The 57,671-nt window shown below is 44.0% G+C and carries 51 protein-coding genes (2 of these 51 only partly in view); 18 read left to right on the forward strand and 33 right to left on the reverse strand.

Going from position 1 to position 57,671, the window contains the following annotated elements; translation table 11 throughout:
- The 3 genes in view from L1N97_RS11470 to hsdR are tightly spaced (each overlapping or abutting the next) and all read right to left on the reverse strand, a layout consistent with a single transcriptional unit that may run on beyond the window.
- Positions 1 to 1,136, reverse strand: partial view of a glycosyltransferase family A protein gene (locus tag L1N97_RS11470; protein WP_236129872.1) — the start only. It extends 1,933 nt beyond the left edge of the window; 1,136 of the gene's 3,069 nt are visible here — the first part of the coding sequence; it begins with the start codon at positions 1,134 to 1,136; its stop codon lies off the left edge, out of view.
- Positions 1,137 to 1,961, reverse strand: coding sequence for a glycosyltransferase family 2 protein (locus L1N97_RS11475; RefSeq protein WP_236129873.1), 825 nt, complete (start codon positions 1,959 to 1,961; stop codon positions 1,137 to 1,139). It abuts the gene before it with no gap.
- Positions 1,946 to 5,470: a type I restriction-modification system endonuclease gene (gene hsdR / locus L1N97_RS11480; protein ID WP_236129874.1), complete on the reverse strand. Its 3,525-nt coding sequence runs from the start codon at positions 5,468 to 5,470 to the stop codon at positions 1,946 to 1,948. Before hsdR ends, L1N97_RS11475 begins: the two co-directional genes overlap by 16 nt.
- 256 nt (positions 5,471 to 5,726) lie before the next feature.
- Here hsdR and L1N97_RS11485 point away from each other — a divergent pair, with 256 nt between their 5' ends.
- On the forward strand, positions 5,727 to 6,362 hold the full coding sequence (locus L1N97_RS11485; RefSeq protein WP_236129875.1) for a hypothetical protein: 636 nt from the start codon (positions 5,727 to 5,729) through the stop codon (positions 6,360 to 6,362).
- Positions 6,363 to 6,487: 125 nt separating this feature from the next.
- On the opposite strand, the gene L1N97_RS11490 is transcribed toward L1N97_RS11485, so the two are convergent.
- Positions 6,488 to 7,759 (reverse strand): tyrosine-type recombinase/integrase, encoded by a 1,272-nt coding sequence (locus L1N97_RS11490; protein ID WP_236129876.1) that lies wholly within the window; start codon positions 7,757 to 7,759, stop codon positions 6,488 to 6,490.
- Positions 7,760 to 8,245: 486 nt separating this feature from the next.
- Entirely contained in the window at positions 8,246 to 8,761 is a 516-nt protein-coding gene (locus L1N97_RS11495) for a MarR family winged helix-turn-helix transcriptional regulator (protein ID WP_236129877.1), read from the reverse strand.
- A 175-nt stretch (positions 8,762 to 8,936) separates the two neighbouring features.
- Here L1N97_RS11495 and L1N97_RS11500 point away from each other — a divergent pair, with 175 nt between their 5' ends.
- Positions 8,937 to 9,902, forward strand: coding sequence for a PDR/VanB family oxidoreductase (locus tag L1N97_RS11500; RefSeq protein ID WP_236129878.1), 966 nt, complete (start codon positions 8,937 to 8,939; stop codon positions 9,900 to 9,902).
- 25 nt (positions 9,903 to 9,927) lie between these two features.
- A complete protein-coding gene (locus L1N97_RS11505; RefSeq protein ID WP_236129879.1) occupies positions 9,928 to 11,010 on the forward strand; it encodes an aromatic ring-hydroxylating dioxygenase subunit alpha in 1,083 nt (360 codons plus the stop codon).
- A gap of 100 nt (positions 11,011 to 11,110) precedes the next feature.
- On the opposite strand, the gene L1N97_RS11510 is transcribed toward L1N97_RS11505, so the two are convergent.
- Complete coding sequence (locus L1N97_RS11510; RefSeq protein ID WP_236129880.1) at positions 11,111 to 12,004, reverse strand: helix-turn-helix domain-containing protein; 894 nt, start codon at positions 12,002 to 12,004, stop codon at positions 11,111 to 11,113.
- A 121-nt stretch (positions 12,005 to 12,125) separates the two neighbouring features.
- Here L1N97_RS11510 and pobA point away from each other — a divergent pair, with 121 nt between their 5' ends.
- Positions 12,126 to 13,337 (forward strand): 4-hydroxybenzoate 3-monooxygenase, encoded by a 1,212-nt coding sequence (gene pobA, locus L1N97_RS11515; protein WP_236129881.1) that lies wholly within the window; start codon positions 12,126 to 12,128, stop codon positions 13,335 to 13,337.
- Positions 13,338 to 13,839: 502 nt separating this feature from the next.
- Here the strand turns inward: pobA and L1N97_RS11520 are convergent.
- A complete protein-coding gene (locus L1N97_RS11520) occupies positions 13,840 to 14,826 on the reverse strand; it encodes an MBL fold metallo-hydrolase (RefSeq protein WP_236129882.1) in 987 nt (328 codons plus the stop codon).
- A 180-nt stretch (positions 14,827 to 15,006) separates the two neighbouring features.
- Positions 15,007 to 17,553 (reverse strand): TonB-dependent receptor, encoded by a 2,547-nt coding sequence (locus tag L1N97_RS11525; RefSeq protein WP_236129883.1) that lies wholly within the window; start codon positions 17,551 to 17,553, stop codon positions 15,007 to 15,009.
- Positions 17,554 to 18,017: 464 nt separating this feature from the next.
- On the opposite strand from L1N97_RS11525, the gene L1N97_RS11530 reads away from it, so the two are divergent.
- The gene (locus L1N97_RS11530) at positions 18,018 to 19,229 is read left to right on the forward strand and encodes an MFS transporter (RefSeq protein WP_236129884.1); all 1,212 of its coding nucleotides are present in this window, start codon (positions 18,018 to 18,020) and stop codon (positions 19,227 to 19,229) included.
- Positions 19,230 to 19,382: 153 nt separating this feature from the next.
- On the opposite strand, the gene L1N97_RS11535 is transcribed toward L1N97_RS11530, so the two are convergent.
- Positions 19,383 to 20,096 (reverse strand): GntR family transcriptional regulator, encoded by a 714-nt coding sequence (locus tag L1N97_RS11535; protein WP_236129885.1) that lies wholly within the window; start codon positions 20,094 to 20,096, stop codon positions 19,383 to 19,385.
- 203 nt (positions 20,097 to 20,299) lie between these two features.
- Between L1N97_RS11535 and L1N97_RS11540 the strand changes: the two genes are divergently transcribed.
- Together L1N97_RS11540 and L1N97_RS11545 are read left to right on the forward strand one after the other, a co-directional pair.
- Complete coding sequence (locus L1N97_RS11540; protein WP_236129886.1) at positions 20,300 to 21,397, forward strand: aromatic ring-hydroxylating dioxygenase subunit alpha; 1,098 nt, start codon at positions 20,300 to 20,302, stop codon at positions 21,395 to 21,397.
- A gap of 11 nt (positions 21,398 to 21,408) precedes the next feature.
- Positions 21,409 to 22,365, forward strand: a complete 957-nt coding sequence (locus L1N97_RS11545) for a PDR/VanB family oxidoreductase (RefSeq protein WP_236129887.1) — start codon at positions 21,409 to 21,411, stop codon at positions 22,363 to 22,365.
- Positions 22,366 to 22,390: 25 nt separating this feature from the next.
- On the opposite strand, the gene L1N97_RS11550 is transcribed toward L1N97_RS11545, so the two are convergent.
- The gene (locus tag L1N97_RS11550) at positions 22,391 to 23,758 is read right to left on the reverse strand and encodes an MFS transporter (protein ID WP_236129888.1); all 1,368 of its coding nucleotides are present in this window, start codon (positions 23,756 to 23,758) and stop codon (positions 22,391 to 22,393) included.
- Between the two features lie 378 nt (positions 23,759 to 24,136).
- On the opposite strand from L1N97_RS11550, the gene L1N97_RS11555 reads away from it, so the two are divergent.
- Entirely contained in the window at positions 24,137 to 24,814 is a 678-nt protein-coding gene (locus L1N97_RS11555; protein WP_236129889.1) for a glutathione S-transferase family protein, read from the forward strand.
- Between the two features lie 77 nt (positions 24,815 to 24,891).
- Positions 24,892 to 25,602 carry a siderophore-interacting protein gene (locus L1N97_RS11560; RefSeq protein WP_236129890.1) on the forward strand — a complete coding sequence of 237 codons (711 nt, stop codon included), beginning with the start codon at positions 24,892 to 24,894 and terminating at the stop codon, positions 25,600 to 25,602.
- Between the two features lie 316 nt (positions 25,603 to 25,918).
- On the opposite strand, the gene L1N97_RS11565 is transcribed toward L1N97_RS11560, so the two are convergent.
- The 6 genes from L1N97_RS11565 to L1N97_RS11590 are packed head-to-tail and all read right to left on the reverse strand — an operon-like array spanning position 25,919 to position 31,341.
- Positions 25,919 to 27,049, reverse strand: coding sequence for an FAD-dependent oxidoreductase (locus L1N97_RS11565; protein WP_236129891.1), 1,131 nt, complete (start codon positions 27,047 to 27,049; stop codon positions 25,919 to 25,921).
- A complete protein-coding gene (locus L1N97_RS11570) occupies positions 27,046 to 27,408 on the reverse strand; it encodes a Rieske (2Fe-2S) protein (RefSeq protein ID WP_236129892.1) in 363 nt (120 codons plus the stop codon). Before L1N97_RS11570 ends, L1N97_RS11565 begins: the two co-directional genes overlap by 4 nt.
- A 7-nt stretch (positions 27,409 to 27,415) precedes the next feature.
- A complete protein-coding gene (locus L1N97_RS11575) occupies positions 27,416 to 28,336 on the reverse strand; it encodes a VOC family protein (protein WP_236129893.1) in 921 nt (306 codons plus the stop codon).
- Positions 28,337 to 28,345: 9 nt separating this feature from the next.
- Positions 28,346 to 29,506 carry an alpha/beta hydrolase family protein gene (locus tag L1N97_RS11580; RefSeq protein WP_236129894.1) on the reverse strand — a complete coding sequence of 387 codons (1,161 nt, stop codon included), beginning with the start codon at positions 29,504 to 29,506 and terminating at the stop codon, positions 28,346 to 28,348.
- A gap of 51 nt (positions 29,507 to 29,557) precedes the next feature.
- Positions 29,558 to 30,346, reverse strand: a complete 789-nt coding sequence (locus L1N97_RS11585) for a cyclase family protein (RefSeq protein WP_236129895.1) — start codon at positions 30,344 to 30,346, stop codon at positions 29,558 to 29,560.
- A complete protein-coding gene (locus L1N97_RS11590; RefSeq protein WP_236129896.1) occupies positions 30,346 to 31,341 on the reverse strand; it encodes a fumarylacetoacetate hydrolase family protein in 996 nt (331 codons plus the stop codon). Before L1N97_RS11590 ends, L1N97_RS11585 begins: the two co-directional genes overlap by 1 nt.
- A 175-nt stretch (positions 31,342 to 31,516) precedes the next feature.
- On the opposite strand from L1N97_RS11590, the gene L1N97_RS11595 reads away from it, so the two are divergent.
- Positions 31,517 to 32,434, forward strand: coding sequence for a LysR family transcriptional regulator (locus tag L1N97_RS11595; RefSeq protein ID WP_236129897.1), 918 nt, complete (start codon positions 31,517 to 31,519; stop codon positions 32,432 to 32,434).
- Between the two features lie 39 nt (positions 32,435 to 32,473).
- Here the strand turns inward: L1N97_RS11595 and L1N97_RS11600 are convergent, their stop codons facing one another.
- From L1N97_RS11600 to L1N97_RS11635, 8 genes are read right to left on the reverse strand one after another with little or no spacing between them, the layout of a single operon-like run.
- Positions 32,474 to 33,460 (reverse strand): aldo/keto reductase, encoded by a 987-nt coding sequence (locus L1N97_RS11600; protein ID WP_236129898.1) that lies wholly within the window; start codon positions 33,458 to 33,460, stop codon positions 32,474 to 32,476.
- Positions 33,461 to 33,479: 19 nt separating this feature from the next.
- A complete protein-coding gene (locus tag L1N97_RS11605) occupies positions 33,480 to 34,424 on the reverse strand; it encodes a Gfo/Idh/MocA family oxidoreductase (protein ID WP_236129899.1) in 945 nt (314 codons plus the stop codon).
- Positions 34,425 to 34,438: 14 nt separating this feature from the next.
- Entirely contained in the window at positions 34,439 to 35,278 is an 840-nt protein-coding gene (locus tag L1N97_RS11610) for a class III extradiol dioxygenase subunit beta (RefSeq protein WP_236129900.1), read from the reverse strand.
- Between the two features lie 2 nt (positions 35,279 to 35,280).
- On the reverse strand, positions 35,281 to 35,670 hold the full coding sequence (gene ligA, locus L1N97_RS11615; protein WP_236129901.1) for a protocatechuate 4,5-dioxygenase subunit alpha: 390 nt from the start codon (positions 35,668 to 35,670) through the stop codon (positions 35,281 to 35,283).
- 9 nt (positions 35,671 to 35,679) lie between these two features.
- Positions 35,680 to 36,573 (reverse strand): amidohydrolase family protein, encoded by an 894-nt coding sequence (locus L1N97_RS11620; RefSeq protein ID WP_236129902.1) that lies wholly within the window; start codon positions 36,571 to 36,573, stop codon positions 35,680 to 35,682.
- On the reverse strand, positions 36,570 to 37,589 hold the full coding sequence (locus L1N97_RS11625; protein WP_236129903.1) for an amidohydrolase family protein: 1,020 nt from the start codon (positions 37,587 to 37,589) through the stop codon (positions 36,570 to 36,572). The genes L1N97_RS11620 and L1N97_RS11625 overlap by 4 nt, the downstream gene beginning before the upstream one ends.
- Positions 37,590 to 37,649: 60 nt before the next feature.
- Positions 37,650 to 38,780 carry a 4-oxalomesaconate tautomerase gene (locus L1N97_RS11630; RefSeq protein ID WP_236129904.1) on the reverse strand — a complete coding sequence of 377 codons (1,131 nt, stop codon included), beginning with the start codon at positions 38,778 to 38,780 and terminating at the stop codon, positions 37,650 to 37,652.
- Positions 38,758 to 39,444 carry a 4-carboxy-4-hydroxy-2-oxoadipate aldolase/oxaloacetate decarboxylase gene (locus L1N97_RS11635; RefSeq protein ID WP_236129905.1) on the reverse strand — a complete coding sequence of 229 codons (687 nt, stop codon included), beginning with the start codon at positions 39,442 to 39,444 and terminating at the stop codon, positions 38,758 to 38,760. The genes L1N97_RS11630 and L1N97_RS11635 overlap by 23 nt, the downstream gene beginning before the upstream one ends.
- A gap of 129 nt (positions 39,445 to 39,573) precedes the next feature.
- Between L1N97_RS11635 and L1N97_RS11640 the strand changes: the two genes are divergently transcribed.
- Positions 39,574 to 40,788, forward strand: a complete 1,215-nt coding sequence (locus L1N97_RS11640; protein ID WP_236129906.1) for a LysR family transcriptional regulator — start codon at positions 39,574 to 39,576, stop codon at positions 40,786 to 40,788.
- Positions 40,789 to 40,996: 208 nt separating this feature from the next.
- Here the strand turns inward: L1N97_RS11640 and L1N97_RS11645 are convergent, their stop codons facing one another.
- Complete coding sequence (locus L1N97_RS11645) at positions 40,997 to 41,206, reverse strand: cold-shock protein (RefSeq protein WP_226750905.1); 210 nt, start codon at positions 41,204 to 41,206, stop codon at positions 40,997 to 40,999.
- Between the two features lie 690 nt (positions 41,207 to 41,896).
- On the opposite strand from L1N97_RS11645, the gene L1N97_RS11650 reads away from it, so the two are divergent.
- Both L1N97_RS11650 and L1N97_RS11655 read left to right on the forward strand, forming a co-directional pair.
- Positions 41,897 to 42,604, forward strand: a complete 708-nt coding sequence (locus L1N97_RS11650; RefSeq protein ID WP_236129907.1) for a phosphatase PAP2 family protein — start codon at positions 41,897 to 41,899, stop codon at positions 42,602 to 42,604.
- 209 nt (positions 42,605 to 42,813) lie between these two features.
- On the forward strand, positions 42,814 to 44,211 hold the full coding sequence (locus L1N97_RS11655) for an ATP-binding protein (RefSeq protein ID WP_236129908.1): 1,398 nt from the start codon (positions 42,814 to 42,816) through the stop codon (positions 44,209 to 44,211).
- Between the two features lie 109 nt (positions 44,212 to 44,320).
- On the opposite strand, the gene L1N97_RS11660 is transcribed toward L1N97_RS11655, so the two are convergent.
- Together L1N97_RS11660 and rmuC are read right to left on the reverse strand one after the other, a co-directional pair.
- Positions 44,321 to 44,638, reverse strand: a complete 318-nt coding sequence (locus L1N97_RS11660) for a hypothetical protein (protein WP_236129909.1) — start codon at positions 44,636 to 44,638, stop codon at positions 44,321 to 44,323.
- A gap of 240 nt (positions 44,639 to 44,878) precedes the next feature.
- A complete protein-coding gene (gene rmuC, locus L1N97_RS11665) occupies positions 44,879 to 46,711 on the reverse strand; it encodes a DNA recombination protein RmuC (protein WP_236129910.1) in 1,833 nt (610 codons plus the stop codon).
- 218 nt (positions 46,712 to 46,929) lie between these two features.
- On the opposite strand from rmuC, the gene L1N97_RS11670 reads away from it, so the two are divergent.
- The 4 genes from L1N97_RS11670 (at position 46,930) to L1N97_RS11685 (ending at position 51,561) form a co-directional block, all read left to right on the forward strand.
- The gene (locus L1N97_RS11670) at positions 46,930 to 47,466 is read left to right on the forward strand and encodes a phosphatase PAP2 family protein (protein ID WP_229585191.1); all 537 of its coding nucleotides are present in this window, start codon (positions 46,930 to 46,932) and stop codon (positions 47,464 to 47,466) included.
- A 14-nt stretch (positions 47,467 to 47,480) separates the two neighbouring features.
- Positions 47,481 to 48,518 (forward strand): glycosyltransferase family protein, encoded by a 1,038-nt coding sequence (locus L1N97_RS11675; RefSeq protein WP_236129911.1) that lies wholly within the window; start codon positions 47,481 to 47,483, stop codon positions 48,516 to 48,518.
- Positions 48,519 to 48,632: 114 nt separating this feature from the next.
- Complete coding sequence (locus L1N97_RS11680; protein ID WP_236129912.1) at positions 48,633 to 49,070, forward strand: OsmC family protein; 438 nt, start codon at positions 48,633 to 48,635, stop codon at positions 49,068 to 49,070.
- Between the two features lie 310 nt (positions 49,071 to 49,380).
- Positions 49,381 to 51,561, forward strand: coding sequence for an EAL domain-containing protein (locus tag L1N97_RS11685; protein WP_236129913.1), 2,181 nt, complete (start codon positions 49,381 to 49,383; stop codon positions 51,559 to 51,561).
- A gap of 119 nt (positions 51,562 to 51,680) precedes the next feature.
- Here L1N97_RS11685 and L1N97_RS11690 read toward each other — a convergent pair whose 3' ends face one another.
- The 4 genes from L1N97_RS11690 to L1N97_RS11705 all read right to left on the reverse strand — a co-directional run bounded on the left by L1N97_RS11690 (position 51,681) and on the right by L1N97_RS11705 (position 56,175).
- Positions 51,681 to 54,278, reverse strand: coding sequence for an ATP-binding protein (locus tag L1N97_RS11690; protein WP_236129914.1), 2,598 nt, complete (start codon positions 54,276 to 54,278; stop codon positions 51,681 to 51,683).
- 54 nt (positions 54,279 to 54,332) lie between these two features.
- Positions 54,333 to 54,785 carry a response regulator gene (locus L1N97_RS11695; protein WP_236129915.1) on the reverse strand — a complete coding sequence of 151 codons (453 nt, stop codon included), beginning with the start codon at positions 54,783 to 54,785 and terminating at the stop codon, positions 54,333 to 54,335.
- Positions 54,786 to 54,923: 138 nt separating this feature from the next.
- Positions 54,924 to 55,538 (reverse strand): hypothetical protein, encoded by a 615-nt coding sequence (locus L1N97_RS11700; RefSeq protein WP_236129916.1) that lies wholly within the window; start codon positions 55,536 to 55,538, stop codon positions 54,924 to 54,926.
- A gap of 43 nt (positions 55,539 to 55,581) precedes the next feature.
- Positions 55,582 to 56,175: a TetR/AcrR family transcriptional regulator gene (locus tag L1N97_RS11705; RefSeq protein ID WP_229585184.1), complete on the reverse strand. Its 594-nt coding sequence runs from the start codon at positions 56,173 to 56,175 to the stop codon at positions 55,582 to 55,584.
- Positions 56,176 to 56,309: 134 nt separating this feature from the next.
- Between L1N97_RS11705 and L1N97_RS11710 the strand changes: the two genes are divergently transcribed.
- Positions 56,310 to 56,726, forward strand: a complete 417-nt coding sequence (locus L1N97_RS11710) for a hypothetical protein (protein ID WP_226750892.1) — start codon at positions 56,310 to 56,312, stop codon at positions 56,724 to 56,726.
- A gap of 1 nt (position 56,727) precedes the next feature.
- Here the strand turns inward: L1N97_RS11710 and L1N97_RS11715 are convergent, their stop codons facing one another.
- Together L1N97_RS11715 and L1N97_RS11720 are read right to left on the reverse strand one after the other, a co-directional pair.
- Complete coding sequence (locus tag L1N97_RS11715) at positions 56,728 to 57,555, reverse strand: sterol desaturase family protein (RefSeq protein WP_236129917.1); 828 nt, start codon at positions 57,553 to 57,555, stop codon at positions 56,728 to 56,730.
- 5 nt (positions 57,556 to 57,560) lie between these two features.
- On the reverse strand, positions 57,561 to 57,671 hold the final stretch of the coding sequence (locus tag L1N97_RS11720) for a CDP-alcohol phosphatidyltransferase family protein (protein WP_236129918.1). 516 nt of this gene lie beyond the right edge of the window; 111 of the gene's 627 nt are visible here — the last part of the coding sequence; its start codon lies off the right edge, out of view; it ends in the stop codon at positions 57,561 to 57,563.

A 57,671-nucleotide genomic window follows, 5' to 3' on the forward strand; every position in this document is an offset into this window, starting at 1 on the left:
ACCCCAGCTAAGTATAACCCGCGTAAAAACTGCGTTATCTGGGCAACGGTAATTAACTGGCCCACAGCACGCGTATTGCGAAGCGGCGTGGTGTAGCACCATCCGCTTTGCTGCTTATGCCAGGTTACCGCTGGTAAACCTGAAATGGGCTTAGTCATAAGCTGCTGTAGTTGTATTACATCTTTATCCTCTATCGCCCAGGGATAAAACTGCTTGGTAATGGTGCTTTTGTCACACCAAACAATACCTTCCATACCCGAGCCCAGGATGTTGTAACCTAGCCTGCTGGCGTGCAACCAGGACTGCGCTGCCACGGCAAGACGAACGCGTTGCTCTTGCCAGAACTGGTTTTGTTTATTGTGCTGTGTGTCGGCGCCATCAAGCGAATAGATACAGTAAACCGGGTTAGCCACGCATACCACCTGCTTTGGATATAACAGCAATAGCCGCAGCACTAACCAGTGATCTTCAGCACTTCTGATATTGGGGTAACGTAAACCAACCTGCGTTTTAAGCAGCAAATTACAAGAAGGTAACTCATGCTGTTGCTGACCATGGCAAAACCGCTGCACCATAGCCAGCAACTGCTCGGCATTTAACAGCTCGTTTGCATCAGCGTAGTTGGTACCAGCAATGATGCTATTAGCCAAACGCAAACGGTTGCTACCAATGGCGGCGATGGCTTTTTGCTGCACTGCTGCTTGCCATAAGGCATGTACGCTATTGTCGCTGGCTAACTCATCGTCGGCATCAAGCCGCGCAACCCACTGCACTGTAGGCTGTTTGTCAGCCCAATCCAGTAACATATTACGCGCTCTGGCGGGTGAACCACATTCTGCCGCAAGCAGTGTAATAGCAGGGTGCTTGGCTAAGGCGCAAGCCTTGTTGAATTCATCATTGCTTGAGCCATCGTCCAGCACAACTATACGTGCCCTTTTTTGCCGCACCATGTTTTGTATTACTGCGCTTGCAAGGGCTCGGGCTAAAAACGTAGGCTGATTCTTATGTGTAATGGCAATAACCAATTCAGCTTGTTGATAACTGGCATCACCTTGCTTAATGACCTGGCTTTGCCGGGTACACAATACCTCTGACACCACAGCAGGCGCAGTAAGAAAATAACTTTTTTCGGGCATTTAAGATAACCGCTGTAACTCGGTAAGAATGTCCTGCTGATTAATATTGAACAGCTTTTCCATGCGTTGAAAGTATTGCTGCATCTGCAGGGATGACATCCTATGTCCATGTGATTGAAGAAACTGTGCACATCCTTTGCGTTTTTGCACAGAGCCAGGTGCAGACAACGCCGTATCGCATAAACCGCAAGCCCAGTTTACTGTGGCTTGCCTGGTATAAGTTACGCGAAAACGGTTTTCAGTCAGCAGTCTAATGGCGAGATCTTTGTCATTACTGCTAATCATGCCATTAGTAAAGCCGCCAACCGCTTGCAAGGCCTTAACACGCACAAACGTATTTGAGCCCTGCCAGCCAGGATTACCAACCAGAAAATCGTTAACCGTAATATTGGTAGGTATGTTGACGGCAATATTATTATTGTTTTTGGTGACATTAATGCCAGATAACACTATATCAGCCTGACCATCATCACTACTTTTATAACATAGTAATAAATGATCGGGCTGCCAGCTGTCATCATCATCTAAAATGGCGATGTAGCTGTGTTTAAATCGCTGAGCAATTGCATTTATGCCGGTGTTCCAACTTCCCGCCGCGCCGGGCAAGAAACTATTTTTTAAAGTGACTAACGGTAGATCACCAAGTAGTTCTTGAAGCAAAATGTGTTCAGCAGCGTTAAGAGCACGCTGATCTGACACGATAACTACTGCAACAGGACGCAATTTTTGGGCAACAATGCTTGGAATAGCTACAGACTGTAAATTGTTAAAACGCGGCGTTGTAGCAATAAGCACGACAATTGGCGTCACTAACTGGCCTGCCATAATGAGTTACTTAATTCTGCCAGTACGCTATTTAACTGATCATCCAACATCAGGTTTAAGCGCTTGGCACCACCGTCGTTAGCAAAGCAGTTATTCACAAATTCTCGGTCAACCACCACCTCATGCACCAGTTGTTTGGCTAAACGGTCTAACCATTTACGCTGGTTGGGGTTAAAGTTGTGTTGCTGATACATACGCTGCATAGCCTGTGCTACACGCTGCTCAAACGGTTGCAATGCTTCACCTAAGGCCGCACGACGGATATGGCCAATAATGCTGGCAGCAATGTCTTGATTGGTTTGATTGCGCACCGCGCTTTGCAGTTTAACCTCAGAATAACCGGCGTTATCCAGCAGTAGCTTCACTTCTTTTAACTGCTCGCGGGTTAAGTCTCGCGGTTTATTCACTACCACCGCTAAAGCCGCAGATTGATTAAGTTGGCTTTTAATAAACTGATTAAAGCTTTCTAGGTAATCCTCTGGTTTTTTATAGTTGCCGTAGTTTTGCTCGCGCACTACTAGCTCATCGGCATGCTCAGAAATAACCGGTTTGTGTGATGAGCCAAGTAGTGCGTCAACCTCATTGAGCTGATTTAACAAACCGCTGTGTTGCTGCATAAAGTGTGCAGCTTGGCTGGGGCCCATTTCGCGCAAATGGGTATGTAAACTTTTAGGCTCTACGCCCCATAAGCTGTGTAACTCACCCAACTTTTGTTTTAAGGCGGGTTTAGTGTCGGCTAGGCTCTCTGCTTTGCGCAGCACGCGCATCACCTTTTGGCTGAGCTGACTTAACACCACATCGGCATGGCTTTCACCTTGCTGCTCACCAGGGCTTTGCAGTGCTTGCTCAAGCTTGTTAGGTGTAGTGAGCTCATCCACCAATTGCGCTAAAGTAATGTTCGGGTTTTTCACCAACGGCTTCATGGTACTGACATCTTGCAGTGCCGCGTAAATATCTACCGGATCATAAATACGGAATACCGTTTTACCAATATCATCGCAACGCCGCGTAGCACGGCCAATCATCTGCTCATACAAAATGCGCGATTTAATTCGGCGCATAAACACCAGGTGGCAAATTTTCGGCACATCAATGCCGGTAGTCAGTAAATCGACGGTAATGGCAATATTGGGGTAACGCTCATTTTTGTACTGGCGAATAAGCTGCTCAACTTTGTCGCTTTGCCCCGTAATTTTGGCTACCGCGGCTTGGTTATATTCGCCGTTGTACCTGGCTTTAAAGGCATCATCCAGTAATCGCTTTACCATATCGGCATGCAGATCGGTGGCGCAAAAGATCATGGTTTTCTCTTCGCCAAAGGGGTCTAGCTCTTCTGCTAATTGTTCGCAAATAACGCGGTTAAAGTTCTCGTTAATCACCCGGCGATTAAAAGACTCGACCTCAAAGTTAAGCTCGTCGTCTAAATCAGCGGTTTCAATTTCACCCGTTTGCGTATTGATGGCACTGACTTGGCTGCCCTTTTCAAACTTAATCCCATTTTGACTGAGCAGTGTTTCATAGCGGATCGGCGGTTCATGATCGATAAGCCAATCATCAGCCACGGCTTCGCGGTAGGAATAGGTGTAAACCGGCTTACCAAATATCTCGCTGGTATGCTTGGCAGGGGTAGCAGTAAGCGCCACTTTAAAGGCATCAAAGTAGTCCAGCACACGCCGGTAACTGGATAAATACTGGCTGGCATCACGAGTGGCTAGCTCGCCTTCGGTCATGTCTTGATCCAGCGTATAACCGCGGTGTGCTTCATCAATAATAATGCAGTCGAACTGATCTAACGGTGGCGGGTTATCACTCATAAAGATGCGTTTTACCATTGCCTGCACAGTGGCTACCTGAATACGGGTTTCAGCCTCTGCCGCCATATCGCCTAGCTCAGCAATATTATAGATTTTCGCCAGCGTGTGGTTTTGCTCCAGTGGCGCTTCATTAAACGCATCTAACGCTTGCTGGCCCAGTGCAGTGCGGTCGACCAAGAATAAAATCCGTTTAAAGCGCTCCGCTTTTAAAAAGCGATACATTAAACCGATGATGGTGCGTGTTTTACCGGTACCAGTTGCCATAGCGAGTAAGGCGGTACGACGGTTTTCAGCCAACGCCTGCTCTACTGCAATTATGGCTTTTTGTTGATAAGGCCGTACTTTTAAATAGCCAAAGGGTTCGTGCTGGAGTTTTTGCTCGGCAGCTTCTTTACTGCGTTTCAATAAGTCCAATAACCCCTCTGGGGTATGAAAGCTTTGTAACGCCCGTTTTAAATTACTTGGCTCTCGCACATCACGAAACCAGGTGCCGGATTGCTCTGCTAGCTGCGGAACATAGGGCCGACCATTACAAGAATAAACAAAAGGCACTTTGTAATGGCCTTCAGCATGATCTGGCCAAGCTACAGTTTGCCCGGTCAACTGCCAAGCGCCCGTTAAAGGCGCAGCAACATTAAAACCCCGGCTGTAGCGCTCGGCTTGGTCAATTTTACCGGCCACATTTACGTTTTCTTTTTTTGCTTCCACTACGGCTATTGGGGTTAAACCGCAAAACAGCGCATAATCGGCTCGGCCGCCCTCGCTGTTTAACTTGGTGGGCCACTCGCTAATCGCTTTATTTTGGCCTTTTTCTGGCCGGCAGCCTTTTTGATAGGTTAGCTCTTGCGTGTCGACTTCCCAACCAGCGTCTTTTAACTGTTGGTCAATCAGAATACGGGTGAGCTCTTCGCTTAATGTAATGTACTGGCTAGCGGCTTGAGTTTTTTGTTGTGCGGTACTTTGTTGTTCGGTCACCACATCGGCGGTTTGCGCGGTGAGCTGTTGTTGCAACAGCTTTATCTTTGCTTCGTAATCCTGTTGCTGCTGTTTAAGTGCCGCTTCATGCAGGGCCGCTTGTTGGGCGTGCTGTTTGGCCTCTTCGTCCATAGCCATTGCTAGCGCTTCATATTCGGCCTTTTCTTGCGTAATCAGTTCATGCAACTGCTGGCTAGAGTCAAGTTGCACATTGGCCGCACTTAAGTCTGATTTAAGCTTTTCAATATCAAGTTGTAGTTGCCGTAACTGACTGCTGGGATCCGCCGGCGGCACAAAGGCACCAGCGGTAAATTGCGTGCCGGCTTTACCAAAGGCACGATGAAACCAAATGGCTAATTCACGTGCCAGCCTTAACCCGGCTAACGCTTCACGATGTTGGGTTTTGAACTGATGGGTGGCTTTATTGCCTTCAATACGCAAGATATGAAATAACTCACGTACACGGGGATCAAAGCCTAATTCGCGATTCAGCTTGTAGAGTAGATCCGCCTGGCTGGTTTGTTCGTCAAATACCACACCCGAGCGCGCAGCCACCTCTTGTGCAATGGCTTCAGCAAACTGGCGTAACTTGATTAAGGTGGTATTGGGATCGGCATTAAAAGCACGTTCAGCACTTTGCGCCAGCTGCAAAAACAGCGGGTCGTATTCGACGAGAAAAGCAAAATTACTTTGTGGTATCCGGTCAGCAGGCTGCGTCATAATCCCTCGTCGCAAGCTAATGATTTATCTTCAGATATAAAGATAAGTTTGTACCATTAGCGTGGACGGTTGGCAATACAACATTCTGAACTAGTTCAGATCACGCCCCTTACTCTTAGCTATAAATTACTTCTCTAAATTACATTGTTACTTCTTGAACTTTTGCATTTTTCCATTGGCGATCTAAGCTGCTATAGAAATGTAAAGAGGTCATATTCACTGTAGTAGAAAATTAACTTAACCAAGGAAAGATATAATGAATAAAAATATACTACTTAGTTTATGTGTTCTGTTATCAATGTCTGGCTGTTCAACAATAAAATCTTGGTTTGATTCGTCACCCCAAACTACTGTAATAATCCAGAAAATTTCTGCGGAAACTCCGAAGATTGAAACTAAAATTGTTTACTTTGATGGTGTACATCAATACTCCGGGTGGGACGAAAGAAATTCAGGTGTTGCGGTTTATACAGCTGAATCAGGTTGGGTAATTACCGATGTTAAAGTCAATGAGTTGAGATCATGGCAACGTTCAGGTTACAGCCTTAAAAAGATTGCTGCTGATTCAGCCTCCGTATCTAAATCGGTTATCGAGGATAAATTTTCCTCCGCACAATCAGCTGTTGCCGAACTTTGGAAAAATGAAGTTGAAAAAAAGAAAATCAGTGCAGCAATTAATGATGCAGCTGATAATTTCAGGAAAACGAGCGATATAGCAGCTTCCAGTCATTCCAAAGTTGAAATACATTGGAAAGCTGAAGGATCTAGAAATAGGTTCGATCAAAAACGAGGACAGATATGGGTCAAACTAGATATAACCTTGGTCAAAGTTCCGAACGAAACTGATGTTGATAAATATATCGAAGTAGTAAAAGAGGCACTTAAAAAATAAATTGATAGGTCCTATCTGCAGAAATGCGGATAGGACCACAAGTAAAATACTCAATATTAATAACAAAACTCTTGCAAATTGTTCATTCTCTAACCGCTTTCATTCTGAGCTAAGCTTATGTCTTATTACAAGCAATCCAAATACTCTTTGGCTTTGTTCTGCACCAAATGGCCATAATGACGGATTGTGGTTTGGATATTGGTATGCGCCATCAGTTTAGACACGGTAAGTAAGTCAGCCCCTTTTGATATCAGTTGGCTAGCGAAGTTATGCCGCAGGGTATACAAGTTAAGGCTATCTGGTAAGCCAGCTAAAGTACGTATTTTTCCCCATGGCTTTTGCATTGCCTTTTTATCCATACGTTTACCGGTAACCGCTGATGGAAACACTAGGCCTCTTGCAGGTTGTTTGTGTTGTTTATGCCACGCTACCAACACATCTGTTGCTTTAGCACTTAGCGGAAAGTTTCTTGTGTCACTCTGGTGATGTGCAGTTTTTTCTATAACTTTGCTAATGCTGCCAGACTGCAAATCAATATGCTCCCAACGCAAACCAAAAAGATCACCAGGGCGAAAACCGGTGTAATACATTAGCAAAAGCCATGGTTTTACATGGTCGACATATACCAAATTGCTCAGATCAGCCAAATGCGCTTTACCGTGTGCGCGGCTATTTACCCGGGCTTTACGCCTCTGCTCCTGATAAAGATCCAGTGCGCTAAAAAAGGCCATAGTTTCAGCATCGGATAAATACCGTCTTGAATCTGTGTCGTTTTCATCCGTATCAAAGCTGACAGGTGGTTTTTCTAAACTGACATGCTTTAACGGGTTGTCAGTTAGCACGCCTTTTTTAACGGCATAGTTGAGCATGGTTTTAAGTGCGCCATAAACGCGCTGTATAGTATCGTGCGCTAAACCTTCTGCCTCTTTACTCAGCTGCCAGCTCTCAACCTGGTTACGATTTAACGACTGCATAGGTACGTTAGACCAGCGTTCAAAATGCCTTTCTATCATTTGCACAGTTTGACTGCCCGACTTCTTTCGGGCTTGATAAGCGCGGTAATGGTGTTCAAGAAAATAATCCAGAGTTTGTTGCTGCAGCAGAACCGCTTGTTCTTTGTTAGCCTTCTTCTCTTGCTGCGGATACTGCCCTAACGCGACAGCACCCAGCATCGCAGTTGCCTGATCCCGTGCTTGCTCAGGTGTCAGAGCACCTAAATGACCAATCGTTATGACTTGTTGTTTACCTGCTGTATTACGGTACGATAGCCGAAACGATACTCGCCTCTTACCAATGCGCATATGAAAACCAGCTAGCTTAGTGTCATACACATCACCTAGTTCTGAGAGCTCTAATTCAGCTTTTATTTTAGTAGCGTTAAGATGGATCTTTTTCAAACCACTACCTTCCCGGCAGTTTCTAGGTAACAATAAGGTAGCAGATTAGCGAAATAACTAGCAATATACAGCCCCATAGAGCAACAAAATAATTAATCAAGATTATGTTTTAATTGAACTTATATATGTATAGCTGTTTGTGGAGATTTGTCAAGAACACCTTGACATGGTAGGGGTCGTTGGTTCTAGTCCACTAGGACGCACCAAAAAATTCAAACAAAAAAAGCCGCTCATTGAGTGGCTTTTTTGCTTTTAAAGAATTAAAAATTATAGCTTTTTTAACTGACCATAAAACGTTTCAAACAAACCCAATTTTACACATCCTTACCACTTGACCCCATTTAAGTTCAAAAAATAGTATCGTTGAACCAATGGTAACCACGTACATCCTAAAATTTGGATGCCGTTTACCTTTTTTGACCCCTAACCTAAAAAAACGTACTGCATAGCCATTTTAATAGCTTTATCAATTTAGACTATAGAGTGCTAATCACTGTTGTCTTCGCTGCCATGTACATTGTCGCTAGGTTCATAAGCGTTTACTGCCGTGATCCGTTTTTTGATTTTTTGAAGCAAAGTAATCAATTGGTTGATTTCTTCAGGTTCGAGATCTTCAAGTAATAATGCCTCTCTTTGCAGAGCAACATCGAGAATTTGGTCATGTAACAAGACGCCTTCTGGCGTCAGGGTAACAAGTACGGATCGTCCATCATTAGAATCTTTCTGATACGTTACCGCCTTTCGCTCAAGCAACGACTGCAGCGCTCTGCTAACAGCAGCCTTGTCTAAGCCAATTACCTGACTCATTCTGTTCGCAGTAATGTTCTGTTCGACTTTTAGCAAGGCCAGTAAACGCCACTCTGCAACACCAACCCCAAAATGTTTTCTGTAACAAACCGATGCACCACTTGATAGCTTATTAGCTAGGTAAGTCACAATTGCGGGCAGGTAGCGCTCTAAATCTAACTGACTTTTTCCTGTTTTTGCATCTAGCCTAGGCATCTTTTTACTTCCCCAAAATATTCCAGCTAATCCTACTGATTATGACGACTCTTGAACAGCATGTTCTATAAAGAAGGATTCGATAAAAAGCATTAAGGATAAACATAGTTGACACGTCAACCAAATTTGAAATATAGTTGATGCGTCAACTAAAAATATAAAGTCAGGAAATATTATGCTGAACGTTAAAATTCTTAAGAGGACTCAAGAAGCTTTAGATATCGTTAGTTTCGAGCTTGGAAATATAGACGGCTCAGCGCTGCCTCACTTTGACGCTGGCGCGCACATTGATGTGCAAATTAACGAAAATACCCTCCGCCAATACTCCTTGTACAATTCATCAAATGAGCATCGTACCTACAAAATTGCAGTTTTAAGAGATGCAAATTCTCGTGGTGGATCGCAATGGATACATGACACCTTAAAACAGGGAGATATTATTAAAATCTCTCATCCTAGAAATCTATTTTCGTTAAACACGGGCCGTCATCCCGTACTATTATTTGCCGGTGGGATTGGTATAACCCCCCTTATCTCAATGGCTGAGACTCTTCACAGTTTGAACCAAGCGTTTGAGCTGCATTATTTTGCTCGCTCGAAAGAGCATGCTGCATTCTTTTCACAATTAGCAAATGGCCCATTTTCCAAAAATGTCTTTTTCCATTTCGAAGACCTGCGCGCTAGCCAAGGGAATGGCGTCAGAGACATTTTAACTGGAAGGCAAACTGATATTACACCCACCCAAATATACACCTGTGGTCCAAATGGTTTTATGGATTTCATATTTAGTACTGCCAAAGAACTAGGCTGGCCTATTAGCGCTTTACATAAAGAGGTTTTTAAGGCCGACATTGTCGAGCCAAGCACCAAGGACAAGTGCTTTACACTGAACTTAATTAAATCCGGTATCACTATTGACGTTTCAGCGGATCAAACCGCATTGGAGGCTTTAGAAGAAGCAGGCGTAGAAATTGATTCATCCTGCGAACAAGGTGTATGTGGGTCATGCCTTACGAAGGTTCTCAATGGCGTACCTGATCACAGAGATCACTTTCTCTCTGACAGTGAAAGGTCAGCAAATGACCAGTTCACGCCTTGTTGCTCACGTGCATTAAGTGAATCACTTAGTCTTGATTTGTAAAATTTAACGCTAGCAGGAGATAAAAATGACAGTGCAACATTATAACCAAACGGGTGAACATGATGTGGTTACGCCAGATCGTTCATCATTTCCTCTCAACATGTGGTATGTAGCCGCCTTAAGTAAAGAAGTACAAAATAAACCGCTAGCACGCACACTTCTAAATGAAGCAATAGTGCTATATCGCACAGCAGATGGTCAGGTGGGCGCGCTGGAAGATCGATGCTGCCACCGTGCACTCCCCTTGTCATTAGGTACGCTTGAAGATAACGGAATTAGATGTGGCTACCATGGGCTACTATTTGATAAAACTGGGACATGTATTGAAATCCCAGGCCAACAAAAAATCCCCTCAAAAGCTAAAGTCAATTCCTACATAGTGAAGGAGCAGAACGCTATTATCTGGATTTGGTTTGGTTCGAAAGAGCACCCCGAACCGACCTGTCTGCCACCTGTCTATTCTGTACATAACGATGAAAAATACCTATATGATGGTGACGTCTACCATTATCAGGCTCCATATCAACTTATTCACGACAATCTACTTGATTTGAGTCATTTAGGCTACGTTCACCTGCATACCATCGGCGGCAATGCCAAAATCCATATGAACGCAGAAATGAACGTAGAGCAAATGGGTAACTCTGTAAAAGTCACAAGATATATGCCGAATTCAACGCCCCCGCCAACTTATACCGCTGCTTATCCGTTTAAAGGAAATGTAGATAGATGGCAAGAAATCACATTTTTCCCCTCTCATCTTGAAATCTGGACCGGTGCTGTTGATGTTAATAGTGAGCCTTTTGATAGTCCAGATAGGGGGGGATTTCATTTAAAAGGCTTCCACGGAGTCACGCCAGAAACAGATGAAACTAGTTTTTATATTTGGACACAGGCGAGCAACCCCAGCAGCTCCCCAGAAGAAAATATGAAACTGGTGATCGAACAAACTGCGCTTACTTTTGACGAAGACAAAGTTGTTATCGAAGCCCAGTACCAAAACCTGAAGCGTTTTAAAGGCAAAAAACTAGTCGATATTCACGTAGATGTTGGAGCGAATCGAGCACGAAGAATCATTGAAAAACTGAAAATAGATCAGCAAAACTAAACGTTACGGAGCGCCCTTCATTTTAAAGGAGCTCCTTACCAACGCCTTCTGGTGCCCTTACTGAGAAATTAACTGACCACTACAAGCAACAGACCGTGGTTCAGCCTAACTCGTAGTGTTCACGGAATTGAAGTGCAGTAAGCTCAGTGTGTTGTTTGAAAAAACGACAAAAATAAGCCTGATCTTTAAAGCCAAGTGTCGCCGCCACTTGCTCCAGATTTTGACGGGTATAAATCAATCGCCGTTTAGCTTCTGTTAAAACACGTTGTTGAATTAAATACTTGGGCGACACTTTGAGTATGTGCTGACATGCCCGGTTTAGTGTCGATACCGACACGAACAGCCTTTTGGCATAGTCATTCACTGTTAAATGCTGTTGAAAATGTGCATCCAATAAACTTCGAAACTTCAGAAGCAACGTTGTCTCACGGCTTAGCGGATGTGTCTGCAAATGCTGCAAACTGAGTTCGCGTTTAATAGTAATTAGAAACAAACTGAGTAAATGCGTAAGTGCCGGGGCACTGTCGATGTTAGCTCCGTTAATTTCTGAGCCAATTAGCTTCAAAATAGTTAGTATTGCAGAGGTGTCGTCCAGATCGATCAAATGATAACGCCAAAGGCTACCGGTTGCCTTAAGTTGGGTTAACTCGGATGCTGAGATTAAGTTGGTCATCAACTGGTTATGCACGGACATCACAAAGCCTTTAGTATCTGGTGCAAACACAAATCCATGAACCACGCCCGGCGGAATAACAATCAAAGAATTGCCAGAAGCCGTAAATGTTTGTCCGTCCAACGTCAGCTGACAGCGATTATCTAAAATTAATAAGAACTGAGTTAACTGCTGATGCCGGTGTGGAGCAATTTCCCAATGTAAGCCACTACTTCTGCTCGCGATGTCTTCCAGATGAACAAAACCCGGCTCAGCAAGAGCCTGATGTTCACCATACAGGTGATAGAACGGTACGGGATCACTCATCTTGTGCAGTTGCATCGTCTTACCTAAGACACATACGTTGCTTCAAAAGTACAATAGATTGCCAGATAAGTGAATTAAAAACTTCGTTCGTAAACGGCACTATTAATTCTTCCTTGGTAAGAATCAGGTTTAGATTATGCGAACGATTAAAACTCAAGTCGCCATTATTGGTGCTGGCCCATCTGGATTGTTGCTTGGTCAATTACTTGCTAAGCAGGGGATTGAAAATATTATTATTGAGCGTGTTTCTGCAGATTATGTTCTGGGTCGTATTAGAGCTGGAATTTTAGAGCAAGGTTTTGTCGATCTGGTACGGGAAGCTGGTGTGAATGAACGCATGGATAAAGAAGGGCATGTACATGACGGATTTGACATTGCGTACTATGGTAAACGTTTTCGAATCGATCTTAAGGCATTAACCGCTGGTAAAACGGTAATGTGTTATGGGCAAACAGAAATCACCAGCGATTTAATGGACGCTCGGCGCGATAGCGGTTTGACGACCTATTATGAGGCAAGCGACGTCGTTCTGAATGACGTAACCGGCGACTCTCCGTATGTAACGTTTAAACACAATGGCGAAGATTGTCGTTTAGATTGTAACTATATCGCTGGTTGTGATGGTTTTCACGGCGTATCACGCAAAACTATTCCTGCAGATAAGCGAACCGAGCATGAGCGTGCTTATCCCTTCGGCTGGCTTGGCGTATTAAGTGATACTCCGCCCGTGAGTAACGAACTGATCTACTGTAAAACGGAAAGAGGTTTCGCCCTGGCGAGCATGCGTTCATCTTCTCGCTCTCGTTACTATCTCCAGGTGCCGCTGAGCGATAAGGTAGAAAACTGGCCAGATGACATCTTTTGGGAAGAGCTGAAACTCCGTCTGCCACCTGATGCGGCCGCTCGCTTAGTCACGGGCCCCAGTATTGAAAAGAGCATCGCGCCCCTTCGTAGTTTTGTGTGTGAACCGATGCAATGGGGCAAGCTATTTTTAGTCGGAGATGCTGCGCACATCGTGCCGCCTACCGGTGCGAAAGGTTTAAACTTAGCCGCCTCTGACGTATCTACTTTATATAAATTACTGGTCAAAACATACCAGCAACAAGATCTCGACGCATTACAGAGATATTCTGAAATCGCATTGCGCAGGGTGTGGCATGGCGAACGGTTTTCCTGGTGGATGAGTAATATGCTACATGATTTCGACGAGCAGCAAGTTGGCGGTATGGATAAAGCAACGTTCGAGCGATTTATGCGTTCAGAACTAGACTTTTTCTTGAACCATGAAGAGGGGCAAAAAGTCATTGCCCGCCAATATGTTGGCATGCCTTATGAGCAGATAGATTAAATCCGGCAAATGGCATTTTATGGGCCTGTTTGCTGAAAATGGCCTTTTATAAGTAGATAGTTAAAACAACGGTACAGCAACGATTTTGGAATAATCAGATTTTCGAATCGTTGCTAAGTGCCAATTGCAGACATTCCAATGTGTATGTATTAAAGTCCGCTTTTGGGTGCAAGCAGAACGCTACCATCACCAGCGACAAAGCCGCAGTGTTAAGTGCACGCTTTTGCAACCAGCGCATGACATGGTTAGATTTACCAAGGTATCAGAAGCCGTTTATCTGCATTATTTTTCTTTGCCTAAATTCGAGACTTGCGGATCGACAGCCCCTTGTATCAATTAAACGTTACGGAGCGCCCTCATTTTAAAGGAGCTCCTTACCAACGCCTTCTGGTGCCCTTACTGAGAACATGCCTAGAACTGTTGCTATGGCGTAAAGACAAAAAATAAAGCCACTTCAATTGAAAGTGGCTTTATGAACAACCCCATTTAAACCGTTTACATTTTAGCGTTTCAAAATAAACCGATCTAAGTCATTAGCGATTGTTATATCACCTTGGTAGTACTTAGCCACTTCACTGGTGTATTTTTGAAAATCTGCCGGTAAATCTAATCCTGGTGACATATGAGTGACCACCAGTTTTTTCACTTTGGCTTTGGCGGCTAACTGGCCAACATCTGCTGGCACTAAATGGTGTTTAGATAAGTGTTGCCGCATGTGTTCAAAAGCAGGTGTTGGCATATTAGGGTTCATCCGTTTAACCAAATTTACGGTGTAATCAACATCCATCATCTCACTGATCAGTAAATCGACGTTCTCAGACAATTGAGCAACGGCCTCGCTTGGCCCGGTGTCACCAGTAAAGACGACAGTGTAATCAGCTAATTCAAACTTAAATGAAAGTGATTGAAATTTATGCCACTCTTCACTGTCTTTAGGCCAACTGTAATGCGAATTGCGAATGGCGCTTAACTTGAAGCCATCTAAATTGACCACGTCACCATCACTGATTTCTACAACTTGAACATTGTTACTTGCAAGTTCCGTTTTTTGACCCGGCACACCATAGTTGCCCAACGCACCATAAGTCATGTAAGCAAAAATCCCTTCTACCGTTTGTTTGGTGCCAGGAGGCCCATACACAGTCAGCATGTTTTTTGTACTGGTTTGCCAGCGCAAACTTAACACAGCGGGTAAACCGCCAGTGTGATCAAAATGCAAATGACTAATAAAAACCGCATCGACGTTTTTGATGTTTAAGCCCGCCTTAGCCAATTGGCCCGCGGTACCATCACCCACATCAATCAGATATGTTTTCCCATTAACAACCATGGCATTAGCTGGTTGAGAGTGGGTCGCGTTTGGAATGGGCCCTGCCATTGTTCCTAAGGTTATCCATTCATTTGGCATTGGGGTAACACTATCGGCGATTGCACAGCTCGCGATTGTTGAAGCCATTAGCAAGCTTGTAAGCGTTTTAAGTAATTTCATTTGATTTTCCTTTATAACGTGTATGCAAACCTTACCCAAAACTAGCGTTCACTCATCATAAAAGCGGCTGAAGATTGCCACTATCTTTCGCTAGAGTAAGGTTAATGTTATTCATTACCAAAATAGTAAATTTAAAAAGTCTAGATACTTAACCTAGACTTTTACTGTTGATACTTGAACTTAAAATTCGTAGCTAACACTTAAACCATAAGTACGCGGTGGTTCATAAGCAGATCCAACCGTATTACCAGAGCCCAACTGATAGGTCGCTGGGATAGATTTATTGGTCATATTGCGAATAAAGGCATTTAAAGTCCAATCGCCTTTATTGGAAATTAAGGTTAACGCAGCATCCAAGGTAACATCACTGTCTACTCGACCACCTGGCAAATAGTTGAAGCCGAGTTCACGCTCAGCACGGTAACGACCATCAAGATTACTGATTAAGGCGAAGTTTTCGAATTCAATAGTATGTTGTAAACCTAATGACAGCGTTAAATCTGGTGCATTTAGCGCGTTTTTACCAGAGCAATCAACTGTAAACCCACGTTTAGCCCCCTCAACATCCAATGCAGGATCATAAGCTACTAAGTTATCACCGACAAAAATACCCTGCGTATTTTGACACGCGTTTACTGGTGTTAAGAAGTTTGGTGGATCAATGCCTGCGTCAGACAGGTCAACTTGTGTAAATTCGTAACTATCATACACAGCGTCGAGAAATTGCGCCGCACCACGAACTAAGAAGTTCGACTTAACCGCGTATTGAAAATCGACTTCCAACCCTTTAATAGAAGACGCACCAACGTTACGAGTATAAAATGCGTTATTACCATTAACATCTAGCCCTAAAGCGGCAAGCTGTTGATCTTCGTATTTCCAAAAGAACGCTTCAAAGTTTAGTTCTAACCGTCTGCCGAAGAAGCGATTTTTAGAACCTAGGGTATAAGCATCAATAAACTCAGGCGCATAAAACTCACGCCCTTCTGCTAAGTTAAACCCGCCCGCTCTAAAACCTGATTCAAAACTGGTATAAACCAAGTTTTTGTCGGTCACATCATATTCAACAGCAGCGCGGTAAGTCATTTGGCTGTCATTATCTTTCTCATTAGTCGCGCCTGGGGTGATAACAAACAGTGCACCCGGACCAAACTGAGCTGGAGCAAACGCATTGATAGGACCAAATGGACGAGCACCAGGTGTAATAGAACCATCTGCTCTAAGTGGTGACCCCGTTGGAAATAATGCAGGATTTAGCGCTGCTAGAGTATCAGCAAGCGTTAAACCAACCGGCATACTGGGTATTTGCGGGCAAAACGGTGCGCGGCCCTCTGGGTGTTCTAAACACACTATGGCTGATGCGGTTTGAACAGCGTTAATTTTGTAGGTGTCATCCGTAAACCGAACACCACCGACTAATCTTAGTGCATCGGTAACATGGTAGGTTAAACGTGCAAATAACGAGTTCGAACGAACATCACTTTGCCAATCATTATGCGTCACAGTTGAAAACTGGTTAAAAGCGTTTACTCCTGACACGCTTTCATCAAAATACAGGGCACCTAAGATCCATTCAATGCTATCTTCTCCACCTGCTAATCTTGCTTCAATACTGGTTTGTTTTGCTTCATCTTGGTTAATTGCCGCTTTAAATGGCGGGCCATTAAACTGGTTATCCAGCGTTGACACTCTGTGGGCGGGAATAACGGTCAATTTTGACCAGCCCAAATCATAATTAATTTCTGCATTCAGACCCCAGTAGGAGTCATCTCTATTAGGATAAACAAATCCTGAATAAGGCATAAAGCCTGGGGCACTAGCGACATTATTGCTAATATACGCAAGCACATCTGGGTTGTGTAAACCTGTAAAGTCAGCAGATATTGCCGCAGGCGCAGGGTTAAAATTCCAACTGGGCACCGGTAAGCTAGATTGAAATGCAGCAAATGAGTAATGTCCCATAAACTGAACCCCGGCCCCCACTCCTTTTTGAGTCGAATAGTCGGTCGATACACGAATGTCTAAATCATCTGTTGCTTGCAGGAAGTAGGAAGCACGCAAGGCGACATCATCTGCATCAGAAGAACCATCAGAAAAATAGCCATCTCGTTTTGATATCGTGGCCGCAAGCCGAATGGCTGAATCATCTGAAACTTCAAAATTACCGATAGCCGTTAAATTACGCTCAGAGAAGTTACCAAACCCTAATTTAATACGACCGCTATTTTCATTAAGCACTGGCGCTTTTGATATAACGTTAATTGCACCACCAGTTGAGTTACGACCATAAAGCGTGCCTTGTGGGCCTTTTAGAACCTCTACCCGATCTAAATCGAGAAAAGATGAAATCGTTGAAGATGGCCGACCAATATAAACACCATCAATATTGAAAGATACGGCAGGGTTGGTATAACCATTATTTGTGAAGTTTCCCACTCCGCGAATAAAGTAGGCTGTATTGGCGCCACCACCCGTTGAAACCGATAATGCAGGGGCTATTTTGTTTAAACCTATTGCATCAGTTATGCCCAACTTTTCCAATCGCGCACCAGAAGCTGCATTAATAGGTATTGCTGCATCTTGCAATGATTCAGATTTTCGCTGAGCGGTTATTTGAATGACCTCTATACCAATTTCTTCTTCTGTTGGCTCATCAGCTTGTGCCCAACTCGCCATCGGAAATGCAGAAGCACTTAATACCGGAATAATTAACGACAATTTTTTCATCTTCTACTCCCTTGCCTTTCATTTATATTTATAAGTAATTATTGTTTTAGCATTAGTGTTGAAGTGTCAGTAGTGTCTCGAGCAACTTAAACACAAAGCTTTTCGTCTTAAAATCACACAGCACAAAATTTACACAACACATTTAATATACTTAACAACCTTGTATCGGGGTAATTGAATTTAACGATGGGATTTATCAGTTTTCCAGATGAGTAAGAATTGTTCTTCCCTTTCTCACGACATTTTTAGACAAGAACTATCCTAAAATAACGAGAGGCACAGCTTTAGTATCAGATTAACAGATAGTACAAATCAGTTTTATCCACTGTCATTACACACAAATCTATTACATTATTTTTTCAGTTCTATGTTTTCATATTTTCGTTCAGACGATTTGTACGGCCAAGATCGTATCGTTTAGACAGCTTCTATACTTATAACAATTAGCAAATGGATAAAATCAAATGACAGAAAAAACCGCTGATATAGGAATTACAAACCACCCCACGCATCATGCATCAACCAAACATGGCATTATCCTGTTGCTGGCATCGGTAATGCCTGCGATGGCAATCATTTCTTTAGTGCCGGTACTACCTTTGCTTTTAATGGAGTTTTCCCATGTGTCAGGCTCGGTATTTTTAGTCCCTATTGCCATGACAATTCCCGCATTGTGTGTCGCTTTATTTTCACCGCTGGCAGGCTGGATTTCTGACAAAGTGGGCAGGAAGTCGATTCTGCTTAGTGCACTTGTGGTTTACGCATTAATAGGTTTATTACCTTTTTTCCTGACAGACTTATTCCACATTATCGCGACACGCGTGTTACTAGGCGTAGCGGAAGCAGCAATCATGACCGTTGCTACTGCGCTAATTGGCGATTACTTTAAAGGTAAAGCACGCGAGCGTTGGGTCACATTACAAATTGCTTCAGTCAGTTTAAGTGCAATCGTATTAATTGCTATTGGCGGTATTCTTGGTGAAATATTAGGGTCTAGAGGCCCCTTCTTACTTTATCTTCTTGCTTTACCAATAGCACTCTTTGTTGCAATAGTGCTATTTGAACCCACTAAAGTTGCTACTGAGACGACAACAAAAATCGTTTCCCTTCCTTGGCGGCGTATCATCCCTTTAATCCTCACCACGTTATTTATCGGTATTATTTTTTACACCGTTATCGTAAAACTCGGCCAAATACTGGCTATCGCAACAGAGGTTTCACCTGCCATCATCGGAGGTATCGGGGCGGCTGCAAATATTGGTGTTGCACTTGGCTCGATTGCTTTTAGACGTTTTAAAGGCGCGTCAGGTCCAGCTTTAGTTGCTATTGGTTTACTCTTGGCGACAATGGGTTATTGCGGTGCAGCGCTTTCAGAAAACTTAGTATTAACCAGCGCAGCTGTCATTGTCGCTTGCTTAGGATTTGGGATCCTCTTGCCTACGATGTTAACTTGGATCTTAAAAGAATTACCCGAACAGGTGCGTGGCCGCGGTACAGGGTTGTGGACTGGCGCATTCTTCTTAGGTCAGTTTGCCGCTCCTATTGTTGTTACCGCATTGCAAACTCAATTAGGTGGTTTAGATACCGTGCTATTATTGATAGCCGGGTTGTCTTTAATCGGCTCGATTATCGCAGCCACTAAAATGAAAAATGCTCAGGGATTAGTCACTCACTAAGTGTTTTACAGGCCCCTCAACTGGCATACACATAGATGCTAGGGGTTTAAACCTTACAAATACTTAAGCAAAACCTGACTGTTTTATTCACAGTCAGGTTTTTAAAACCAATCTACTCATGTCTCCTATCCGTCTTATCAGAACAAAGTAACCTTACAAAGGCTGTGAAAAAATGGTCAACGCACCACGCTGTTCCAATTTGTGATAATTTCGGTCAAAGCCCAAAGTAGCATGAGCATGCTCTCGCATAATCCCCTCAGCTCTGGCACCTTGCTGAGCGCTAATCGCATGAAAAACATGGTGATGTTGTTGATGTGCAAAAGCAAAACGTTTCGCTTCTTGTTGCATATTATTTTTGTCAATCGCCAACGCATTGACGGATGCAAAAGGCATATGGGCATTGCGGGTTAGCGCAGCTTGAATAGCAGGATTTTTGGCTGCCTCGATAATTAACTGATGAAAACGCTGATTCATATGGTGATAACTTTCAACGTCAGCTTCGGTAAATACGGCGTCAGCAAACAATAAATCTCCTGTTGTAAGCAACATCTTCATTTCGTCCACTTGTTGCTGGCTAAGCCCATTTTCTGCTGCCTGGCGGGCAGCTAGCCCCTCTAAAACCCCCCTAACTTCTATTGCCCCCTCAATATCGATAGCCGATACCGAACGAACTTCATAACCACGTCGAGGCAACTTAGTTAACAATCCCTCCTGCTCCAGCGCTCTGAAGGCAATTCTGATGGGAGTTCGCGAAACATGCAAACGTTCAGCAATAGGAATTTCAGCTAAACGCTCTCCAGCCTGCAACTCGCCAGTTAAGATCATCTGTCGCAATGTTGTAATAATGTTTAGGCCTGATGATGTCATAAGGCACTTCCTTAAATTGGATCCAATAATCAACTTATGCCTATATAGTTATCTAAACAAAAGGTTTTTGCTAGTAGCTAACGTTCACAGGCTGAAAAAAGTCAGAGATTGGATCCATTATTTGTTTTATTTGTTCTATTTGCTGATAGTTTGGTCTATATTGGATCCATTAATAGTGAATGCGTACTTCAGGAGATCACGCTATGGCAAAGCAAACATTCATCAAAAATGCATGGTATGTCGCGGCAATGGCTGAAGAAATTGACAGCAAAAAGCCGTTAGGTCGAAAGATCTGTGGTGAAAGCATAGCTTTTTATCGTCAAACCAATGGCGAAGTAGCCGCAGTATTAGACTTTTGCCCTCATCGTGGCGCCGCCTTGTCATTAGGTTACGTTGAAAACGGTTTATTGGTGTGTGGATATCATGGACTGAAAATGGGGCCTGACGGTAAAACCCAAGCAATGCCATTACAGCGCGTACAAGGTTTTCCTTGCATGAAATCATTCGCGGTGGTTGAACGTTATGGATTTATTTGGGTTTGGCCTGGTGATAGAGCAGCCGCTGAACCTGATTTAATTCCACATTTAGAATGGGCACAGAATGATGACTGGGCTTACGGTGGTGGTATATATCATATCAAATGCGATTACCGTTTAATGGTTGATAACTTGATGGATTTAACGCATGAAACCTATGTTCATGCCAGCAGCATTGGTCAAAAAGAAATTGATGAATCTCCGGTAATGACTGAAATAGAGGGTGACAAAGTTTTTACCCGTCGATATATGGAAAATATTATGGCGCCGCCATTTTGGCAAGCCGCACTTGAAGGTAATGGCCTCGCGTCAGACGTACCCGTTGACCGGTGGCAAATTTGCCGTTTTACCCCGCCTTCACATGTGATGATTGATGTTGGAGTGGCGCATGCTGGGTATGGTGGTTTCAAGGCACCGCATAACAAGAAAGCCAGTAGTACGGTAGTAGATTTTATCACTCCCGAAACTGAAGATACCATGTGGTATTTCTGGGGTATGGCACGCAACTTCAAGCCACATGACAAGGTGTTAACTGCGAAAATTCAACAAGGCCAAGGGGATATCTTCCGTGAAGATCTGGAAGTGCTTGAACGCCAACAAGAAAATCTTAAAAACTTCCCCCAGTTTGATTTACTAAAACTCGACATTGATGCAGGTGGTGTGCAAGCGCGTCGAATCATCGAACGTCTTATTGATGCAGAGATAGCTTTGCAGAACGGTGCATTGAATAACGATGATGCCCCCTTAGCAACCATAACATTCTAAAAGAGGGCGCGATGATCCCCGCCATTATCAGAAATTCTGTAGTAGAAGCCAAAGACATTGTTCGACTAGTAATAGGTCGAGCAGATAACACACCCTTGCCGCCTTTTGACGCAGGAGCCCATTTGGATATTAAATTGCCAAGTGGTTTGCTTCGCCAGTACTCATTATGTCGACTACAAAGTGATCAACGTTACTATGAAATCGCCGTGCTGAAAGATCCAAAATCGCGAGGAGGCTCGAAGGAAATGCATCGATTAGCAATCGGTGACAGGGTGGAGATAAGTGAGCCTAAAAATCATTTTTCATTGGTCAACCCAAGTAAGAAAACCCTGCTGATTGCCGGAGGTATTGGTGTCACCCCATTGCTGCCCATGGCTCAAGTTCTAAAACGTCACGGCACCCCTTTTGCATTTCACTACTGCGCAAAATCGCCAGAGACAGCCGTATTCGCTAAGGCACTACAGCAAGGATCTTTTGCTGAAAACATGGTGTTTCATTTTAGTCAAAGTCCAGAGTCGGGCCGAATGAATGCACAGCAGGTCTTGGCAAAATCTATCGATGACACTGATTTATATGTTTGTGGTCCTGCAGAATTTATTACAGACATTTTGGAACAAGCTCGCTTACTCGGTTGGCGTGAAGAGGCGTTACATCGGGAATTTTTTGCTGCCCCATTGGTCGACAATAACGCTTTAACGAATAATGCTTTCACGGTAAAGATTGCTAGTACCGGCCAGCAGTTTGCCGTAAGTGCTGAGCAATCTATTGCCGAGGTGTTAGATAAAAATGGCATATTTTTGCCGATATCTTGTGGTTCGGGCGTTTGTGGCACCTGTCAAACTAAGGTACTGGCTGGTGAGCCTGAGCATAGAGATGTCTTCTTAACCGCTCAAGAGCAGCAACGTGGTCAACTGATTATGCCTTGTTGTTCCAGATCGAAAACAGACACTCTTACCTTAGACTTGTAGCATCGCTGGCAAAGCTAAAAAAACCTTAGGCGCGGCCACGTAGGCTTGAAACCAGCATTGCTACGATTACAAAACTTAAAGACATATTAAATGCCAGCGAAATGGTACTCATTAGGGCGTCATTAGTATCAGGAGATAATGTGCTATCACCTAAAAAGTGATGGAACATCAAATTAACTAAACTCATACCAAACAAATTGCCAATAGTCCGAGACAGATTCATCGACGAGGATGCCACGCCTAGTTCATTTCGGCTGACAGCCCCCATAATGGCATTGTTGTTTGGTGTTGAAAACAACCCAAAACCTACTCCGAGTAACAATAATGCACTACTAATATAGGCAATACTGGAGGTGACTGATAATTGTGATAACGCTAAAAAGCCCATAGCAACAACCAGACAACCGCTGGTCGCTATCATCCGAGGCTGTATTTTATCAGCGAGTCGTCCTGCAAATGGCGCGACAATCGCCATAGTAACGGCTTGAAGTAATACCACTTGCCCCGCTTGCAACGGGCTGAGACCTTTGATGTACTGTAAGTATAAACTTAATAAAAAAGCTAACGAAAAATTGCTGGCGTACATAAGAAAAGATGTTGATAACGACAAACTAAATATGCGACTTTCAATGAACATTTGTACCCGAATTAAAGGCTGCCTACTTTGACTTTGATGCACTACAAACAGCAATAAACAAAGAACAGAGAGAATTAATAACAACAAACCTAACATGCTAGGTACGTAGCTTAAACCAACGACTAAGCACACTGAAAAAAGTGAGAAAATCACCGTTCCCCACCAATCAAAGCGGGTTTTAAGCTCGCTTTTCCACTCACCATGTAAAAATAATTTGATACTTAACAAAAGTAAGAGCACTAAAGGGACCTGGGAGAAGAACACCGCCCGCCATCCCCACAATTCGGTTAACCAGCCACCTATTGCCGGTGCGATACTCAAACCAATATAGACACAGGCAGCCGAAATACCTAAGGCCATGCCTCTTTTCTTATCAGGTGTTACAGAGGTAATAATTGCAATACCAACACCAAAAATCATAGCCCCTGCTGCACCTTGTACAAACCGCCAGAACAAGATCCATTCAATTGAAGAGCCTATTGCACACATCAGAGCCGAAAACGCATTTAATCCTAGACCAGAAGCATATACGCGTTTTCGACCATAATTGTCAGCCATTTTGCCGCAAGGCAGCATAAAAACGACACTACTGAGCAAATAGAGTGTAGGCAGCCATCCAACCATGCTAGCACTGGCTTGTAAATCTGCAGCAAGATTAGGAATAGCAATATTTACCGCTGACATGCCTAAAGGACCAATAATGGCCCCGCAGCAAACAATGATTAGTGCAATCGTCGTAACTGGAAGTTTAAACAAAACAGATCTCTTAAAAAAATAGTGAATACTAAGCGCTTAAAAGCGTGATGACCAAGTCATCGCCAAGTGCAGCCCCTCTATAAATAGCGCACAACAACGCAGATAAAAATAACATGCTACTGAAAGAAAACACCGCTATTTCTTAAGGCTATATGCAAACAGATTGGCTTTTTATCGCCGAAAAAAGAGTATGCAGAATGAGGTAAGGGTAAGCGATATAAGCATCTACGCAAATTTGAATTAAATGATGTCAAGTATTGGCAATTCTGATAGCTACTATAAAAATAGTCGAATAGTGTTAAAGGGTTGCATTGGTTATGATTCATAACTTAAGGAAGCAAACGTATATTAAGCCCCTAACGATGATGGAATCAGTCGATGAGCAATATTACACTTTACCTATCACCAGGCAGCTGTGCTCGAGTAAGCGCAATTGTACTGGAAGAATTAGAGCTCGAATTTGAGACACAGGTTGTCCGTTTTATGCAGGGCGAGCACAAAACGCCCACCTATAAAATGATAAACCCCAAAGGTAAAGTGCCGGTACTCATTTATCATGGTCAAGCATTAACCGAAAATGTTGCCATTATCACTTTTTTAAACCAGCTGTATGGCAAACTCTTACCGCCCACGAATAATCCCCTAGATTTTTCTAAACAACTGGCGGATCTGTGTTTTTGCTCTTCGACCTTACACCCTTTGGTTACGCGCATTAGAATGCCCAGCTTTTTTGCCGGTGAAGATAACGCCAAAACCGTTCAGGATCTGGCCTTCAAAGCCATGGACGAGTTTTTTCAATTGATTGATAAAACCCTGTCAGATCAGAAGTGGTGGTATTCAGATAACTGGTCAGCCATTGACGCTTATCTGCATTGGTGTTTTTGGCGAGTACAAGATGCTGGCTACCCAGTTGAAAAATATCAACACTTTTGCGACCACGCCGAGAGAATGGCGCAACGTCCAGCGGTTAAACGAGCTATTGCCCGCGATAATGCAGCAAGCTTGATACTGGAAAGTGAAGGTTTATTATTTAAGCCACAACCTATTGTTCGATAAACCGCAATATTCAACAGAACTACGATATTGCAAAGGAGATAATTATTACTACACGAGCCGCACCAAGACAGTTAACCGTGTTGCATACACAGTATGTAACACCCAATATGCTGCGTATTACCCTGGGGGGAGCAGCCTTAGCTGATTTTCCTACCGAGCAAGCAAGCGCCTATGTAAAGTTGGTTTTTCCTCAAACTAACAGCTCACGCCCGCTGTTACGAACCTACACAATTCGGCATCAAACTGCCCATTCAATCGATATTGATTTTGCTTTACATGATGCCAAAGGACCTGCGTCGTCTTGGGCGATGAATGCTCAAGTTGGTGATTGCATTCTGGTGGGTGGCCCTGGACCTAAACGTTTGGTCACTCAGCCGGCAGATAACTTTATTATCGCAGGCGATATGACAGCACTTCCGGCGATAAGTGTTAATTTAGCGATGTTGCCACTCAACGCAACAGGTTTTGCGATTATTGAGGTTACCACTAGGGCAGATATCCAAACACTTGAACATCCCGCCAATATGAAATTAATCTGGGTTATCGCCAACGAGGAAGCGGCACAAAACAGAGACAATCCACTGCTCGCGCACATTAAAGCATTACCACAGTTCAGTGGTTTAACGTCAATATGGGTAGCATGTGAATTTAACGGTATGAAGCTAATACGCAAATATTTAAAAGAGCGTTACGACTTACCCAAGGCATACTTTTATACCTCTAGTTATTGGCAAAAAGGCCATTCAGAAGACGAGCACAAAGTTGCCAAAAGTAATGATACTGAGTAGACAGCAGATAAAACGTATTAGCTGTTTTAATAGCGAAATGTGAAGTCGCTATGCTCAATTAGAAACGGCCGATTGTCAGTTAATAAGTTTTCACAGTTGTGATCTTAAAACTTCTAATGGGTTCCAACACTCAGTATTACTTACTGTAATACTGAGTGTTCGGCTAGCGCTTTTTGAACACGTTTCACTAGATTGAAATGACTAACTGTATGTAACAACGTATTTTACGCTGTAACATGAACAAGCCACCTTGCGTAACAGCACTCGTTACCAAGGTGAACATTAACTTTTACGGCGACAAGCCCTAATTCATTAATTAAATAGGCTGTGCCAGTGCCATCATACTTTCACGCATAATCGCGGTGTGCTCTGCTTTATCACCGCCTTCAATTTCAATTTGCGCTAGTCGACCTGAGTTTTCGACCACCATGCGACATCGGTCCCAACGTCGCTGTTGAAATGCCGCTAGCCCCTCTTCAACACTAACGTCTTTGCATAGCTCTTCTGCCAGAACGATGGCACTTTCAATGCCAATACAAGCACCTGATGCCAAGTGCGGCGTTGTAGCTGCAACCGTATCACCGATCATCACAATACGGTTTTTATACCAGGGTGCAGGCACTAATAAATTGCCTAAAGAGCGGAAATCAATCATCGAGTCTTCATTCAGCATCCCCGCTAACTCTTGAATCATTGGCGCTGGGAATGTGAGCATTAAAGCTCTTAGTTTTTCTACATAATCCGCGGGATCGACTTGTTGCCGCTCTTTTTTATCCTCGGTCAGAAATAAATACATTTGATCTTTAGACATGGGGTTTACACCCACTTTTAAATGCGGACCAACCCACATCATAGTATTTTCAACATTCGGTAAACGAGGTAACACCGCCCGCCAAACCCCTTGCCCTACATAACGAGGTTCACCTGCTTCAGGAAAATGCGATTTACGCACACTGGAAAACACACCGTCAGCAGCAACAACCAAATCATAGGTGTCCGTCGTACCATCAGTAAAGGTAACCTCAACCCCTGTTGCTGAATTAATCATCTGCGTGTAAGTGCAGCCAAGCTTGACCTTAGTACCCGAGGCCCGAGTTTTTTCAGCCAAAATCTTCGCTAACGCCGGACGCATAATAGCGCCAGAAGCAGGAATATCCTTATCGCCGATAAGAGGTGTTGGTAATTTTGCAATGTGAATGCCGTGAGGAGCAAACAAGTCAAGCCCACTATGAGCATGTCCAACTTTTAAAAATTCATCCAAGATACCAATGGTTTTAAAGGCTCTAAGCGTGGCACCGCCAATACTTATCCCTGCACCATCTGTTCGCCAATTAGGATCGATTTCCACTAAATGAACATCAATATTGCGTTTTCTAAACTCAATAGCTGCGGTCATTCCAGAAAAACCGCCGCCTATTATCAATACCTTATGCACGCTTGGGTTCATAAGTTGAACTCCTTTATTATTGTTTGGTCAATCCAAATTTCGTTTTGTTCAGAAATCTCAATTGGCACCTTAGTGAGCTTTTGTCCTAAACAAGGACCTTGAATACACTTACCGTTTTCAATTTGAAATAACGCGCCGTGAGCGGCACAAACAATATACTCAGCAACATTATTCAGATAATGATGACGCTTCCAAGGCAGCGTGGTGTCTCCGTAGTGAGGACAGCTATCCTTATAAGCAAAAAGTTTATTCTTGGAACGCACAATGAAAAACGTGTCGCTCCCTGAATGATTCAAGTCGAAACCCTTTGCCTGTTCTTCGGCGAAATCATCAATTACACCTAAAAAAATTTTATTCATCGTAAGCTTAAGGCTTTGGACCACCTGGACCTGGCGCCCACTTTTCCCGATATTGCAGTAAAAATGCTTGCGAGTTATCTGGGCCTATCATAGCTTCTCTGCCTTGCCAAGATTCATCATGCTGATCCATATCAGCGTCATATTCCATATTGCATCCAAATGGGCTTTTGAAGTACCAAAACCAATTCGATCCAAAAAGATGACGTCCAGGCCCCCAGAAACTTTGATAGCCTTTATTAACCATATTGGTTCCCGCTTGCACCACATCTGTCGGTCCTGCCATATGGAAAGTAAAATGCTCACAACCTTGCATAAAAGCAGGTGCTTGAATAAAGAAAATAGTGTGATGATCTTGAGTCGCTGCTGGGCGCATAAATGGCCCTACCCCAGTAAATCTATCTGTGGTTACAAACCCCAAGCGGTTTGCAAAAAAGGCTTCAGCTTTAACAGAATCTGGCACGAAATACACAACATGCGATAAGGACTGAACCCGTGGTACATCGGTTTTCGTCACGCCAGGTTGATTAATTTCTCGGTTAACATCACCGGGGGCATTAATCCGTTCAGCTTTTTCCGTGTTCGTGGTTCTGATGGTAATTTGAAAACCTAAAACAAAGCCCATGTCGTCAACAAGTTCAAGGCTACCGTCTGCCAGTACCTTCACTTCGCGGTCGGTAAACTCAGCTTTAATGGCGTCTAGGGTAGCTTGATCTTTCACACCATAGACGGTTTTGCGAAGCATTGACCCCGTTGTTAACGCAGCGGGTAACGATTTGTCATCTTTTGCACGTATTTCAATACCTGTTCCATCCAGGGCACTGTAATAGTGTTCATTTTGTGGTGTTAAGCCGTAATCAACTGCAAATTGTTTCGCGGCAGCTAAATCTTCAACACCCCAAATAAGTTTATCGGGTCCAATAATATTCATTGTAAGATCCTATTTTGCTTTTAATTCGTTAAAGGTTTCAGCTACCCAATCGGCGATATATGTCCCTGCATTGGCGCTATTATCAAAGCTCGAATGTTGCACCCCACCTTCACGTTCAGTAAATATCTTCAATTCGCGCTTCGGACTGTTAATTAATTGCTCATAGGTTCTCTCTGCCCACTTCAGCGGGATTTGAGAATCTTTAGCGCCATGAGTAACTAAAAAAGGCACTTTGATTTTTTCAATTTGACCATCTAAATGCACGTTTTCAGCAATGCGCATAAAGTCATCCATATCTTTAGCTCCCCATACCCATTGCACATGAGTCCAATAATGCGGCACAGGAAAGTCACCTTCTTTTTCTAAACGACGTTTTTGTACATCGCGCCAATCGTGGTTGGCCCCCCACACACAGCCTAAAGCGAGGCGCGGTTCATTGGCGACAGCGCGAGGACAGTAATACCCGCCTAGCGAAACCCCTTCCATGCCAATACGCTTACTGTCAACATCGGCCTGTTGTTCTAACCAATCAACCACTCGACTTGCCCAATGTTCGGTGTCAAAACGCGCATGAAACCCCTCTAGTTTTAAGGCCTCACCGGTACCTGGTTGATCTAAAATAAGTGATGAAACACCACGTTCAGCTAACCAGCCCGGTAAACCAACGCGGTATTTCATTTCTTTTGAGGAGTCTAATCCATTTACTTGAATCAGGATGGGGGCAGGACCCGTTACGCCTTGAGCTTTGACATACAATGCTGATAGATGCTTCCCTTCGTAAGGAATTTCTACACGAACACAGTTTTCATTACTCAGTGAGATTGATTTTTGAAAAAGCTCAAGGGATCGCTTATACAACTCCACTCGGCCAGGTGCACCATGTGCTTGTAATCTTTCACAGGTAATCAGATAGGTTGCCGCACGATTATATTTATAACCTGCCGATAACAGGCGCCCTTTTTCTTCATCCTCTTCTGCTAGACTACACAATTTATCGGCCATTTTTGCCCAGGTGTCTCGAAACGCCTGCACGCCTTCTTTATCTGGTGATTTAGCTGCATCTTGCAATGGACCACACATTTCCTCTATTTCACCAATGCGAGCACCCATCTCGATCGCTAAATTAACTGATAAATTCCAAACGTAGTTGGTTGGGAAATACTTAAACATACATTTTCCTTTTGTCGTCAGGGGTTGAGATGCCCTGTTATGGATTAATTTTTATTTTTCGATAAAGGCAACGGCACGGACAAAACCCGCTGAAGCGCGTTTAATTTTGTAGGGAAAACAATTAACCAAAAAACCGGTGTCTGGCAGGCTTTCTAAATTACTAAGCTTTTCCATTTGTCCATAACCAATATCTCGGCCCGCTTTGTGACCTTCCCATATAATCGAAGCATCACCCGTTGCAGCAAAACGTTCTCGGGTATACTTAAAGGGAGCATCCCAACTCCAGGCATCTGTGCCGACCACTTTGACACCACGCTCTAACAAATAAAGCGTTGCTTCGCGGCCCATGCCAATACCGGCTTCCAAATATCCGGGTTGACCAAAAAGAGCACCAGCCCGAGTATTCACTAATACAATATCTAAAGGTTTCAGCGTGTGATTGATCCTAGCCAACTCTTGTTCGACATCAGCTGCGGTAACGATATAACCATCCGGAAGGTGCCGAAAGTCCAGTTTAACGCCAGGCTGAAAACACCATTCCAGTGGCAGCTCGTCAATACCAAAAGCGGGTTTACCGCCATCCGTAGTCGACGCATAGTGCCAGGGCGCATCCATATGGGTGCCGCTGTGGGTGGTGATATCTAAACGTTCGGCAGCCCAAGCTTCATCACCCGGAAGTTGTGCTTTAGTTAAGCCTGGAAACATTGCGCCCATTTCAGGCCAACCTTGCTGATGATCCATATAATCAATTTTCGGTAGCAGCGGCGGAGGATCGGTATAAGGGTTATTATCTAAGGTGACCGATAAGTCGATTAAGGTATAATTTCTAGGATTAAACATTATGGTTTCTCACTTAGATTTTGGACGGTGACACGCTGAGAGATTTGGCCAAAAATACTCACACCTGCTGAATTAAACGCATTCATCGTGACAATTTCGTCTTGTTGCATAAATGGCGTTTGTGCGGCCCCAGCCGTGATCATCTCCTTTGCTCGAAGTTCTGAAATACAAGCCTGGCCTCTGGCAGGATCCGCGTTAGAAACCGTTCCAGAACCGAAAACCGTACCTGCCTTGATCGTTCGGGTTTGTGCAACGTGAGCAATTAATTCATGAAAACCAAAATGCATTTCTTGCCCTAATGGTTCGCCAAAAACCTCACCGTTGCGTTTCACCTGTAAAGGCAAGCAAACTCGACCATCTTGCCAATACTCACCCAATTCGTCTGGCGTTAATGCAAAAGGTGCAAAGGCGGTACTTCCTTTCGCTTGCACAAAACCAAAGCCTGTTTTCATTTCTCGGGGGCCTAAAGCGCGATAACTAATGTCATTAAGCATGACGACTAAACGAATTTTCGACTTCGCGAACTCAGCAGAGCTTCCCATGGGTATATGATCAACAATGACGCCAAACTCGCCCTCGAAGTCAATTCCATGCTTTAAATCAGCCACGACAATATCATCTGTCCCAGCTAGAAAGCTGTCACCAGCCCCCTGATAAACTAGAGGATAAATATTTGCATCAGCAATTGGATCAAGATGAAATGCTTGCTGCATTAAATGCCCGTGGTTTAAAAACAATGATCCATCCAACCACTGCCATGAGCGTGGTAAAGGGGCACCTAACTCTTCTACATTTAATGGCAAGCGATTTTTTACGTTGCCGGCATTTAATTCTGCGTACAGCCTTTCTAAGCCCTGAACACACAACGACCAATTATCCAAAGCAAATTGTAATGTCGGTGCAATACCACTGGCATCGACAAAATAACGCTGATCTTCTGAAATGATAATAAGTGTGCCATCCGGATGAGGTAGCCTTAAAGATGCGAGCTTCATGCACAAAACGCCTTATCGGTTAAAAATACAGCTAAAATTTATTAGGTTAATACTAATATTTTCTTTGCAATCCATAAAATTGAATGTTTAGATATTAACCATCCAAAAATCTGATAGATGTGCTGAGATTTTTAGTGTCTTTAAAACCATAAGAATTAAAGGAAGCATGATCACGATGAGATTTGAACAGCTAGATCTAAATTTGCTTGTCGCTTTAGATATATTATTAGAAGAGCAAAACATCACAAAAAGCGCGGAGCGATTACACTTGTCGCAATCAGCAACCAGTGGGGTGTTGGCGCGTTTACGCGCGTTTTTTGAAGACGATTTGTTAGTACAAATAGGAAAAAAAATGCAACCCACCCCCTTCGCCTTAGAGTTGCAGGGGCCTGTGGCAGGTGTGTTAGCTACCGTGCGTGGTTCGATCATTGGAAAAAAAGCCAATAATCCCGAAACAAGTGAACGCAATTTCAAAATCATTGCTTCAGATTATGTTATTCAAGTCATCCTAGCCGATTTTATCCCCTATATTGCTAAAGTTGCCCCTAAAGTCACTTTCGAGTTTTTAACACCTTTTGCAAACGATATCAGTGTGCTATCAAAAGGTGGAGCCGACTTGATGATCGCTCCGGAATCGGTTGCGCTGGATAGCTATTCGAGTGTGCCATTGATGGTTGACGATATGGCTTGCATAACAGATTCAAACAATAAACACATTGGTGATTTCCTCACGATTGAGCAATTTATTTCGTTAGGGCACGTCTCTGTTGGTTTTGCTCGCGTCAGCCACCTGAGCGTGGAACAATGGCTAGTGGATAACGTAAAAAGTCAGCGCAGAGTCGAAATTATAACTAATGATTTTTCAACGATGGTTTACAGCTTATTAAATACTGATCGTGTTGCCATTTTACCGAGCCAATTCGCACAATTACACGCTAATCGTAATTCAGTAAAAATCGTCAAATTACCCTTTCAATTACCGCAATTGAAAGAAAGCATGATCTGGCACCCTACACTCGAAAATGACCCCATGCATAAATGGCTAAGACAAAAAATCTTGGACTGCTCAAAAAAATTTCGAGAAACGCTCTAGCTCAGATTCACTGGGGGGTTAGGTTGTCTTAACCCCCGTTTAAAACTGTTCGGTATCAATTTCTGCTTGTGTTGCCAAGGGGTATCTATCCCCTTTGATATTAACCGGGCTAAAAGCTTGATTAAGCTGTTGTATTTGTTCAGTAGAAAGACACACTGTTGCTGCCTGATGATTCTCGTGTAAGTGTGACAATTTTGTAGTACCTGGTATCACATGAATATGTGGCCCTTGATGCAGTAACCAAGCTAAACTTAACTGTGCCATAGTACACCCCATCTCAAGACTCAATGCGTTAAGCTTGGTTAATAATGGCAGATTGTATTTAAGCGTGTCAGCTTGAAAGCGTGGCATGCCCTTGCGTATATCGCCGTCAACAAACGCTTCGCTGTTTGTGACTTGCCCAGTCAAAAACCCCCGACCAAGAGGCGAAAATGCAACAAAAGCGGTGCCAAGTGCAGCACAAGTAGTAAGGACAGATATTTCTGCATTTCGAGTCCACAAAGAATATTCGGTTTGCATCGCTGCAATTGGATGCACAGCATGTGCTTTTTGCAGCGTTGCCGCTGACACTTCGGATAAACCAATAGCTTTAATTTTTCCGGCATCAACCATCCTCGACAACTCACCGATGCTTTCTTCTATCGGCACTGTTTTATCCCAACGATGTAAATAGTAAAGATCTAAGACATCGGTTTGTAAGTTTCTTAGCGACTGCTCGATCGTCGCACGCAACGTAGCAGGCCGACCATCAATAACACGTTTGCCGTCAACACCAGTCATACCGCATTTACTGGCCAGAAAAACCCGCTGACGATGCGGCTTTAACAGTTTGCCCAGTAATTCCTCATTACGGCCAAAACCATACAAAGCAGCCGTATCAAAGTGCGTAATGCCAATATCCAAGGCTTCGTTAATGATTGCTGCAGCATCCGTTTCGTTCAATGGATGACCATAAGCATGGCTGAGGTTCATACAACCTAAACCGATTTCAGGAACCCATGTTCCGGCTAACATTCGTTGATTCATGTTGTTCTTAGCATGTTGATTAAAGACCTATAAGTTGCTGCTCTAATTCATGCAGAACGCGGTAACAATCGAGCACTTGAGCAATACTAGCGTTGGGATCACGGTTTTCTTGAATCGCCAAAAAAAACTCACGATCTTGCAGTTCAATGCCGTTCATTGATACTGCAACTTGTGACACATTAATGGGTGTTTCTTTTCCATCCACTAAATCATCGTATCGCGCAATAAAAGTACCATTGTCACAAATGTAACGGAAGAAAGTACCTAAGGGACCATCGTTATTAAACGATAAAGACAAGGTACAGATTGCACCATTCTCCGCTTGCAATTGAATAGACATATCCAGTGCAATACCCAAATCAGGATGAATGGGGCCTTGGATTGCATTCGCTTTAACAATCCGACTTCCTATTTGATAAGCAAACAAATCAACCGTATGTGCAGCATGATGCCACAATAAGTGATCAGTCCATGAACGAGCTTCACCTTTGGCATTAATGTTTTTACGGCGAAAGAAGTAGGTTTGCACATCCATTTGCTGAATTTGCAACTCGCCTGCGGTAATAAGCTTATGAATATATTGATGTGAAGGATTAAAACGACGCGTATGTCCCACCATGCAGATTTTACCCGTCGCTTTTTGAGTTTCCAGCACAGCCAGCGAATCTTGCCAACTGTCCGCAAGAGGGATTTCGACCTGAACATGTTTTCCTGCTTGCATACATTGAATAGATTGAGCGGCATGTTGCTGTGTTGGTGTGCATAAAATGACTGCATCAGCGTCAATCTTTAGCGCTTCGTCTAAACTTGTGAAAATTTGCGAGATACCATATTCATCGGCAACTTTTTGTGTTTTTTCAATTGATCGCCCTACCAGAGCAACAACCTCAACACCTTCGATTTGCTTAATGCCATCTAGGTGTTTGATCCCGAAGGCGCCAGGGCCTACAACAATAACTTTCATTTCACTCTCCGACGTTATTTATTTTCAAGCACTAAGTGGCCGACCGCAGTATTTGATGCAGGCACATGATAAAAGCGTTTTTTCACATCAACCTGATCATTAAGAGCCCCACGCATAATTAACCACATAATTAGCTCTATACCTTCAGAGCCAGCTAAATTAATGTATTCAAGATGGGGAGTTTTAGCTAAGGCTGCGGGTTCCGACACAATCTTATCTAAAAACGCGTTATCGAACTCTTTATTAATTAATCCCGCTCGCGGCCCCTGCAATTGATGACTCATGCCTCCGGTTCCCCAAATTTGAACATTCAGATCTTCATCAAAACTTTCTACCGCTTTGCGCAGTGCTTTTCCTAAGTTATAACAACGTTGCCCCGAGGGTGTGGGGTAAAGCACAACATTTACGGCAATCGGAATGACACGACATGGCCATTGCTCAGGCTGACCAAACATCAGTGATAATGGCACGGTCAAGCCATGATCCACATCAAGGGTATTCACAACGGTTAAATCAAAGTCATCTTGAATAACCGATTGTGCAATATGCGCCGCTAACTTTGGATACCCCATAACATTTGGTACCGGGCGCGGTCCCCAACCTTCGTCAGCCGGTTTAAATTCGGCCCCTGTAGCAATAGCGAAAGTCGGCACTAAGTTTAGATCAAAGGCCGTGGCATGATCGTTATAGACCAGCAATATCACATCGGGTTTTTGCGCTTTCATCCATGTCTTGGCAAACTCATAACCGTCAAAAAGCGGTTTCCAATACTCATTTTCGGTTAAGCCGTTGTCTATCGCCGCGCCTATAGCTGGAACGTGGGATGTTGCAATACCGGCATTAATTTTAGCCATAATTAATTGTCCTTCTTTAACGTATTGCTGCTATCGGGAGCACGCCCGCCTGATAGCATCATTTGCGCATATTCTGCTTGAGTCATGCCGGTCATGGTGGATGCTGCAGCTTGAAAACTAATACCGTCACTTGAAAAAATTTTAGCCAGAAAATAAATATTGCCACCAAGACTGATCATCTTGTTGTAATCACGCGCAAGAACGGCGGCTTTTTGCTCGTCACTCATTGGCCACTGGTCAAGATAAGCTTGCTCATTTTGTTTAAATTTTTCTCGATTAGGTGCTTTCATTAAAGACATACAAAATTGATTTAGATGAAAACCTAAGCTTGCCATGTCAGCATCAAATATCGTTGTACCCGGCACCTTTTTATAAGGTTTATCAATAGCCATACGTACTCCTTAATTAGACCAATACAAACGCATTGGGTTATCAATTAATAACTTTTGCTGTAACTCGGTCGTGGGCGCAAAAAGTGGGATCATATCTACTAACTTACCGTCATCTGGCATATGACTTTTCATATTTGGGTGAGGCCAATCGGTGCCCCACAGTACACGATCAGGAAACATTTCAACGACTTTACGGGCAAACGGCACAACGTCTTGGTAACCGTTAATCGGCCCAGCAATCGAGATACGCTCAGGACAACTGACTTTTGACCAAACATTGGTATTTTCAGTCATAAACTTGAGGAACAACGCAAATTCATCACCATCGACCGGTTTACTCACATCAGGTCGCCCCATGTGATCGACCACTAGCGTCGTGGGTAAACTAGTAAAGAAATCATACAGCTCTGGTAAGTCTTGGCTTTCAAAATAAATAACGATGTGCCAATCACGAGTAACAATACGATCAGCAATACGTTTTAAGGTGTCAAATGGCAAAGCGTCGACTAAACGTTTAACAAAATTAAAGCGCACACCTCTGACACCTGCGGCGTGAAGCCTATCAAGCTCGGCTTCCGAGATATCTTCTGTGATTGTTGCTACACCGCGGGCTAAACCCTTTGCCGCTTCTAAGGCATCAACTAAAGCTCGGTTGTCAGCGCCATGGCACGTCGCCTGCACAATGACATTTCGACTAAAACCCAAGTAGTCTCGCAAATGCCACAACTGTTGCTTTGACGCATCGCAGGGGGTGTATTTACGTTGAGGAGCGAAAGGAAATTCTTCTCCTGGACCGAATACATGACAATGGGCATCAACCGCACCCTTTGGCACAACAAAAGTTGGTTTTGAAGGCGATGGATGCCAATCTAACCAACTAGCATCTTTAGTAAAGGTGCTCATAATCCCATCCCTTTAAGTTTTTTGTCTAAACCTGGATAAACTCGGCGTGCATTACCTGAAAATACCTTACTGCGGTCTGCAGCTGATAAATTTAATGATTCGACATAACGTTTAGTATCATCAAAATAATGGCCCGTTTCAGGGTCAATGCCGCGCACTGCACCAATCATTTCAGAGCCAAACAAGATGTTTTCGATATCAATGACATTAAACAGCAAATCGATTCCTGGCTGATGATAGACGCAAGTATCAAAATAGACATTTTTCATCACATGTTCTCGCAACGGCGGCTGTTTAAGCATATCTGCCAGCCCGCGATAACGTCCCCAGTGATAAGGAACCGCTCCACCGCCATGCGGAATAATAAAACGCAAATCTGGAAAATCTTTAAACAGATTGCCCTCTAAAAACTGCATAAACGCCGTGGTATCGGCATTCATGTAATGTGCGCCGGTGGCATGGAAATTAGGATTACAAGAGCCCGATACGTGGATCATCGCTGGCACATCCAATTCAACCATTTTTTCATAAAATGGATACCAGCTGGGATCAGTCAGTGGTGCGGATGTCCAATGACCACCAGAAGGGTCAGGATTTAAATTGCACCCTACAAAGCCTTTTTCTAATACGCAGCGCTCAAGCTCTTCAATCGAGTTTTTAATGGGTACACCGGGAGATTGCGGTAATTGACATACACCAATAAAGCGTTGCGGATAAAGATCAACAACACGAGCAATGAGATCATTACAAGCACTTGTCCATTGCTTTGAAACAGTCTCATCCCCCACATGATGCGCCATTGCTGAAGCCCTAGGCGAGAAAATCGTCATATCCAATCCACGGGCATCTAACAATTTAATCTGGTTTTTTTCAATACTCTCACGTATCTGGTCGTCGCTGATAAAAGGAACATCAGGTAACGCTTTGCCGTCTTTATAAGCCTTAACTTGGGCCTCACGAAATAACTGTAAAGGCTCAGGTGCAGTCGTATAGTGACCGTGACAATCAATAATCATTTCGCTTTCCTCATTGCTATAACAACGTTAAAAACGTTATTCACTTATATTCAGGTTTGGCTAATATGCTTCACCGCGCATTAATAAGCGCGCTGTGCGCAATAATGCAGCACGGTGAACGGCAAAGTTTTCGATACCTTCGCAACTCCCCGAAACAGTCATTTCTATGGTAAACAAACCAGTGGGATGCTCAACGTCAATACTGATTGTGCCATCGCTAAATGAGTGCTGTACTAAGTCATTGGCAACTGTCCCCTGAAGCACACAGGCCGTCGCAACACTTACAGATCCCAACACTCCGATAGCATCGTGCACACGATGCGGTATAAAAGTGCGAGTGCTAACCACGCCACCGTTTAATGCCGGTGAAATCAAACTCATTTTTGGCACGGTTTGTTTGCTGACATCCCCTAAATGCATTAACTTACCCGCAGCTAAACGTATTGCTTCAATTTTGCTTTTTAAGGCATGATTTTGTTCAAGTTCAGCAGGTGACTCTGCGCCAGTTAGGCCAAATGATGCCGCATTCAACAGCACTACTGGCATACCATTATCCACGCAGGTAACTGGGATATCGAAGATCACATCTTGTGCCTTGCCCGTGGGAAACAGTGCGCCACAACTTGAGCCGGCAATGTCTAAAAAATCCAGTAACACTGGCGCAGCACTTCCAGGAACACCGTCAATAGTGGCCGAACCTTCATAGTTAACTTTACCATCAGGCGTTTCGATTAAAGCCACGGCATTTGCGCCGGTATTGAGCATATGGATACGCACCGCGGTGACGGCATTCGTGGCTTTTACTAATCCTTTTTCAATGGCGAAAGGTCCTACAGCTGCTAGTATATTGCCACAGTTTTGCGTTGTGCTGACTTCAGCTTTGTTTACGACAACTTGTAAAAAGAGATAATCCACATCTGTATCTGGACGTGTCGACTTACTGACAATCGCGACCTTACTTGTTAGAGGATGCGCACCGCCTAATCCATCAATTTGACGTTCATCTGGCGAGCCCATTAAATGCAGTAAAACTCGATCTCGTTCATCTGTATTTGTGGGTAGATCCTCAGCTAAAAAAAATAGTCCTTTTGAAGTCCCGCCACGCATAATAAAACAAGGATAAGGTTGCAAAATGGGTTGAGTTTGCTCAATAGAGGAAGCCATAAGATTATTGATCTTCATACTTAACATAGACCAACCCTTTGGCAGCAAGGCGCTCACGCATATTGTAAATATCTAAACCCAGCTCGCCATTTTCGAAACGAATACGCTTAGCTTCTTCATTCGCTATGCGCTGCTCCACCTTAGTGATAACGTCTTTCGTTTCTTGCCGTTTAACGACTACCACTCCATCTTCGTCTGCCACGATCATGTCGCCAGGACATATATAAGCACCCGCACAAATGATCGGCGTATTAACATTGGCCAGCGTCTCTTTTACACAACCTTGCGCAAACACCGCTTTTGACCAAACCGGAAACTGCATGTTAGTAAGCGTCGCCGTATCACGCACACCACCTTCAATAATTAATCCTAAGACACCACGAGCCTTCAATGATGTGGCTAACAAGTCACCAAAAAATCCGTCAACACTGGGACTGGTTGGCTTCACGACTAACACATCACCTGGTTGACACTGCTCAACAGCCACGTGAATCATCCAATTATCGCCAGGTGCCACCTCACAGGTTACCGCTGGCCCGGCAATTTTGGCAGGTTTAAATATTGGTCGCATGTAATCAGCTAATAGACCTTTACGGCCTTGTGCTTCATGTACGGTTGCGACTTCTGCACCTTGGTATCTCGCGATAACATCGGTATCTGGACGGGGTATATCTGTTACACAAGTTGCCATATTTTTACCTGCCTGCATCAATTAACTCAGTTCAGTATGGCCCAGTGCAGATAAAAACGCTGTTGAAAAAACTGTCAACCTTGATTAGATTTTTCTATAATGAAAAAAAACAGCAGTTATTAAAGAATCATGATAATTAATCTTCGGCATTTACAGTGCGCATTGGAAATTCAAGAAAAAGGTACGATTCAAGCCGCAGCTAAACAGATCCATCTAACGCAGTCTGCACTGACTCAGGGCATTAATAAACTTGAAGATGAGCTTAAGCTTCGACTTTTTGAACGAACCAATTCAGGTATGTTTGCCACGGTGGGTGGTGCACGTTTTTTGCAACGGGTATCACGTGCTTTTGATCACTTACACGACTTTGCAGCAGCATTATTTAGTAGTGATAAAATCAAAAAATATCAATTTGTACGCTCAGTAACGAGCCGACAATTAATCGCCCTGATCAGTATCTGCGAAGTGAAAAGTTATACTGCTGCGGCCAAAAATTTAGGTCTGACACAACCTACTTTGCATCGCGCTATTAAAGATTTAGAAACGCTCAGTGCCTTGAAGCTTTTTACCCGTTCACCAACGGGTGTAGAACCAAGCTGGCGTGCTCGCCAATTGAGCCGTTATGCCAGTTTGTTTTTTGTAGAATTACATCAAGGTATGGAAGAAATTGCTGAAGCCAGAGGTCAGATGGATGGTCGCTTACGAATTGGCTGCTTACCGTTGGCTCTGGGTAATATTGTGCCTGAATGTGTCTTAAACTTACTTGCCGATTACCCAAAAGCACAAATTAGCATTGTTGACGGCCCATACGAGGAACAACTACAAGGATTATTGAACGGTCAACTTGACGTGATTATTGGTGCATTACGTTCTCAATTACCCCACAAAGATATCATCCAACAAAAATTGTTTAATGATGAACTTAGCATTGTAGTCAAAGCCGACCACGATTTTGCTAAACGTTCTACATTGAGCGATATCGAATTACAAAGCTTAGCTTGGGTGGTTCCAAGCAAAGGAGTTCCAGCAAGGCAAGTATTTGATGATCTCTTTGCACAACGAGGATTACCGCAGCCGTCGGCAATTATAGAATGTAGCGCCATGGCGGCAATCCGTGGCTTATTAATGCATAGTGAGCGGGCGGCTTTATTACCGGCAAGACAAGTTGTAGCAGAAGTAAAAAGTGGTCAATTGGCAGTTTGCCCACTCCCCCTCAAGGGAACAAAGCGAGAAATTGGTTTAACCACGCGCCTAAATTGGCAACCGACACGCATCCAGCAACAATTTCTCACCATTTTGCACACTCACTGTACCGGCTTAAAAGATACGATGTCATTGAACTAGATTATCTAAACCCATTAACGCTTCAAAAAGTACAATTAGTCACCCATCCTCAAAAATGCCTCATTTTGGACACGATAACTTGATAAGATTTTGGTGACCATAGCTAAAGCCCCAAAAGCAAAAAAGGCCGCTGCATGGCAGTGACCTTTTTAGTACTGTAACCCTCGCTGCAAGCAAAACTTGCTGGCTCAGGCATGGCGTTAAGCCATTACATTACAGCGATTTTTGAAGCTTGTGGGCCTTTTTGACCGGCCGTTACAGTGAACTGCACGCGCTGACCTTCTTGCAGGGTTTTAAAGCCTGTGTTTAAGATTTCGCTGAAGTGTGCAAACACGTCTGGGCCTGAAGCCTGTTCAATAAAACCAAAGCCTTTCGCTTCGTTAAACCATTTTACGATGCCGGTAGTTGGAGTAGACATAAGAGTTACCTGTATTAATTAAATTAAATGAGCCTTAAATAAGGCAATGATGCTGCAAGAGATGTTTAAGCTTATGAATACAGGAAGGGATACTAACGGTAGTAACATTCAAGGTTTGCATAAAAAATGAACAAGCTGATAAAGCCTGCGTAGTGTATCGCTTTTCACTGGGCTGTCAAAGCTTATTCTATAAAAAAACTGAAAATAAATTTTAAAGCTGCTGTAAATAAAATTTAAACCCCACGACTAGAGGCTTTAACAAGCTTAGCCTTCAGCCTGCCACATGACATAAGTATTAGCCTGCTTTACCGCCGCCAACAATTTCAATTGAGGCTTTGCTCGAGTGGCCAGCGGCACGAGTGTGACCTCGCCTTTGGCAATCTCAGCCAGCTTGTTGCATGTCTTGCCATTTGCCAATTCAGTTATAAAAAAATGTCCCTTAACGCCCTTTAAACAGCAGTATTCCAGTCATCAGCTCAGGCTTAAATTAAGCCTTACTTAAGAAAACATCATGATAATGCCTGCTAAGTAGCACTTTTGTCGTTAATGCTTAGTTTGTATTTGCGCATAGTCACGCAGAGGCATGCCAATTTAGTTTAACGCGGCGATGGGTTTAGTTGCCAAAGCATGTCACTTGGGCTTAGCGCTACGTAAATAGCCTTTGTCCTACTATATAGGGTGAGTGATAGTATGTTGGTTCGTCAGTTTTTCTCAAATCGCGCTATGCTCGGGCTACTGGTAGCCTATGCCATCCTGATGTGGGTGTTAGATTATGCCGGTGGCGATGTGTGGTTTGCTCGCTTTTTATATGCGTTAGAAGGCCAACAGTGGCTATTACGTGATCATTGGCTCACCCAAACCGTTTTGCATGAGGGTGCCAGAAGCCTGAATTATATTCTGGTTTTGGCTGTGCTACTCACCACCTTATATTACGGTTTACAAGCAACACGTTATCCAACTAAAGCGCGGGCTTACGCTGCGTTGAGCCTATCCTTGGCGGCCTCTTTTTTTATTGTCGCTTACCTTAAAACCATCACTAATGTGGCCTGTCCCTGGGATTTGTTGGCCTTTGGTGGCAGCGAGCCTTATATTCATTACTTGCAAATAAAACCGTCTTTTTTACCCTACCATCGTTGTTTTCCGGCGGGCCATGCTAGTGTCGGTTTTGCTTGGGTGGCACTGTATTTTTTCTTTGAGAAAACCGCGCCCACTTTGCGCTTTTCTGGCTTAGCCTTAGGGCTAGTGGCGGGCAGTGTTTTGGGTATGGCGCAGCAATTACGTGGGGCTCACTTTTTGTCGCATGATTTAACCACCCTACTACTTTGTCTAGGCTGTGCTCGATTTTGCTTTATGCTCTTTTTTAAAACAGAAACGTCACGGGTTGCTCATACAAGCTAACTTAGTCCCTGAGGTTAACATTCTGCGGTTGGCCTTAAAAACGTGGGAAGATTGAACGAAAACATTGCGTTATCAGGCTGAAACAGCCATGCTTAAATAGCTTAAATCGCATCTAACCTTAGCTATTACAGCAACGACTTTTGTGCAGTAAAAACCTGCCTTCTTATTTATCACTCTCAATGGTGTAGGCTCTATGTTGAAGCGTCGCTATGCAGTTTAACAGTATCAAATTCTGGTTGTTGTTGGTGATCAACAGCATTATTTTTGTCAGTTTAAGTATCACCGCTTATATTTCTTACAATAATGCGCTGCATGAGTTAGACGAGATTTACGATGCCCAATTAGCGCGAAATGCTCGCTTGGTAAGTGCCTTGCTGCATAACATTTCGTTTGACGACACCGAGTTACCTATCATCATCGCCGTACCCAACATTATTGACAGCGGCGAAAACCAAACCGCCGCGCAACAACGGCAATATTCCGGCCATAAATATGAACGCAAGCTAGCCTTTCAGGTATGGCAACATGACAATTTGCTGATGGAATCGGAAAATACCTTAAGCTTTCCGCCTTTGGTTAAAAACGAAGGTTTCCATGAATTGTTTTATCAAGATGAATTATGGATCAGCTTTGTGCTGTATCTACCAGAGCAAGATACTTGGGTGGTGACGGCGCAGCGAGAAGATGTACGCGAAGAGATGAGTGGCCATTTAGCCTTAGCACAAATTAGACCGATTTTAGTGTTGCTACTGCCTTTAAGTATGCTGATTTACATTGTGATTAAATGGGTGCTGTTACCATTAAAACAACTAGCACGGCTAGTGGCGGCCAAGTCGCCTGAACAATTAACCGAAATTACCTTGGCACAACCGGCCGAGTTACAACCGATTAAGCTAGCGATAAATCAGTTGATCCATCGCGTTGCCCATCATTTACAACAAGAAAAGCGTTTTACCGCTGACGCCGCGCACGAACTGAGAACCCCACTCAGTATTTTGCAGCTGCACTGTGCCAACTTATTGGATGCGAAAACACCAGAAGAAATCAATGAAGCGGCAGCGTCGATCTTACTTGGCAGTAAGAAAATGACCCATCTGGTGAATCAATTATTGCAGCTTAGCCGCGTAGAACGGATTGCCGATACCGCATGTGGTAACACGCCGTTGTCGCAACTGTTGAACAACAGCTTAGCCGCATTACCGCTGACGCTTTTAGAAAGCACAGAATGGCAGCTCACTGTGGACCCCGCATTGCATATTTACGGCGAACCGTTTTTACTGAGTATTGTATTTAAAAATCTACTGGAAAATGCAGCTAAGTATGCAGAGCCGGAGCAGCAAGTTAGCGTAACGGCCGCTAAAAATGACGACAATGCATTGGTTATTTCTATCATCAACCCATCGCAAATTAAACCCGATGTTAACCGCATGGGTGAGCGGTTTTATCGCGATCCGAAACATCAATCTATCAACGGCAGTGGGCTTGGGTTATCTATTGTGATGCGGATTGTCGAGTTACATCACGCCAATATTAGCTATCAGCTTGCGGCGGATACCTTTAACGTCACGCTAACGTTCCCGCATAAAGAGTGCTCTACCACGGTTTAAAAAGGCCTAGCAGAAGCTAGGCAACAACGCTTCACAGCGAAAACGGTTTATCTGCTGCAAGCAGATTAAATAAGCCCTCAGCCAACCGTGCTAAGGGCCTGGTTATCGACTAACGAAATCCCAGTTCATTCATGTAGCGATGGTATTGCTCAGATACCGCAGCACATTGCGCCATATAATCATCTAAGCTTTTGTTTAACCGTGCGGCTTCGTCATTCAGAAAGCGGATCACGAATTGATCAGAACCCGGCATTTTATGGGTTTGTTGAAACGTAATAATTTGGCTAAGGGCATCACACATCCCCGTTGCTTTGGCGACGATCATCATTTGGATGCGTTCATCCTTCTGCTGTTTTGCGGCTTGCGCCTCAGAAGCGATGCTTTGAAACGATAAACAGATAAAAATCAGGCTTAAAAATTTGCTCATGTTGATACTCCACACAGCTCATAACATTATCGGCTGGTTATAGCCTGTGTCAGCCGGCTTTACAAGCCCAGTTGGTTTAGCGTAGTGGGTTTCGCTTGGTTGGCTTAGCCCAGTTGGCGGGCGTCTAGGCAAACATAATCATCATGCCGCAGCGGCTTTACTCTGCAAGCCTGTTACCACGTTGGGGCGGGTTTCGCCTTTATAGCACTAAACCCGATTATCGCCGGCAATAGCGCCGGTTTATGAGTTTGAAAACTCGACTACCGTATCATCACGTAATAGCGTGGATTGAGGTGCCTCGTCCGAGGTGTCGGGGGTGATAAAATCAATTTCTAACGCGGCTTTTTCAACAAAATAACTGGGCAGTTCAGCTTTTATCGCCGGAGCAAGATTTTTAAACTCACCCACTTGTTTCACCAAGTTACCTTTACCACTGACCAGTTGATTTTCAGCGGTGCTGTAGGCCTCAGTTGCGGTATCTAAGCCTTTTTTAATCTTTTCAAAACTGCTTAAAAAAGTATTCAGCTTTTTAAATACGGCCTCAGCTTTACTCGCCAGCGCCGCCGTATGTTTGTTTTGATCTTCATAGCGCCACAGCTGACGCACAATGTTCAAGCTGGTTAATAAGGTGGTCGGTGTCGCGACCAGCACATTGTTTTCGATAGCCTGTTGAAATAAGCTTTCGTCTGCTTTTAACGCTTCAACAAAAGCAGATTCTATCGGAATAAACATAAACACCATTTCCGGTGAATTCAGACCCGGTAACTTGTAGTAATCACGATCAGCCAGTTCTTTAATGCGGCTAGCTACTGCGCTAACGTGCTCTTTTAAAGCTTGTGCCCGCTCAATGTCATCCACACTATTCACATAGCGGGTATAAGCATTCAGCGATACTTTGGCATCAATAATAAGGTGTTTACCCTGCGGTAAATAGACCACCGCATCAGGCCGCTGCCGCCCTTCACTGGTGCTGAAACTCACTTCTCGTTTGTAATCGGTACCTAACTGCAAGCCAGAACGATCCAACACATTCTCTAGCACCAACTCACCCCAATTACCTTGCAGTTTTTTCTGGCCACGTAACGCGGTAGAAAGCTCATGGGCTTCGGTGGTGATTTTTTGATTTAGCTCTTTTAATGAGGCGAGCTCTTTGCGTAATTCACCTTGCTGCGAGGTTTCACGATGATGAATTTCTTGCACTTCTTTTTTAAAGCTATCAATCGATTGTTGAAACGGACTCATTACCGCACTTAATGACAGCTTACTGCTCTCTTGCAAAGATTTGGTTTTCGCTTCTAAAATATCGTTAGACAACACTTTAAATTGCTCTGCAAGGCTATGTTTTTGTGCCGTAAAATTGGCAACCTCACGCGCATGGCTGGCTTCGCGTTCAGCTTGTTCGGTTTGCAGTTGCGTATAAGCCCGATTTAATTGGCTTAATTGCTGTTGCAGTACGTCATGCTTGTCGGCGGCTTGGCTCAAGCTGGCTTTCATGTCTTGTAACTGCAAACGCGTTTCTTGCTCGGCCACTTCGGCCGCTTTAGCTTTTTTGCCTTCTTGTGATAACTCGGCTTTTAACACACTGACTCGCTCCCGCTCATCTTGTAATTCTTGCTGAGTGTGCATTAACCGCTGACGTAACTCTGTGGCCATTTCACGCTGCGCCCGGCCCTCTGCCTGTGCCGCTTCGAGCTGTTTTTCGCTGTTATGTAAAACTTGTCTTAGCTTATCAAGATCTGCACGCAATAAGCTAAGCTGTTGTTTTTGCTCACTCGCCTCGCTAATTATCCGTTTTTCGTTCTGTTCAGCATGCTGTAATTGCGCGTGTAACCGGCTTTGCGTTAATTCCTGTTGGTGGGCAGCTAACTCTTGTTGTTTAAGCGTGGTTTGCAGCTGCTGATGCTGGGCATGAAGTTGCCCCAGCGCAGTGCGCTCATTCATTAATTGCGTGGCTAATTCCGCATTTTTTCGAGCAAAAATCGTTTTTGCTACTAAAAAACTGATTAACGCTAATACCAACGCACTTGCGCTCAACACAACAATCAACTCAGGTGTCCACTGCAAAGAAAGCATTATTTATCCTTAAAATTCAGGGCTTGTCGAAGATCCCAATACCATCAAACTATAAAGCAATCACACTATAAATGCAGCTTCGCCGTTAAAATATGTCGGGCAAAACAGCCACCAGCACGCCTTTGCGTTTAAGCTGTCATAAAGGCTTCATTTGGTTTTCACCTTAGTGTCATCTGCAGCACCTGTAATAGCAGCAGATTTCGCCAGAGATAAAACAGATGAATACACGACAAAAATTAAGTTTATTAGATAATCAACTGTTCTTTCGCGTCAACTTGGTTGGCCAAATGCCGTCGATAAAAAAGCTCAGCTTGGCCTTATCTCGCTGTGGCGATGGCCCCTTGTATTTACTTTGTGCGTTATTAATTTGGCAGTTTGAGCAACACCAAGGTCAGCTGTTTTTTCAAAGCTGCTTACTGGCTTTTGCCATCGAGTTACCCTTGTACTTGTTACTAAAAAATGTCATTCAACGCGAACGCCCTCGCGGTGCCGTCCAGCATGGTTGGACACCGGCAATTCGTCCCTCTGATCGTTTTAGCTTTCCCTCTGGCCACACGGCTGCAGCCTTTCTGTTTGCTTGGTTGCTGGCGGCCTTTTATCCAGCGTTTACACCCTATTATTTATTGCTGGCAAGTGGCATCGGCCTGTCCAGAGTTCTTTTAGGTGTGCATTACCTGACAGACATCCTTGCCGGTGCAGCCTTAGGCTCGGCTATTGCCCTACTGCTGCTGGGCAGCCAGCTTGTTGTAATATAAAGACACGAAACCCGATGAAAATACTCTATGGTGTGCAGGCAACCGGAAATGGACATATCACCCGTGCGCGGGCCTTGTTACCGGCATTACAGCAACAAGGCATCGAGGTAGACTTTTTATTCAGTGGCCGCTCTGAAGCGAAACTGTTTGATATGGCGATGTTCAAAGACTATGACTGGGCTAACGGCTTTACCTTTAGTAGCCGTAATGGCAAGGTACAGCCGTTAAGCACCTTACGCCAATTAAAGCCTCTGCAGTTTATAAAAGATGTGCGTCAGCTCGATGTTAGCGCTTATGATCTGGTACTAACAGATTTTGAGCCGGTGAGCGCCTGGGCTGCCAAGCGCCAAGGTATTTTATCAGTGGGTTTAGCCCGGCAGTATGCTTTGCGTCATCCGCTGGCGGGCAAGCAGTCGGTTAGCTGGTTAAAAGCTGCCGTCAGTGCTTTTACGCCGGCTCAACACTATTTAGGTGTGCATTGGCAACCTGATTATCCGGATCTGCTGCCGCCATTATTGTCGGCGCCGGCCGTTTTTAATAAGCCAGCTAACCCTGCTAGCTTTGAACCCTTTATCCTGGTGTATTTACCTTTTGAACACCTTGCACAAGTTTTAGCTTGGCTAAAGCAACACCAGGTTTGGCAATTTAAGCTCTACACCGCCATTGAGGCGCCTTACCAAGATGAAAATGTCAAATTATTGCCATTCTCTCGACAGGCTTTTCCGCTTGATTTACACCACGCTAGCGGTGTTATTTGTAACAGTGGTTTTGGCCTGTGCAGTGAAGCACTGCGCGCTGGTAAAAAACTGCTGATCAAGCCATTAAAGGGGCAAATCGAACAAGCCTATAATGCCTATACCTTAGCAAATATGGCCAAAGCGAGCGTGTTCTCTGACTTTACGGCCAACGTCTTAGACACTTGGTTACAACAAGAGGCCGCTCAACCTTACCCTTTCCCTGATCCCCTGCCCGCTGTAGCGCAATGGCTTAAACAAGGCTGTGTTCGCCCCGTGTCGGATGTTGTACGCCAAGCTTGGCAACATAACGAATAGACGCGGTGATGCTTAGCTTAAATCCGCAAAAAAGTTGATCTAGAACAGGTGGCCTAGCCAGTTTGCTGCTAAGATTAGTTAAACCTAATTAATAACTAATTAAGGGCAATACCAATGAGTGAACTTAGAACGGTTTCAGTTAATGCCAACATGGATACGGGCTTTGCCATTACCGGTGTCATGGATGGGCACACGGTTGTTATCGACCAACCTGTTGCCGCTAAAGGCACTGGCTTGGGCCCGACGCCGTTGCAAATGTTGTTATTTACCGTGGGCGCCTGTATCGGCACCATTGGTCGGATCGCGGCCTTCCAACAAAAAATCACCTTGCGCAGCATGCAAATAAAAGTGGATGGTGATTACAACCCTGCCGGCTTGCTTGGCAAAGCCACTGCTGATCGAGTGGGTTTTACGGAGATCCGCATCAGTGCCGTGATCGATGCCGATTTAACCGATGAACAAAAACAACAGTTTTTAGATGAAGTCTGTCAACGTTGCCCCTTGCATGACAATTTAACGCACAGCAGTATTGTAGTGCATAGTTTAGCCTAGAAATAGCCATTTTCTGGCCACCTGACGCTATGCTTCGGTTGCCACTCACTTTTCACTGCTTAGAACTGCAAAGGCTCATAAAAAATTGATTGATAACACTTTTTACTTAGGAGCTCACATTAGCGGTCGCTGTTTTATCCATAACATTAACAGCAAAACTAATACCGACACTTAGCGCTAATACAGGCTATACTGTTTAAGTATGATTCGCTATTTTTCGGCATTATGCTAAATATTGGATGGTTTTCAATCACTTCTGGATGCATACTTTGATTGCATTTTTTAAACCTCATTAAAATAAAAGGCTGTTATGCGGATTGAAAAAAGATTATTGATTCTCGACGATGACGAATTAATCTGCAAAACCATAGCCGATGTGGCTAAAAAAGACGGTTTTACTGTTCGATATACCACGGATTACCCGACCTTCCAAAACCTGTTAGATAACTGGCTGCCCCATAATGTCATTATCGATTTGAATATGCCAACGATGGATGGCGTACAAATTCTTAATGCGTTAGCCGATCAGGGCAATCAAAGTAAAATCGTTATCTGTAGTGGTGTCAGTGAACGCATAATCGAAGCGGCAGCACGTTCGGCCAAGGCGCGAGGGTTAAATATTATCGGTATTTTACCCAAGCCTTTTTATGTCAAACAAATACGTGATGTGCTGCACGAGCCACTGCACAACGATAATAAACATGCTTTAAAAAACGTATTGCAGCAGCAACAAGCCTACGATGTTAACGCTATAAAAAATAAATTAACGCATGCCATTGAGCACAACATTATCACCTTTGCCGTGCAGCCCATTATCAAATGCCGAACTCATCAAATTAAAGGCTTTGAAGTATTGGCGCGTTGGCAAGATGATGAACTGGGGTTTATTAGCCCTGATGTGTTTATCAAGATTGCGGAAAACCACCACTTAATTGACGCTTTAACCTTACTTATCTTTAAGCAAGCGCTTACCTGGTTCAGCGAACTGATGCAGCATTGCACGTTGCTGAGCAAAGAGCACAAAAACAAACTGACGCTGTCACTGAATATCTCTGCTTGCTCATTACAACAAGATCACATGGTGTCGGAATTAGCCAACCTGTGCGCGGATCTCACTATTAGTCCAAGCAATGTGATCTTAGAACTGACTGAAACAGCGGCAATGGAAGATCCGATCTTATCGATGGATTTACTCACTCGGCTGCGTTTAAAAGGGTTCAGGTTATCTATTGATGACTTTGGTACCGGGTTTTCGTCAATGCTGCAATTAGTGCGTTTGCCCTTTTCCGAATTAAAAATTGACCGCTCTTTTACCATGACGGCTTTAGATGCGGAAGAATCAAAAATAGTCATCAATGCCACCATTGAACTGGCGCACCGCTTAGGTTTAAAAGTGACCGCCGAAGGCATTGAAGATGAGGCTACACTGGCATTGCTAAAAAGAATGAATGCCGATAATGCCCAAGGCTACTTTATTGCCAGGCCCATGGCGGCAGACAAAGTGACAGCATGGATTGAACACAATACTCAGGCCTCGGAAGAGAAGCGGATCGCCATTTTAAAAGCCTATGAATTGCTAGATTCGCCCGAAGAAGAGCGCTTTGATCGGATCACACGTCTCGCGGCTCGCTTATTTAACGTGCCGGTCAGTGTATTTTCGTTGATCGATACCAACAGACAATGGTTTAAATCTCGCAAGGGTACTGATTTAAAAGAAACACCTCGCTCAGTGGCTTTTTGTGATCATACCATTCGCGAGCAACATACTTTCATCGTGCCAGATGCGCAACAAGACGAACGCTTTAAGCGCAATAGCTTAGTCACAGACTCACCCCATATTCGTTTCTACGCCGGTTACCCTGTTACGGTAACCGAAGGCGAATCTTTAGGCGCACTTTGCATTATCGACAATAAACCCAGAGCGTTCTCCGCAAAAGACAGCGCACTGCTAAAAAGCTTAGCTGAATTAGTCACCATAGAATTACAAAACTCAGCCAATTCGCACGCGGATCCGATCACCGGGTTGATGGATCGCAAATCTTTTGAGAAACGGGCGATGCTGCTAAACGAGTTGTGCCGTAAAGAAGGCTTAACTTATTTAATGCTGTATTTTGATTTAAATGGCTTTAACGAGATTAATCAGCAATACGGTCGCCTCACGGGTGAAGAAGTACTGCAAGAATTCGCCAACGATTTAAAATCGACTTTTCGTGAGTCAGATTTAATTGCCCGCTTGGGCTTAGACGAGTTTATCGTGGTCATGATCAGTAATCATGACATCGATGTAGAGCAGCTTATTCAAAGGCTACGCGATACCATTGGTTTTAAAAAACATAACTCGGCTAATTTACCCGCCATTGCGTTTTCTTATGGCTCGGCTATCTCAAATGCGGCAAGACCCATGACTTTACAGCAGCTGTATCATAAAGCCGATGTTATGATGCATATTAACTCTGAGAGTAAAGCTAATCGCTTATTAACCCCTGATTAATGCCTACAGTTATGCAAGTTAAACCGACATGAAAACCCGCTTAAGCGGTCAAAGCGTTAGGTGCATTCAACCATAACGCACCCGAGTAAACGAGCGATACCCGCAAAGCACAGCCGTTATTAATCACACAGCGGGATTTTTACCGTAAAGGTGGTACCCTGCCCTAAGGTTGTCTCAAGCAAAATGTCGCCTTTCACTTCAACTAATAATGATCGCACAATTGAAAGCCCTAAACCGGTGCCTTCGCCGCGTTTTTTAGTGGTGAAAAATGGCGTAAACAAACGGGCCTTCGTTTCATCAGTAATACCGGTACCATGATCCTGCACCGCAACGTAGGCATAATGCTCATCATGCCAATGCGTTAAACGGATGAGTTTTTCGGCATAGCCCGCCATCGCATCTTTCGCATTGTTAATCAGGTTAATCAACACTTGTTGAATGGCTGTAGTATCGATGGCTGCGCAGTGCTCCGTCGCTGTAATAGTGGCTTGGATCACCACGCCGTCTTTACGTAGCAATTGATCCATCATTTCTGCCACCTCTTGCACTACCGCAGGTAAATCGCATTGCGCCTGTTTATTTTCTGGCGGCGAGTTACGCGATAAGCTGTTTAACCCGGAGACGATTTTCATGATTCGTTCGGCAGCGGTCATGGCTCGCTTATTGGTTTCCATAGCATCCGCTATGGCAGGGGGTTGCTCTTCAAATGCAATCTGTTGTAATTCTAAACTGGATAAAATAATCGCTAACGGGTTATTAATTTCATGGCCGATAGTTGCGGCAAGCTCCCCCAACGAAACCAAGCGAGCTTGCTTGGTTGAGGCATCTAATGACAGCTGAATAGCCTTATTTTTAGCAATTTCTTCCGTGATATCCACATTAGTACCAATCACTTTTCTCACTAAACCATTCTCTGCTAACAACATATCAGCATGCGCCCGAATAGTACGAATGCCTTTTTTCGGATGATTGATCCGAAAGGAATGTTGAAAGGTTTGTTGCTGGTATATCGCTCGCTCAAACGCTAGCCGCGCATTTTCTTTGTCGCTTTCAAAAATACAGGCGCTCCAACTCTGGTATTGACCATCAAAATGCTCGGCATCGACACCATAAATCTCGAACATCCGATCGCTCCAATACAAGGTGCCGGCTTCTGTATCTAAACTCCAGACACCAATATCACTGCCATCAGCAATCACTTTTAACTCAAGATGGCGTTGCAGTTTAATTTGTAATAAATAGGCTTCTAGCAGTAAAACTTGTAACTCTTCAATCAGCGATTTATCCAGCCAGGTCCAATTTTCACAGCGATCTTTCATCACTTCTGTCCAGACAGAGAAAGAGCGTCTTGGCGATAAATGGGTCTGTTGCTGCGCATCAGCGAGGGTTTTCTCGTAGGAATTACCCGCCCAATTAATCTGCGTGATGGCTTCTTTCCGACATAACAGCAAACAAGGTGCTTGTTCAACACTGGGATCTTCAGCGATTAATCGGATGACACACACCCCGGCGACATCGGTTTGCCGCTGCTCTGGCGGCAGTAGAGGCTTCAGTGAATCAATAAAGATCACAGTATCAGGGTTAGATAGTAATGTGGTTTGTAATACTGAAAACGCTTCTGTGGTTAAACTGCTACCAAAACCTCTTAGCTGAGTACCATCAAACCAAGCCACCCCATCCGCCCGAGTTAACTCTAAAATCTTGCTGGAAATGTGCTGATGCGTCTTAGGGTTATCAATAAATTTTTGAATATCCCCGATGGTTAATGCTCGGCGCAAGCTGCGGTTTTTATTAAACAGCACTTTAGCTTCTAAGCGTTCAATAAACAAAGCACTCATCAAGGCGATGGTTTCGCAAGACAGTCGCGTTTCATGATTTAAATAATGCGGGCCGCGGTAATGATGACACGCCACCAAGCCCCACAGCTTGCCATTGACAATCAGCGAGATCACTAAGGTGGCTTGTACACCCATATTTTGTAAATATTGGATATGCAGCGGTGAGATCGCCCGAGCATCAATGCCTGTCATATCAATGGCAAAATCAACCGTTGGCGCCAGCAACAGGGGTACTGGGGTATAGTTTACATCGGCAATTAACCGCGTTAACTTTTTTTGATAGAGCGCTCGCGCTTTCACCGGAATATCAGATGCGGGGTAATGTAAGCCTAAAAAAGATTCCAGCTCTGTGCTTTTCGCTTCGGCCACTACCGAGCCATTCCACTGTTCATCAAACTGATAAACCATGCAGCGATCAAAACCAATGTAATCACGCAGCATTAGCAATAAAGTATTGAATAATTCGGTACGGCTTTTACAAGGCAATAAGTGAGAAATAATATGCTGGGCTTGGCTTTGGGCATCATCACTGGTGGCCGAGGTTTGAACAACCGCTTCTATTTCTATCGCATGCCAGTTGGGTTGATCACTTAGCGCATGACAGCGTAAATGGTAAGGTTGTTGCTTAATACTTAATAGTTGATTTGATACCCCAGCTGCAGTGCAGTTAACCTGCTGAAAACAGGCTAAATCGGTAAATTTTTGTGTAAGCACCTGCGCGGAATTAAGCTGCATCTGCTGTAAAAAATTTTCTGATACGCCTTGAATGCTCAGCTTATCATCTAAAATAAATAACCAAGCAAACGGTTGGATCGCCCCTGGAATATGAATAGGTTCTTGGTCGCAATTTGCTAAGGTTACCGGTACTCGCTTGTCCATATCTAGCCTATTCTAATGAGCAACAAAGAAACACGATAACGGCTGCACTCAGGGTTAAATACCAACTTGCCTGCGCTCGGCTAACTTGGCTAATAATTGCCCCACTCTAATGGGTTTGATTAGCACAAAATCGACACCGGCATGCAAAAACTTAGCTTCATCACCCTCTTGCGCAAACCCTGTCATCACCGCAATCATCGCGTTTACCCCAAGCGCACGAATACGCTGAATTAAACTGAGCCCATCCATCTGCGGCATCGCAAAGTCAGTCACCAATACATCGATGGCCTGTGGCTGTTTGGCTAAGAATTGTAACGCGGCTGAGCCACTGTAAAATACATTCACCTCATGGCCTTGATGATGCAGTAACTTGGCGAAGGTTTCAATGAATTGCACTTCATCATCGACTAAAACAAAACGTAAGGAGTCTGTTGCCAATGCTGGCTCTGTAGCCTCGGGATTATCTAAAGTCGTATCAGGAGATGTCATCGCGCGTTTTTTATCCATGTGATTAAGCTTACGCTTGTCCTTTTTAAAATGAAATCCTCAGCAGTTAACCGCCACTGCTAAGGCTCATGCAAACTGTTGTGCTTTAAAAATTTACCTATGCCGCCTAATACTTCGCAGTTGTAATTGATAAACCACTTATTCAGCGGCTATGTCAGTAGCAACAGGAACAGGTAATACACTGAACCAATCAATGATCTGTGAAAAACATCGTTGCGCTGCCAGGGTTATTGCGGTTGTCGAGAGCTGCTGCTTTGCAGCGTAAGTATTTAAATCCGCACACCATAACGGCCAATGCGTTGCCGCCTGGCTTTGCTGGCTGAGTTGCTGATAATAGGCAAATGGATAACTCGTATTCAGTGCCGAAGCCCGTAAGCGAGCTAAAATAAACTGTGCCCCTAAACTGGCACCATGCCAAACGTAACTATAGCCCAAATAATCTTCGGGCGAACAAATTGTGGCGGCGGCTGGCTCGGGCAAACAGCAAGGCGCAGAAAACCCCGTGATATCTTGTTGTAGTGCGAGTCCATGATCGGCAATGTGAGCAAAATCCGGGATCGCATAAGTCTGTGCTGCTAAGGCAAATTGAGGTTGCCAGCATGATAACAAGGCGGCAAAACCGCTTATCACGGTTTCGTAGTGAGCCGCGCTAATATTTGCTGAGCTAAGCGCTTGAAATAACGCCAACTGATCCAGCTGCGTATGCTGTTTTAGGGTAGCACTTTTTAACTGATTACTTAGCGATAACGTCATAACATCCTTCACAGCAAACGTTTTACCCGCAACACCCAGCGGTTTAATTTACAGCTTGTGGTTTTTCAATACCCGCTAAAATGTCGTCTACCATCGCCGCTAACACCGCAGGCTCGGGTTTGAGCTGAGCATAGGTTTTAAGACCAATAATTTGCGCCTGTAAAGTGCGGCTTAAACGTTCAGGTGGCGCAGAAAGCACAGCGCCCTCTGCAACCGCCTGCTCAAGTAATGTTTTAAAAGCGAATTCAATATTTTGCAATAGCGTTTTAGCCAATTCAGCTAAAGCCGAGCCTTCTGCGCTTAATTCGGCCACTGTTTTTACTAACATACACACTTGGCTTGGTTCATGCTGCGAACCGAGCACTTGCGAACGGACAAACTGTTTTAACGTTTCCAGCGCCGACTGATGTTGCGCTTGTGCTGATGCAAAGGCCTGCTGCCCTTTTTCTGCATAATGTAATAATGCTTCGTGATACAAGCTTTCTTTATCACCAAAACTGGCATACAAGCTGCCTGGTCGTAAATTTACCGCATCCAAAAGATCTCGCATCGAGGTTCCATTAAAACCACGCTGCCAAAACAATTGTTGCGCTTTGCTGATCACCTCGGCGCGGTCAAATTTTATCGAATTGGCCATCTTGCCCTCGTCTTAAACAGGTAAAAAATAACTTTGAACACTTGCTCAACTTGCTTTATAGTACCTCGCCTGCGTTACCAAGTAAATTAACATTTACCGTCTCGCCGACTTACGATATCAAACTAGGAGCCAAGATGTCAGAACAAAACCTCAGATCCTTGCAGCCAAGATTACAATGGTCTTTATTGTCACTGCGCTTAGGCGTATTTATTGTCATGTTAATGTGGACGCTAGACAAATTTGTTAACCCGGCACACAGCGCTGCCGTGTTTGGCAAATTTTATGCTTTGCCCGGTTTAACTGCCGATATTTTTACCGTTCTTGGCGTATTGCAGCTGATCTTAGTATTAGCATTTGTGGTCGGTTTTAAGAAGCGCATTACCTACGGCATTATTTTACTGATGCACAGTGGTTCAACTTTCTCAAGCTATGCACAATACTTAGACGGCTTTAATAACCTGCTATTCTTCGCGGCGTGGCCGATGCTAGCCGCTTGTTTAGCCTTGTATCTGCTTCGAGATGCCGACACTAAATTTACCCTGGGTAAATAAATTATTTCTTAACCGGTTTATCGTTTCGAGTTGTGTCTTTAACACGGCGAAACGGTAAGCTGAGTAAGAAAGCTAAACCGGTATTTTGCTCAGGTTTCAGATATTGCACCAAACCAATATCTAATTGCGCATCGCTTTTCCGTGCTTTTTCACAATAACTACCAAACAAACGATCCCAAACGGATAAATTAAAGCCGTAATTACTATTGGTTTCAACAACACGCTGACTGTGATGAATACGATGCATCTGCTGCGTCACGATAAACCAACGCAGTGGCCGCTCAATCATCGCCGGTAAACGAATATTGCTGTGATTAAAAATCGCGCTGGCATTTAAAATAATTTCAAATAGCAGCACCGCAAGCGCCGGTACGCCCAGTAAAAATACCAAGAGCAACTTAATAAAGTAACTGAGCAGAATTTCTAGTGGATGAAAGCGCAAGCCACTGGTGCTATCAATATGCGGATCGGCATGATGTACTTGATGTAAGCGCCAAAGCAGGGGTACGCGGTGAAATAATCGATGCTGCCAGTAAATTGCCATATCTAAAAAAAGCACGCTCACCAACACCATTAGCCAATACGGCATGGCGAACAGATACCACAGGCCAAAACTTTGCTGCTGATTTACCTGCGCTAGTGCTACTAAGCTAATTGGCGCTAATAAACGCATCAACAACGTGCCAGAAACCATTAACAACAAATTTGTACGCCAACGCCAAGACCGACCTACCGGATCACGCCGGGCCGGTGCTAACGCTTCCCACAGCATCATCAGCAACAACATGCCTAAAAATATTCCTAGCCGATAATAATGCTCATGCGCCATGCTGCTTACTCCGCTTGCTCGTAGTGCTTTAATGTTTTAAAACCGCCAATAACCCGCGTCACGATGGTGATACCGGCGGCAAAAGCAAAGCAATAAGCCAGTAGGCTAAAATGCTG

The organism is Rheinheimera sp. UJ63, assembly GCF_021568285.1.
GTDB lineage: Bacteria > Pseudomonadota > Gammaproteobacteria > Enterobacterales > Alteromonadaceae > Alishewanella > Alishewanella maricola.

Bases quoted from the DNA above. Each gene is read 5' to 3' on its own strand.
- L1N97_RS11570 (WP_236129892.1), bottom strand. From the start codon at position 27,408: ATGAATAAAATTTTTTTAGGTGTAATTGATGATTTCGCCGAAGAACAG.
- L1N97_RS11705 (WP_229585184.1), bottom strand. From the start codon at position 56,175: ATGGCCAATTCGATAAAATTTGACCGCGCCGAGGTGATCAGCAAAGCG.
- L1N97_RS11525 (WP_236129883.1), bottom strand. From the start codon at position 17,553: ATGAAAAAATTGTCGTTAATTATTCCGGTATTAAGTGCTTCTGCATTT.
- pobA (WP_236129881.1), top strand. From the start codon at position 12,126: ATGCGAACGATTAAAACTCAAGTCGCCATTATTGGTGCTGGCCCATCT.
- L1N97_RS11670 (WP_229585191.1), top strand. From the start codon at position 46,930: ATGAATACACGACAAAAATTAAGTTTATTAGATAATCAACTGTTCTTT.
- L1N97_RS11590 (WP_236129896.1), bottom strand. From the start codon at position 31,341: ATGAAGCTCGCATCTTTAAGGCTACCTCATCCGGATGGCACACTTATT.
- L1N97_RS11485 (WP_236129875.1), top strand. From the start codon at position 5,727: ATGAATAAAAATATACTACTTAGTTTATGTGTTCTGTTATCAATGTCT.
- hsdR (WP_236129874.1), bottom strand. From the start codon at position 5,470: ATGACGCAGCCTGCTGACCGGATACCACAAAGTAATTTTGCTTTTCTC.
- L1N97_RS11510 (WP_236129880.1), bottom strand. From the start codon at position 12,004: ATGCAACTGCACAAGATGAGTGATCCCGTACCGTTCTATCACCTGTAT.
- L1N97_RS11635 (WP_236129905.1), bottom strand. From the start codon at position 39,444: ATGGCAACTTGTGTAACAGATATACCCCGTCCAGATACCGATGTTATC.
- L1N97_RS11645 (WP_226750905.1), bottom strand. From the start codon at position 41,206: ATGTCTACTCCAACTACCGGCATCGTAAAATGGTTTAACGAAGCGAAA.
- L1N97_RS11610 (WP_236129900.1), bottom strand. From the start codon at position 35,278: ATGGCTAAAATTAATGCCGGTATTGCAACATCCCACGTTCCAGCTATA.
- L1N97_RS11685 (WP_236129913.1), top strand. From the start codon at position 49,381: ATGCGGATTGAAAAAAGATTATTGATTCTCGACGATGACGAATTAATC.
- L1N97_RS11660 (WP_236129909.1), bottom strand. From the start codon at position 44,638: ATGAGCAAATTTTTAAGCCTGATTTTTATCTGTTTATCGTTTCAAAGC.
- L1N97_RS11600 (WP_236129898.1), bottom strand. From the start codon at position 33,460: ATGAATCAACGAATGTTAGCCGGAACATGGGTTCCTGAAATCGGTTTA.
- L1N97_RS11565 (WP_236129891.1), bottom strand. From the start codon at position 27,049: ATGAACCCAAGCGTGCATAAGGTATTGATAATAGGCGGCGGTTTTTCT.
- L1N97_RS11540 (WP_236129886.1), top strand. From the start codon at position 20,300: ATGGCAAAGCAAACATTCATCAAAAATGCATGGTATGTCGCGGCAATG.
- L1N97_RS11530 (WP_236129884.1), top strand. From the start codon at position 18,018: ATGACAGAAAAAACCGCTGATATAGGAATTACAAACCACCCCACGCAT.
- L1N97_RS11700 (WP_236129916.1), bottom strand. From the start codon at position 55,538: ATGACGTTATCGCTAAGTAATCAGTTAAAAAGTGCTACCCTAAAACAG.
- L1N97_RS11650 (WP_236129907.1), top strand. From the start codon at position 41,897: ATGTTGGTTCGTCAGTTTTTCTCAAATCGCGCTATGCTCGGGCTACTG.
- L1N97_RS11545 (WP_236129887.1), top strand. From the start codon at position 21,409: ATGATCCCCGCCATTATCAGAAATTCTGTAGTAGAAGCCAAAGACATT.
- L1N97_RS11500 (WP_236129878.1), top strand. From the start codon at position 8,937: ATGCTGAACGTTAAAATTCTTAAGAGGACTCAAGAAGCTTTAGATATC.
- L1N97_RS11655 (WP_236129908.1), top strand. From the start codon at position 42,814: ATGCAGTTTAACAGTATCAAATTCTGGTTGTTGTTGGTGATCAACAGC.
- L1N97_RS11475 (WP_236129873.1), bottom strand. From the start codon at position 1,961: ATGGCAGGCCAGTTAGTGACGCCAATTGTCGTGCTTATTGCTACAACG.
- L1N97_RS11605 (WP_236129899.1), bottom strand. From the start codon at position 34,424: ATGAAAGTTATTGTTGTAGGCCCTGGCGCCTTCGGGATCAAACACCTA.
- L1N97_RS11710 (WP_226750892.1), top strand. From the start codon at position 56,310: ATGTCAGAACAAAACCTCAGATCCTTGCAGCCAAGATTACAATGGTCT.
- L1N97_RS11575 (WP_236129893.1), bottom strand. From the start codon at position 28,336: ATGAATATTATTGGACCCGATAAACTTATTTGGGGTGTTGAAGATTTA.
- L1N97_RS11715 (WP_236129917.1), bottom strand. From the start codon at position 57,555: ATGGCGCATGAGCATTATTATCGGCTAGGAATATTTTTAGGCATGTTG.
- L1N97_RS11625 (WP_236129903.1), bottom strand. From the start codon at position 37,589: ATGATTATTGATTGTCACGGTCACTATACGACTGCACCTGAGCCTTTA.
- L1N97_RS11580 (WP_236129894.1), bottom strand. From the start codon at position 29,506: ATGTTTAAGTATTTCCCAACCAACTACGTTTGGAATTTATCAGTTAAT.
- L1N97_RS11585 (WP_236129895.1), bottom strand. From the start codon at position 30,346: ATGTTTAATCCTAGAAATTATACCTTAATCGACTTATCGGTCACCTTA.
- L1N97_RS11520 (WP_236129882.1), bottom strand. From the start codon at position 14,826: ATGAAATTACTTAAAACGCTTACAAGCTTGCTAATGGCTTCAACAATC.
- L1N97_RS11555 (WP_236129889.1), top strand. From the start codon at position 24,137: ATGAGCAATATTACACTTTACCTATCACCAGGCAGCTGTGCTCGAGTA.
- L1N97_RS11620 (WP_236129902.1), bottom strand. From the start codon at position 36,573: ATGAGCACCTTTACTAAAGATGCTAGTTGGTTAGATTGGCATCCATCG.
- L1N97_RS11595 (WP_236129897.1), top strand. From the start codon at position 31,517: ATGAGATTTGAACAGCTAGATCTAAATTTGCTTGTCGCTTTAGATATA.
- ligA (WP_236129901.1), bottom strand. From the start codon at position 35,670: ATGGCTATTGATAAACCTTATAAAAAGGTGCCGGGTACAACGATATTT.
- L1N97_RS11535 (WP_236129885.1), bottom strand. From the start codon at position 20,096: ATGACATCATCAGGCCTAAACATTATTACAACATTGCGACAGATGATC.
- L1N97_RS11675 (WP_236129911.1), top strand. From the start codon at position 47,481: ATGAAAATACTCTATGGTGTGCAGGCAACCGGAAATGGACATATCACC.
- L1N97_RS11630 (WP_236129904.1), bottom strand. From the start codon at position 38,780: ATGTTAAGTATGAAGATCAATAATCTTATGGCTTCCTCTATTGAGCAA.
- L1N97_RS11690 (WP_236129914.1), bottom strand. From the start codon at position 54,278: ATGGACAAGCGAGTACCGGTAACCTTAGCAAATTGCGACCAAGAACCT.
- L1N97_RS11680 (WP_236129912.1), top strand. From the start codon at position 48,633: ATGAGTGAACTTAGAACGGTTTCAGTTAATGCCAACATGGATACGGGC.
- L1N97_RS11505 (WP_236129879.1), top strand. From the start codon at position 9,928: ATGACAGTGCAACATTATAACCAAACGGGTGAACATGATGTGGTTACG.
- rmuC (WP_236129910.1), bottom strand. From the start codon at position 46,711: ATGCTTTCTTTGCAGTGGACACCTGAGTTGATTGTTGTGTTGAGCGCA.
- L1N97_RS11695 (WP_236129915.1), bottom strand. From the start codon at position 54,785: ATGGATAAAAAACGCGCGATGACATCTCCTGATACGACTTTAGATAAT.
- L1N97_RS11640 (WP_236129906.1), top strand. From the start codon at position 39,574: ATGATAATTAATCTTCGGCATTTACAGTGCGCATTGGAAATTCAAGAA.
- L1N97_RS11495 (WP_236129877.1), bottom strand. From the start codon at position 8,761: ATGCCTAGGCTAGATGCAAAAACAGGAAAAAGTCAGTTAGATTTAGAG.